This is a genomic window from Methylopila capsulata, assembly GCF_016907975.1.
GTDB classification, from domain to species: domain Bacteria; phylum Pseudomonadota; class Alphaproteobacteria; order Rhizobiales; family Methylopilaceae; genus Methylopila; species Methylopila capsulata.
This window is the reverse complement of the sequence record NZ_JAFBCY010000004.1, coordinates 1-52384: the sequence shown is the minus strand read 5'-3', so window position 1 is coordinate 52384 and position 52384 is coordinate 1. Positions and strand designations below refer to the sequence as shown.

Annotated in this window: 68 protein-coding genes; 13 read left to right on the top strand and 55 right to left on the bottom strand. The window is 69.5% G+C overall.

What is annotated here, in order from left to right:
* Positions 1-314 precede the first annotated feature (314 nt).
* Complete coding sequence (gene cobG / locus JOD31_RS16200; protein WP_204951479.1) at positions 315-1574, bottom strand: precorrin-3B synthase; 1260 nt, start codon at positions 1572-1574, stop codon at positions 315-317.
* A gap of 90 nt (positions 1575-1664) precedes the next feature.
* Here cobG and JOD31_RS16195 point away from each other — a divergent pair, with 90 nt between their 5' ends.
* The 3 genes from JOD31_RS16195 to JOD31_RS16185 all read left to right on the top strand — a co-directional run bounded on the left by JOD31_RS16195 (position 1665) and on the right by JOD31_RS16185 (position 3786).
* Complete coding sequence (locus JOD31_RS16195) at positions 1665-1895, top strand: hypothetical protein (protein ID WP_204951478.1); 231 nt, start codon at positions 1665-1667, stop codon at positions 1893-1895.
* 22 nt (positions 1896-1917) lie between these two features.
* Positions 1918-3306: an amidase gene (locus JOD31_RS16190; protein WP_246482554.1), complete on the top strand. Its 1389-nt coding sequence runs from the start codon at positions 1918-1920 to the stop codon at positions 3304-3306.
* A 90-nt stretch (positions 3307-3396) separates the two neighbouring features.
* On the top strand, positions 3397-3786 hold the full coding sequence (locus tag JOD31_RS16185) for a hypothetical protein (protein ID WP_204951476.1): 390 nt from the start codon (positions 3397-3399) through the stop codon (positions 3784-3786).
* Between the two features lie 101 nt (positions 3787-3887).
* Here JOD31_RS16185 and JOD31_RS16180 read toward each other — a convergent pair whose 3' ends face one another.
* The 8 genes from JOD31_RS16180 to JOD31_RS16145 form a co-directional block, all read right to left on the bottom strand.
* On the bottom strand, positions 3888-4892 hold the full coding sequence (locus JOD31_RS16180; protein WP_204951475.1) for a Bug family tripartite tricarboxylate transporter substrate binding protein: 1005 nt from the start codon (positions 4890-4892) through the stop codon (positions 3888-3890).
* 165 nt (positions 4893-5057) lie between these two features.
* Positions 5058-6272: a lytic murein transglycosylase gene (locus JOD31_RS16175; RefSeq protein WP_204951804.1), complete on the bottom strand. Its 1215-nt coding sequence runs from the start codon at positions 6270-6272 to the stop codon at positions 5058-5060.
* A gap of 191 nt (positions 6273-6463) precedes the next feature.
* A complete protein-coding gene (gene ureC, locus JOD31_RS16170) occupies positions 6464-8176 on the bottom strand; it encodes an urease subunit alpha (protein ID WP_204951474.1) in 1713 nt (570 codons plus the stop codon).
* A gap of 12 nt (positions 8177-8188) precedes the next feature.
* On the bottom strand, positions 8189-8581 hold the full coding sequence (locus tag JOD31_RS16165) for a type II toxin-antitoxin system VapC family toxin (protein WP_204951473.1): 393 nt from the start codon (positions 8579-8581) through the stop codon (positions 8189-8191).
* On the bottom strand, positions 8578-8835 hold the full coding sequence (locus tag JOD31_RS16160; protein ID WP_204951472.1) for a hypothetical protein: 258 nt from the start codon (positions 8833-8835) through the stop codon (positions 8578-8580). Before JOD31_RS16160 ends, JOD31_RS16165 begins: the two co-directional genes overlap by 4 nt.
* 85 nt (positions 8836-8920) lie before the next feature.
* Entirely contained in the window at positions 8921-9226 is a 306-nt protein-coding gene (locus JOD31_RS16155) for an urease subunit beta (protein ID WP_204951471.1), read from the bottom strand.
* Between the two features lie 10 nt (positions 9227-9236).
* Positions 9237-9539 carry an urease subunit gamma gene (locus tag JOD31_RS16150; RefSeq protein ID WP_020185735.1) on the bottom strand — a complete coding sequence of 101 codons (303 nt, stop codon included), beginning with the start codon at positions 9537-9539 and terminating at the stop codon, positions 9237-9239.
* 10 nt (positions 9540-9549) lie between these two features.
* Positions 9550-10383 (bottom strand): urease accessory protein UreD, encoded by an 834-nt coding sequence (locus JOD31_RS16145; protein WP_204951470.1) that lies wholly within the window; start codon positions 10381-10383, stop codon positions 9550-9552.
* Between the two features lie 150 nt (positions 10384-10533).
* Here JOD31_RS16145 and JOD31_RS16140 point away from each other — a divergent pair, with 150 nt between their 5' ends.
* Entirely contained in the window at positions 10534-10728 is a 195-nt protein-coding gene (locus JOD31_RS16140) for a transferase (RefSeq protein WP_204951469.1), read from the top strand.
* 9 nt (positions 10729-10737) lie between these two features.
* Here JOD31_RS16140 and JOD31_RS16135 read toward each other — a convergent pair whose 3' ends face one another.
* On the bottom strand, positions 10738-11565 hold the full coding sequence (locus tag JOD31_RS16135) for a CDP-alcohol phosphatidyltransferase family protein (protein ID WP_204951468.1): 828 nt from the start codon (positions 11563-11565) through the stop codon (positions 10738-10740).
* Between the two features lie 31 nt (positions 11566-11596).
* Complete coding sequence (locus JOD31_RS16130; protein ID WP_204951467.1) at positions 11597-12301, bottom strand: phosphatidylserine decarboxylase; 705 nt, start codon at positions 12299-12301, stop codon at positions 11597-11599.
* A gap of 170 nt (positions 12302-12471) precedes the next feature.
* Between JOD31_RS16130 and JOD31_RS19775 the strand changes: the two genes are divergently transcribed.
* The 3 genes from JOD31_RS19775 to mdoH all read left to right on the top strand — a co-directional run bounded on the left by JOD31_RS19775 (position 12472) and on the right by mdoH (position 16946).
* Positions 12472-13080, top strand: coding sequence for an SPOR domain-containing protein (locus JOD31_RS19775; protein WP_204951466.1), 609 nt, complete (start codon positions 12472-12474; stop codon positions 13078-13080).
* A gap of 141 nt (positions 13081-13221) precedes the next feature.
* Positions 13222-14769, top strand: a complete 1548-nt coding sequence (locus JOD31_RS16120; RefSeq protein ID WP_204951465.1) for an OpgD/OpgG family glucan biosynthesis protein — start codon at positions 13222-13224, stop codon at positions 14767-14769.
* Positions 14757-16946 (top strand): glucans biosynthesis glucosyltransferase MdoH, encoded by a 2190-nt coding sequence (gene mdoH / locus JOD31_RS16115; protein WP_204951464.1) that lies wholly within the window; start codon positions 14757-14759, stop codon positions 16944-16946. The genes JOD31_RS16120 and mdoH overlap by 13 nt, the downstream gene beginning before the upstream one ends.
* 22 nt (positions 16947-16968) lie before the next feature.
* Here the strand turns inward: mdoH and JOD31_RS16110 are convergent, their stop codons facing one another.
* Positions 16969-17886 (bottom strand): NAD(P)-dependent oxidoreductase, encoded by a 918-nt coding sequence (locus JOD31_RS16110; protein ID WP_204951463.1) that lies wholly within the window; start codon positions 17884-17886, stop codon positions 16969-16971.
* A 171-nt stretch (positions 17887-18057) separates the two neighbouring features.
* On the opposite strand from JOD31_RS16110, the gene JOD31_RS16105 reads away from it, so the two are divergent.
* The gene (locus JOD31_RS16105) at positions 18058-20298 is read left to right on the top strand and encodes a glycoside hydrolase family 3 N-terminal domain-containing protein (RefSeq protein WP_204951462.1); all 2241 of its coding nucleotides are present in this window, start codon (positions 18058-18060) and stop codon (positions 20296-20298) included.
* A gap of 32 nt (positions 20299-20330) precedes the next feature.
* Here JOD31_RS16105 and JOD31_RS16100 read toward each other — a convergent pair whose 3' ends face one another.
* The gene (locus tag JOD31_RS16100) at positions 20331-20663 is read right to left on the bottom strand and encodes an usg protein (protein WP_246482552.1); all 333 of its coding nucleotides are present in this window, start codon (positions 20661-20663) and stop codon (positions 20331-20333) included.
* A 317-nt stretch (positions 20664-20980) separates the two neighbouring features.
* Here JOD31_RS16100 and JOD31_RS16095 point away from each other — a divergent pair, with 317 nt between their 5' ends.
* Both JOD31_RS16095 and JOD31_RS16090 read left to right on the top strand, forming a co-directional pair.
* On the top strand, positions 20981-21493 hold the full coding sequence (locus JOD31_RS16095) for a hypothetical protein (protein WP_204951461.1): 513 nt from the start codon (positions 20981-20983) through the stop codon (positions 21491-21493).
* Positions 21494-21527: 34 nt separating this feature from the next.
* Positions 21528-21998, top strand: coding sequence for a DUF488 domain-containing protein (locus JOD31_RS16090; RefSeq protein ID WP_204951460.1), 471 nt, complete (start codon positions 21528-21530; stop codon positions 21996-21998).
* Between the two features lie 151 nt (positions 21999-22149).
* Here JOD31_RS16090 and JOD31_RS16085 read toward each other — a convergent pair whose 3' ends face one another.
* From JOD31_RS16085 to JOD31_RS16070, 4 genes are all read right to left on the bottom strand, one after another.
* Complete coding sequence (locus JOD31_RS16085) at positions 22150-23700, bottom strand: cryptochrome/photolyase family protein (protein ID WP_204951459.1); 1551 nt, start codon at positions 23698-23700, stop codon at positions 22150-22152.
* Between the two features lie 303 nt (positions 23701-24003).
* On the bottom strand, positions 24004-24510 hold the full coding sequence (locus tag JOD31_RS16080; RefSeq protein ID WP_204951458.1) for a DUF2059 domain-containing protein: 507 nt from the start codon (positions 24508-24510) through the stop codon (positions 24004-24006).
* Positions 24507-25241, bottom strand: coding sequence for a ribose-5-phosphate isomerase RpiA (gene rpiA / locus JOD31_RS16075; protein ID WP_204951457.1), 735 nt, complete (start codon positions 25239-25241; stop codon positions 24507-24509). Before rpiA ends, JOD31_RS16080 begins: the two co-directional genes overlap by 4 nt.
* 335 nt (positions 25242-25576) lie before the next feature.
* The gene (locus tag JOD31_RS16070; protein ID WP_204951456.1) at positions 25577-25957 is read right to left on the bottom strand and encodes a hypothetical protein; all 381 of its coding nucleotides are present in this window, start codon (positions 25955-25957) and stop codon (positions 25577-25579) included.
* 131 nt (positions 25958-26088) lie between these two features.
* On the opposite strand from JOD31_RS16070, the gene gph reads away from it, so the two are divergent.
* Positions 26089-26766 (top strand): phosphoglycolate phosphatase, encoded by a 678-nt coding sequence (gene gph / locus JOD31_RS16065; RefSeq protein WP_204951455.1) that lies wholly within the window; start codon positions 26089-26091, stop codon positions 26764-26766.
* A gap of 2 nt (positions 26767-26768) precedes the next feature.
* On the opposite strand, the gene JOD31_RS16060 is transcribed toward gph, so the two are convergent.
* From JOD31_RS16060 to JOD31_RS16045, 4 genes are all read right to left on the bottom strand, one after another.
* Positions 26769-27713: a DMT family transporter gene (locus JOD31_RS16060; RefSeq protein ID WP_204951454.1), complete on the bottom strand. Its 945-nt coding sequence runs from the start codon at positions 27711-27713 to the stop codon at positions 26769-26771.
* Positions 27714-28065: 352 nt separating this feature from the next.
* Complete coding sequence (locus JOD31_RS16055; protein ID WP_246482551.1) at positions 28066-28800, bottom strand: phosphatase PAP2 family protein; 735 nt, start codon at positions 28798-28800, stop codon at positions 28066-28068.
* Between the two features lie 202 nt (positions 28801-29002).
* A complete protein-coding gene (locus tag JOD31_RS16050) occupies positions 29003-29734 on the bottom strand; it encodes an ATP12 family chaperone protein (RefSeq protein WP_204951453.1) in 732 nt (243 codons plus the stop codon).
* Positions 29731-30417 (bottom strand): HAD-IA family hydrolase, encoded by a 687-nt coding sequence (locus tag JOD31_RS16045; RefSeq protein WP_204951452.1) that lies wholly within the window; start codon positions 30415-30417, stop codon positions 29731-29733. The genes JOD31_RS16050 and JOD31_RS16045 overlap by 4 nt, the downstream gene beginning before the upstream one ends.
* A 114-nt stretch (positions 30418-30531) precedes the next feature.
* Here JOD31_RS16045 and JOD31_RS16040 point away from each other — a divergent pair, with 114 nt between their 5' ends.
* Positions 30532-31698 carry a DUF3616 domain-containing protein gene (locus JOD31_RS16040; RefSeq protein ID WP_204951451.1) on the top strand — a complete coding sequence of 389 codons (1167 nt, stop codon included), beginning with the start codon at positions 30532-30534 and terminating at the stop codon, positions 31696-31698.
* Positions 31699-31990: 292 nt separating this feature from the next.
* Positions 31991-32383 (top strand): hypothetical protein, encoded by a 393-nt coding sequence (locus JOD31_RS16035; protein ID WP_204951450.1) that lies wholly within the window; start codon positions 31991-31993, stop codon positions 32381-32383.
* A gap of 58 nt (positions 32384-32441) precedes the next feature.
* On the opposite strand, the gene JOD31_RS16030 is transcribed toward JOD31_RS16035, so the two are convergent.
* The 34 genes from JOD31_RS16030 to JOD31_RS15865 all read right to left on the bottom strand — a co-directional run.
* On the bottom strand, positions 32442-33722 hold the full coding sequence (locus JOD31_RS16030) for an RluA family pseudouridine synthase (RefSeq protein ID WP_204951449.1): 1281 nt from the start codon (positions 33720-33722) through the stop codon (positions 32442-32444).
* A gap of 67 nt (positions 33723-33789) precedes the next feature.
* On the bottom strand, positions 33790-34164 hold the full coding sequence (crcB, locus tag JOD31_RS16025; RefSeq protein ID WP_204951448.1) for a fluoride efflux transporter CrcB: 375 nt from the start codon (positions 34162-34164) through the stop codon (positions 33790-33792).
* Positions 34161-34451 carry a type II toxin-antitoxin system RelE/ParE family toxin gene (locus JOD31_RS16020; protein ID WP_081761449.1) on the bottom strand — a complete coding sequence of 97 codons (291 nt, stop codon included), beginning with the start codon at positions 34449-34451 and terminating at the stop codon, positions 34161-34163. Before JOD31_RS16020 ends, crcB begins: the two co-directional genes overlap by 4 nt.
* Positions 34448-34708 (bottom strand): hypothetical protein, encoded by a 261-nt coding sequence (locus JOD31_RS16015; RefSeq protein ID WP_204951447.1) that lies wholly within the window; start codon positions 34706-34708, stop codon positions 34448-34450. The genes JOD31_RS16020 and JOD31_RS16015 overlap by 4 nt, the downstream gene beginning before the upstream one ends.
* Positions 34709-34769: 61 nt before the next feature.
* Positions 34770-36074 carry a replication-associated recombination protein A gene (locus JOD31_RS16010; RefSeq protein ID WP_204951446.1) on the bottom strand — a complete coding sequence of 435 codons (1305 nt, stop codon included), beginning with the start codon at positions 36072-36074 and terminating at the stop codon, positions 34770-34772.
* Positions 36075-36078: 4 nt separating this feature from the next.
* Positions 36079-37479 carry a DegQ family serine endoprotease gene (locus tag JOD31_RS16005; protein ID WP_204951445.1) on the bottom strand — a complete coding sequence of 467 codons (1401 nt, stop codon included), beginning with the start codon at positions 37477-37479 and terminating at the stop codon, positions 36079-36081.
* A gap of 154 nt (positions 37480-37633) precedes the next feature.
* Positions 37634-38053 carry a 50S ribosomal protein L17 gene (gene rplQ / locus JOD31_RS16000; protein ID WP_428980917.1) on the bottom strand — a complete coding sequence of 140 codons (420 nt, stop codon included), beginning with the start codon at positions 38051-38053 and terminating at the stop codon, positions 37634-37636.
* Between the two features lie 51 nt (positions 38054-38104).
* Positions 38105-39139: a DNA-directed RNA polymerase subunit alpha gene (locus tag JOD31_RS15995; RefSeq protein WP_204951800.1), complete on the bottom strand. Its 1035-nt coding sequence runs from the start codon at positions 39137-39139 to the stop codon at positions 38105-38107.
* A gap of 105 nt (positions 39140-39244) precedes the next feature.
* A complete protein-coding gene (gene rpsK / locus JOD31_RS15990; RefSeq protein WP_020185769.1) occupies positions 39245-39634 on the bottom strand; it encodes a 30S ribosomal protein S11 in 390 nt (129 codons plus the stop codon).
* A gap of 160 nt (positions 39635-39794) precedes the next feature.
* Positions 39795-40163, bottom strand: a complete 369-nt coding sequence (gene rpsM / locus JOD31_RS15985; RefSeq protein WP_020185770.1) for a 30S ribosomal protein S13 — start codon at positions 40161-40163, stop codon at positions 39795-39797.
* Positions 40164-40357: 194 nt separating this feature from the next.
* On the bottom strand, positions 40358-40957 hold the full coding sequence (locus JOD31_RS15980) for an adenylate kinase (RefSeq protein ID WP_204951444.1): 600 nt from the start codon (positions 40955-40957) through the stop codon (positions 40358-40360).
* Positions 40954-42291 (bottom strand): preprotein translocase subunit SecY, encoded by a 1338-nt coding sequence (gene secY, locus JOD31_RS15975; protein WP_204951443.1) that lies wholly within the window; start codon positions 42289-42291, stop codon positions 40954-40956. The genes JOD31_RS15980 and secY overlap by 4 nt, the downstream gene beginning before the upstream one ends.
* Positions 42292-42400: 109 nt before the next feature.
* Positions 42401-42883: a 50S ribosomal protein L15 gene (rplO, locus tag JOD31_RS15970; RefSeq protein WP_204951442.1), complete on the bottom strand. Its 483-nt coding sequence runs from the start codon at positions 42881-42883 to the stop codon at positions 42401-42403.
* Positions 42884-42899: 16 nt separating this feature from the next.
* Complete coding sequence (gene rpmD, locus JOD31_RS15965; RefSeq protein ID WP_204951441.1) at positions 42900-43133, bottom strand: 50S ribosomal protein L30; 234 nt, start codon at positions 43131-43133, stop codon at positions 42900-42902.
* A gap of 27 nt (positions 43134-43160) precedes the next feature.
* Complete coding sequence (gene rpsE / locus JOD31_RS15960) at positions 43161-43730, bottom strand: 30S ribosomal protein S5 (RefSeq protein ID WP_020185775.1); 570 nt, start codon at positions 43728-43730, stop codon at positions 43161-43163.
* 27 nt (positions 43731-43757) lie between these two features.
* The gene (rplR, locus tag JOD31_RS15955) at positions 43758-44117 is read right to left on the bottom strand and encodes a 50S ribosomal protein L18 (RefSeq protein WP_020185776.1); all 360 of its coding nucleotides are present in this window, start codon (positions 44115-44117) and stop codon (positions 43758-43760) included.
* Positions 44118-44129: 12 nt separating this feature from the next.
* Complete coding sequence (rplF, locus tag JOD31_RS15950; RefSeq protein WP_020185777.1) at positions 44130-44663, bottom strand: 50S ribosomal protein L6; 534 nt, start codon at positions 44661-44663, stop codon at positions 44130-44132.
* 38 nt (positions 44664-44701) lie between these two features.
* The gene (gene rpsH / locus JOD31_RS15945; RefSeq protein ID WP_024816392.1) at positions 44702-45100 is read right to left on the bottom strand and encodes a 30S ribosomal protein S8; all 399 of its coding nucleotides are present in this window, start codon (positions 45098-45100) and stop codon (positions 44702-44704) included.
* Between the two features lie 10 nt (positions 45101-45110).
* Positions 45111-45416, bottom strand: coding sequence for a 30S ribosomal protein S14 (rpsN, locus tag JOD31_RS15940; RefSeq protein ID WP_204951440.1), 306 nt, complete (start codon positions 45414-45416; stop codon positions 45111-45113).
* A gap of 12 nt (positions 45417-45428) precedes the next feature.
* The gene (rplE, locus tag JOD31_RS15935; protein ID WP_204951439.1) at positions 45429-45986 is read right to left on the bottom strand and encodes a 50S ribosomal protein L5; all 558 of its coding nucleotides are present in this window, start codon (positions 45984-45986) and stop codon (positions 45429-45431) included.
* The gene (gene rplX, locus JOD31_RS15930; RefSeq protein ID WP_020185781.1) at positions 45979-46296 is read right to left on the bottom strand and encodes a 50S ribosomal protein L24; all 318 of its coding nucleotides are present in this window, start codon (positions 46294-46296) and stop codon (positions 45979-45981) included. The genes rplE and rplX overlap by 8 nt, the downstream gene beginning before the upstream one ends.
* Positions 46296-46664, bottom strand: coding sequence for a 50S ribosomal protein L14 (gene rplN, locus JOD31_RS15925; RefSeq protein ID WP_020185782.1), 369 nt, complete (start codon positions 46662-46664; stop codon positions 46296-46298). Before rplN ends, rplX begins: the two co-directional genes overlap by 1 nt.
* Before the next feature lie 88 nt (positions 46665-46752).
* Positions 46753-47025: a 30S ribosomal protein S17 gene (rpsQ, locus tag JOD31_RS15920; protein WP_020185783.1), complete on the bottom strand. Its 273-nt coding sequence runs from the start codon at positions 47023-47025 to the stop codon at positions 46753-46755.
* 10 nt (positions 47026-47035) lie between these two features.
* Positions 47036-47245 carry a 50S ribosomal protein L29 gene (gene rpmC, locus JOD31_RS15915; RefSeq protein WP_020185784.1) on the bottom strand — a complete coding sequence of 70 codons (210 nt, stop codon included), beginning with the start codon at positions 47243-47245 and terminating at the stop codon, positions 47036-47038.
* Between the two features lie 11 nt (positions 47246-47256).
* On the bottom strand, positions 47257-47670 hold the full coding sequence (gene rplP, locus JOD31_RS15910; protein WP_103120026.1) for a 50S ribosomal protein L16: 414 nt from the start codon (positions 47668-47670) through the stop codon (positions 47257-47259).
* A gap of 23 nt (positions 47671-47693) precedes the next feature.
* The gene (gene rpsC, locus JOD31_RS15905) at positions 47694-48410 is read right to left on the bottom strand and encodes a 30S ribosomal protein S3 (protein ID WP_020185786.1); all 717 of its coding nucleotides are present in this window, start codon (positions 48408-48410) and stop codon (positions 47694-47696) included.
* Positions 48411-48420: 10 nt separating this feature from the next.
* Entirely contained in the window at positions 48421-48810 is a 390-nt protein-coding gene (rplV, locus tag JOD31_RS15900) for a 50S ribosomal protein L22 (protein ID WP_020185787.1), read from the bottom strand.
* A 4-nt stretch (positions 48811-48814) separates the two neighbouring features.
* Positions 48815-49093 (bottom strand): 30S ribosomal protein S19, encoded by a 279-nt coding sequence (gene rpsS / locus JOD31_RS15895; protein WP_020185788.1) that lies wholly within the window; start codon positions 49091-49093, stop codon positions 48815-48817.
* 15 nt (positions 49094-49108) lie between these two features.
* The gene (rplB, locus tag JOD31_RS15890; protein ID WP_020185789.1) at positions 49109-49945 is read right to left on the bottom strand and encodes a 50S ribosomal protein L2; all 837 of its coding nucleotides are present in this window, start codon (positions 49943-49945) and stop codon (positions 49109-49111) included.
* A 24-nt stretch (positions 49946-49969) separates the two neighbouring features.
* Complete coding sequence (locus JOD31_RS15885; RefSeq protein WP_020185790.1) at positions 49970-50263, bottom strand: 50S ribosomal protein L23; 294 nt, start codon at positions 50261-50263, stop codon at positions 49970-49972.
* On the bottom strand, positions 50260-50883 hold the full coding sequence (gene rplD / locus JOD31_RS15880; RefSeq protein ID WP_204951438.1) for a 50S ribosomal protein L4: 624 nt from the start codon (positions 50881-50883) through the stop codon (positions 50260-50262). Before rplD ends, JOD31_RS15885 begins: the two co-directional genes overlap by 4 nt.
* On the bottom strand, positions 50883-51617 hold the full coding sequence (gene rplC, locus JOD31_RS15875) for a 50S ribosomal protein L3 (protein WP_204951437.1): 735 nt from the start codon (positions 51615-51617) through the stop codon (positions 50883-50885). The genes rplD and rplC overlap by 1 nt, the downstream gene beginning before the upstream one ends.
* A 25-nt stretch (positions 51618-51642) precedes the next feature.
* Positions 51643-51951, bottom strand: coding sequence for a 30S ribosomal protein S10 (gene rpsJ, locus JOD31_RS15870; RefSeq protein ID WP_020185793.1), 309 nt, complete (start codon positions 51949-51951; stop codon positions 51643-51645).
* Positions 51952-52033: 82 nt separating this feature from the next.
* On the bottom strand, positions 52034-52384 hold a 351-nt coding region (locus JOD31_RS15865), incomplete at its 5' end, for an EF-Tu C-terminal domain-related protein (protein WP_487345448.1).

Below are 52384 nucleotides of genomic sequence, written 5' to 3'. Positions count from 1 at the left end.
CGCGACAGCCTTGTGACGGGGGCGGCGCCGGCTGGCAAGGCGTCTCTTGGCTTAAACGTCGCCGAGACGCCGCAAGCTTCCAGCAGTGCGGTCGCTGCTTCGAACGGCGGAGCCAGGCTCGAGCGCTCCGGACGCGCGCGACGTCATGGTCCACCTCTCCCCTTGCGGGAGAGGGTTGGGGTGAGGGGTCGCCTGGGACGCCCTCCGTCGCCGCCAAGGATGTCCCGGACGAGCCCTCATCCGGCCGGCGCCTTAGCGCCGTCCACCTTCTTCCGCTGGGGGAGAAGGGAAGACCGGGGCTCCAAGCGCGCAGGTCATCCTCGCTGCGCCAGCCACTCCAGAATCGCGTCGGCGTCGGCCTCCGCGAGCCGGCCGACGGCCGGTCCCGGCCGGCGGGGGGCGGCGTGGGCGTGGAGGGTCCAGCCGGGAGCGTCGCTTGCGCCCAGCAGCAGCAGGTCGGCGTCCGCCGGGCCCGCGCAGCCCTTGCCGCAGGCGGAGAGGTGCACGCGCGCCAAGGGCGCGGCGCCGCTGGCCGCCGCCCGGGCGAGGAGCGCGAGGCCGGCGCCTTTCGCGGGCTCCCGCGCGCGGACGCAGGAGGGTGCGCCGGCGCAGGCGACGACGGTGAGGCGCTCCACGACGGCGACGGGCGGAAACCCCACGGCGTCCGACCGTCTCAGCAGGTCGGCGGCCCTCGCCGGCGCGACGCCCGGCAGCACCACCGCGGACCAGGGCGCCAGCACCAGCGCGCCCTCCCCGTCCTCGTCCGCGCGGGCGGCCAGCCAGCGCAGCTGGCCGGCGTCCAGCCGCCCCACGGCCACGGGAACGACCACCGCCGCACGGCCTTCGGCGTGCGACGCCGGCAGCGCGCCGAAGACCGGACGCACCTCGGCTGGCCATGCGACGTCGCCGCAGGGCGCAGCGAGGCCGGACGCGACGAGATCGGCGGCGACGACATGCGGCGCGAGATCGCGCGCGCGCGTGTCGGGGCCGAGCGCCGCGGCGGCGCGGGCGACCGCGAGGACTGCGGCGACCGCGGTCTCCGGCTCCGTCGCGACGCCCAGCGGCCGGCCGGCGAGAGCGAGCGCCAGAGCGCCCCGCCCCGCCCCGTCGCGCCGGGCCAACAGCGTCAGATCGGAGGCCGTGGCGGCGAGGCCGGCCCGGCCGCCGCCGTCGAGCGCGATCGAAAACTTCGGCGAGAGATCGGCGGCGACGTCCGCGGAGCCCAGCGCATCCGCCAGCGCAGCGGCCAGAGGCCTAAGGTCCGCGATCTCCGTCGGGTCGAGCCCTGCCAACGGATCGAGCAGCACGTTGCGCCGTCGATCAGCCTCCCCGCCCACGTAGAGGCCGACGGCGGCGAGCCGCTCGCCAAGTCTTGGCCCGGCGTCGAGCGACAGCCCGCGGATCTGGAGGTTGGCTCGGTTGGTGAGATCGATGACGCCGGAGCCGAGCGTCCCGGCGGCGTCCGCCACCCCGCGCGCCTGGTCCGCGCTCAGGCGACCTCCGGGCGTGCGGACGCGCGCGAGGCCGCCATCGGCCATCTCAGCGAGATGCGCTATGCCAGGACATTCGGCCATGGCGTTGTCGTCGCGCTCTGGCACGGAAAACGCAAGGGCGGGAGGATCGCGCGGATCTTCCACGCACCGAACACAGGGACACGAGGCCGCATGCCGCACGAACCGCTGACGCCAGAGACCGCTCGCGCCATCGCCGCGCTCGGAGGCCTCGCCATCGACGCGGAGAGCGGCGAGCGCGTCGCCCGTTCGGTGAGCGCCGTGACCGCAGCGGCGGCGGGCTTTCAGGATGCGCTCGGCTTCGAGGACCAACCCTCCGACTTCGCCCGGCTGCGCCGGACGATCGCCGCGGCCGCACGCAGCGCCGGCGGTTTCCATGACTGAGGCCGCCGGGACTTACGCGACCATGACCGACGCGACGGAACTCGCCTATCTCGACCTCGTCGACGCCGCGGCGGCGGTCGCCGCGAAGCGCGTGTCGTCGCGTGAGCTGACCGAGGCGCTGATCGCGCGAATCGAACGCTGGCAGCCGCACGTCAACGCCTTCACGTCGTTCGAGCCCGAGGCCGCGCTGCTCGCCGCCGACAGGGCCGACGCCTCAGAGCCCACCCGCCCGCTGCACGGCGTGCCGCTCGCCCACAAGGACATGTTCTACGCCGCCGGCAAGGTGGTCTCCTGCGGCTCGGCGCTCCGCGCTGACTGGGTCGCGACCGAGACCGCGACCGTGCTGGAGCGGCTTGAGGCCGCGGGCCAGATCAGACTCGGCGCGCTCGGCATGGCGGAGTTCGCCTATGGCGTCACCGGCCACAACAGCCATTTCGGCCACGCCCGAAACCCGTGGAATCCCGAGCGCATCACTGGCGGCTCGTCGTCCGGCTCCGGCGTCGCGGTGGCGGCGGGCTTGAGTTTCGCGGCGCTCGGCTCCGACACCGGCGGCTCGGTGCGGCTGCCCGCGCACTTCTGCGGCGTGACGGGACTGAAGACCACGCTCGGCCTCGTCAGCCGCGCCAACGCCATGCCGCTGTCGTCCACCCTCGACACCATCGGCCCGCTCGCCCGCTCCGCCCGCGACCTGCGCCTCATCATGCGCCTGGTCGCAGGCCCGGACCCGCTGGACGGCGAGACCGGCGAGCCCTGGCGCGAGGACGACCGGCCGGCCTCCGCCATGACCATCGGCGTGCCGACGAGCTTCTATGTGGAGGACCTCGACGCCGACGTCGCGAGCGCCTTCCAGCAGGCGATCGAGACCTTCCGCTCGCTCGGCTGCCGCATCGTCTCGGTCGACCTGCCGGACGAGGCGCTCCTCAGCAGCGCGGCGCTGATCGCCCTCGGCGCGGAGGCCGCGGCCCTGCACCGGCGCAACCTCGCGGAGCGTCCGGAGCTCTACGGCGAGCAGACCCGCGCGCGCCTCATCAACGGCTTCGGCTACTCCGGCGTGCAATATGTCGACGCGCTCCGCGGACGCGGGCCGGCGCTCGCCCGGCGGATCGAGCACATGGGCGCCTGCGACGCGGTGATCGCCCCGATCGCGCGCTTCCCCGCGCCGCCGATCGCCGACACCGACGTCGGCGCGCGGTTCGACGGCGTGGTGGCCGCGGTCTCCGCCCTGATGCGGCCCGTGAACTATCTCGGCCTGCCCGCGATCGCGCTGCCGGCCGGCCTGTCGCGCGACGGACTGCCGATCGGCGTCCAGGTGATGGGACGCCCGTTCAACGATCCCGCGCTGCTCACCCTCGGCGAAGCCTTCCAGAGCGCGACCGACCACCACCGCAGGAGACCGCCGGACCCCTCCTGACGCCCCGGAACCTCTCGGGCCCTCGTGCGTTGTACGGAACGAAGACGGGTTTTGCCGTCAAGATTTTCCGGAAACTGAAGGGGTTTGATCATGGTGGATCGTAAAGTAAGCGGCCTTGCAGGCGACGCCGGCGATCAGCTCGCGCACCTTCGGGACACCATCGCGGAGCTGGGCGAACGTGTGTCGACCCTCGCCGGCGAACGCGCCCGCGACGCCCGCAAGCGCGCCCGCTCGGCGGCGAAGTCGTTCGGCCCCGGCGCGAGCACGCTCTATGACGACGGCGTCGACGCGCTGCAGTCGGCCGCCGACAACGCCGTGTATTACGGCCGTCGCGCCAGCCACGTCGTGCAGCGCAACCCCGGCCTTTCGCTGCTTGGGCTCGCGATCGGCGTCGGCGTCGTCGCCGCGATCGTCTACGCCAGCCAGGAAGAAGACCGCCGCTGGTACGAGCGCGGCGGCCGCCGCGGCGGCTGGTTCTGAGCTTCGGCCTTTAGGCCCTAAAATGAAAAAGCGGCGTCGCAAGACGCCGCTTTTTTTGTGCGCGGAGCGCGTGGAACGCGGAGCGCTTCCGCCCTTGTGCCTCAGTCGATCTGCGCGCCGGAGTCCTTCACGATCGGCGCCCACTTGGCGAGCTCGGTCTTCACCAGCGTCGCGAGTTCCTCCGGGGTCGAGCCTACGGTCACCGCGCTGAAGTCCGAGAGCTTCGCCTTCACGGTCGGATCGTTCACCGCCTTGACCGCGACCTCGTTCAGCTTGGCGATCGCCTCCGGCGGCGTGCCCTTCGGCGCGAACAAAGCGTTCCACGAGTAGGTGTCGTAACCCGGCAGCGTCTCGGCGATCGCCGGCAGGTCCGGGAAGGTCGGCACCCGCTGCGCCGTCGTCACGCCGAGCGCGCGCAGGCGGCCGGCTTTGATGTGCTCGGTCGAGGACGGCATGTTGTCGAACTGGATCGGCACCTGCCCCGCGATCACGTCCACCAGAGCCGGGCCCGAGCCCTTGTAGGGGATGTGGATCAGGTCGATGCCCGCCAGCTTCTTGAACAGTTCGCCCGAGAGATGCAGCGGCGAGCCGTTGCCGGACGAGGCGTAGGAGTACTTGCCGGGATCCTTCTTCGCCATGTCGATCAGCTCCTGCACCGTCTTCGCGCCGAAGTTCGGATTGACGGTGAGGACGTTCGGCACGTTCACGAGCAGCGAGATCGGCGCGAAGTCCGTCTCGGCGTTGTAGGAGATCTTCTTGTAGAGCGCGGGGTTGAGCGCATGGGTCGCGACCGTGCCCATCAGGATGGTGTAGCCGTCGGGCTCCGCCTTCGCGACCGTGCCCGCGCCGAGGTTGCCGCCGGCGCCGCCGCGGTTGTCCACGATCACCTGCTGGCCGAGCGTCTCGCTCATCTTCGCCGCAACGAGACGCGCGACGAGATCCGTCGAGCCCCCCGGGGCGAACGGCACGATCAGCGTGACGGGGCGGCCGGGAAACCCTTGCGCCAGGGCGGGCGCCGCCAGCGGCCCGAGCGCCGCGGAGCCCGCCGCGGCGCCGATCAGCCCGCCGAAGCGCCGGCGCGTAAGGGTGAGATTCTCGTTCGACATCGACGTTCCCTTGTTCGTTTCTTGCGGGCCTGACGAAGACCTGAGCGCCCCGAGGGCGCGTGACTGTGGCATGCCGCCGCGGCTCGGTCGACAGGGTCCCAGGCGCCGTCGCCGCCGGTTGACGCGCTTACGATCACAACCGCGTCGGCGCGCGGCGCGACCGGATCACCGCCCGACGGTCTTCACCAGCCCGGCGTCGGGGTAGCACGTCGGCGCTTGCCCCTTGCCCACCTGCCAGCGGCCGATGGCGACGCGGGTGCGGAAACCCACGAGGCCGTCCGCCGTGCCGACGTCGTGCCCCTGCCCCTCCAGCCGCCGCTGCATGGCGGCGACGTCGGTGCGGTCGAAGCCCTTCGGCGCGGTCCAGGAGCCTGCGATCGGCCGCCCGGCGCCGAAGCGGTCCGCGAGATGGCCCACGAACAGCGCGTAGAGGTCGCTCTCGTTGTACTCCTTCAGCACATAGAAGTTCTCGGAGACGAGGAAGGCCGGCCCCGAACGCCCGGCAGGGTTCAGCAGGAACAGCTTGCGGCCCGCGTCCTTCGTGAACGCGCCGCCGGGCTTCGGCCGAACGCCCGCCGCGGCCCATTGCGCGACGGTGAGGCCCTGGTCCGGCCCCTCCAGCGTGCAGGCGACCTCCGCCGGAAGCTCCACCTCGACGCCCCACGCCCGGCCCGGCGCCCAGCCGTGCTTGCGCAGATAATTCGCGATCGAGCCGAGGCTGTCGGGCACGGAGGCCCAGATGTCCCGGCGGCCGTCGCCGTCCATGTCGACGGCGTTCTCGAGATATTTCGACGGCAGGAACTGCGGCTGGCCCATGGCGCCAGCCCAGGAGCTCTTCATGGCCGCGAGGCTGACGTGATCGCCTTCGAGGATCTTCAGCGCCGCGACGAGTTCGGGGAAGAACTGCTCCTTGCGCGCGCCCATGAACGCCTCGGTCGCGAGCGCCCGCACAGCGGAATAGGGGATCGAAGCCCGCCCGAAGCGCGATTCGCGCGCCCAGATCGCCGCCACGATCTCGCGCGGCACGCCGAAGCGCTTCTCGATCTGGTCGAGCGCGGCCTTCCATTTGACGAGCTCGGCGCGGCCCTCCTTCACGAGCGCTGCGAAGTTGGCTTCGGCCACATAGCGCGCGGGGTCCGAAAACTCCGGCTGCCGCTGCGCGCGTGCCGGCGGCGCGCCGGGCGGCGCAAGGTCCGGCAGGCTCCAGTCCAGCGCGACGTCCCGCGTCGCGGCCTCGAAGGTCTGCGCGGAGACGCCCGCCTTCAGCGCCGCCGGACGAACGGCGGAGCCGAGCCAGGCCTTGAACGCAGCCTCGACGGGCGGACGCTGGGCTTCGGGGAGGGTTTCCGCATGCGCCGGAAGCGCGAGGCCGAAAACGATACCGACGAACGCGAGGAGCCCGGCGACACCCGCACCCCCCTTGTCCCGGCCCCGAGCCGGGATCCGGACGCGCGCCGATCTCCGGACAGCCGCGGCGACTGGCGCGTTTTCTTCGAAACGCCCCGTGGGTCTGGGTCCCGGCTCAAGGCCGGGACAAGGCCCGAGGCGCGCCGGGACGCCGAGCAGCCTCCTCAGAACAGAAAATACCGCTGCGCCATGGGCAGGACGTCGGCCGGTTCGCACGTGAGAAGCTCCCCGTCGGCGCGCACGTCGTAGGTCTCGGGGTCGACCTCGATGACCGGCGTGGCGTCGTTCAGAATCATGCTGGCCTTGGATATCCCGCCGCGCACGTTCGTCACAGCCACGAGTTCGCGCGTGAGGCCGAGGCGCTGGCCGAGGCCGTCCTCGATCGCGGCCTTCGAGGTGAAGATCACCGACGACTTCTGCAGCGCGCGTCCGAACGAGCCGAACATCGGACGGTAGTGCATGGGCTGCGGCGTCGGGATCGAGGCGTTGGGGTCGCCCATCGGGGCGGCGGCGATCATCCCCATCTTCAGCACAAGGTCCGGCTTCACGCCGAAGAACGCCGGCGACCACAGCACGAGGTCCGCGAGCTTTCCCACCTCGACCGAGCCGACGTGCGCCGAGATCCCGTGCGCGATCGCCGGGTTGATCGTGATCTTGGCGATGTAGCGACGGACGCGCAGGTTGTCGTTGTCGCCGGTCTCTCCGCCGAGACGCCCGCGCTGGACCTTCATCTTGTGCGCGGTCTGGAAGGTGCGGATGCCGACCTCGCCGACGCGGCCCATGGCCTGGCTGTCGGACGAGATGATGGAGAGCGCGCCCATGTCGTGGAGGATGTCTTCGGCGGCGATCGTCTCCTTGCGGATGCGGCTCTCGGCAAAGGCCACGTCCTCGGAAATCGAGGGGTCGAGGTGGTGGCACACCATGAGCATGTCGAGATGCTCGTCGAGCGTGTTCACCGTGTAGGGCCGCGTCGGGTTGGTCGACGACGGGATGACGTTCGGAAGGCCCGCGACCTTGATGATGTCGGGCGCGTGGCCGCCGCCGGCGCCTTCGGTGTGGAAGGCGTGGATGGTGCGGCCCTTGAAGGCGGCGATCGTGTCCTCCACGAAGCCGCTCTCGTTCAGCGTGTCGGAGTGCAGCATGGCCTGCACGTCGAAGGCGTCGCAGACGGTGAGGCAGCAGTCGATCGCGGCGGGCGTCGTGCCCCAGTCCTCGTGCAGCTTCAGCGCCGCCGCCCCGCCGCGGATCTGCTCCTCGAGCGCCGCCGGCAGCGAGGCGTTGCCCTTGCCGGAGAACAGCAGGTTCACGGGGAAAGCTTCGGCGGACTCGATCATCCGCGCCAGATGCCACGGGCCGGGCGTGCAGGTGGTCGCGGTCGTGCCGGTGGCGGGACCCGTGCCGCCGCCGATCATGGTGGTGACGCCGGAGGCGATCGCGTCGTCCACCTGCTGCGGGCAGATGAAGTGGATGTGGGCGTCGATCAGCCCCGCGGTCAGGATCTTGCCCTCGCCCGCGATCACCTCGGTGCCCGGCCCGACGACGATCGTCACGCCCGGCTGCACGTCGGGATTGCCGGCCTTGCCGATGGCGGCGATGCGGCCGTCCCTCAGGCCGACGTCCGCCTTGATGATCCCGCCATGGTCGACGATCAGCGCGTTGGTAATCACGGTGTCGACCGCCCCTTGCGCCCGGCTCGCCTGCGACTGCCCCATGCCGTCGCGGATGACCTTGCCGCCGCCGAACTTCACCTCCTCGCCATAGGTGGTGAAGTCCTTTTCCACCTCGATGATGAGGTCGGTGTCCGCGAGCCGCAGGCGGTCGCCGACCGTCGGGCCGAACATGTCGGCGTAGGCCGAGCGGGAGATCTTTGCGGGCATGGGATGGGGATCTCAGATTGTGAGCAGGGTGAAGCCGTCGCTCAGGGCGGCTTCGCGATCGAACGTGCAAGTCGTGGAGCAGCCCGCCGAGCGGTTCATCGAGGCGATGAGGTTGTCGGCGACGTCGCCGCCCTCCTCCTTTGTGCGATGGGCCGCGTCGCGCATGAGGTCTTTGTGGCTGCAGGTGATCGCCGGATGCTCGGTGAGCTTCCGCAGGATCATCACAAGACGATCCTCGTCGAACCGACAGGCGCGCTTGAGCGTCCAGAGGGTTTCGAGAACGACGATGACATTGACGAAGACCGGCTCCTCCGCCTTATCGACGAAGCGCGCGGCCGCAGCCGCCTGAACCTCGTCGTCGCCGGTGAAAAGCCGGACGAGGATGTTGGTGTCGACGCCGATCATTCGGCGGCGTGACCGCGCTTCTTCGCCACGCCGTAAGAGCGGATGCGATCGTCGTCCTCGGTGACCGTTTCGACGATCGCGTCGTCCATCTCTCGGATCGAAAGCGGCGGAACACACTTCTCGAAGAGGTTTTGCCAGCCCCACGCCGTCTCGGTGATAGCGTGAAAGTGCACTTGCCCGTCATAGGCGAGAAAGAACTCGACGGGGACACCCGGCTTGATCTCCAGCCGCTCCCTCAAGTCATCGGGAAGCACGACGGAGCCGTCAGACCGAACCTCAGCTCTGTATGTGGGCATCTGCGGCGCTCGCTGTCTGATTACGCCAAGACCTTCGACACTATCACAACGGCCCCATGACGTCCGCCCGGAAGCCGAACACCTTGCGGTCGCCGCCATAGGGCACGAGCGTGACCGTGCGGGTCTGGCCCGGCTCGAAGCGCACGGCGGTGCCGGCGGCGATGTCGAGGCGCATGCCGTGGGCCTTGGCGCGGTCGAAGGCGAGCCCCGCGTTGGTCTCCGCGAAGTGGTAGTGGCTGCCGACCTGGATCGGCCGGTCGCCCGTGTTCGCGACGTCGAGCGTCACGGTCGCGGCGCCGGCGTTGAGCTCGATGTCGCCGGCGGCGGGAAAGATCTCTCCGGGGATCATGGCGTCCTCCTCAGCGGATCGGCTCGTGCACGGTGACGAGCTTGGTCCCGTCCGGGAACGTCGCCTCCACCTGCACGTCGTGGATCATCTCGGGCACGCCCTCCATCACCTGCTCGCGCGTCAGCACCTTGGCGCCGGCGGCCATCAGCTCGGCGACGGTGCGGCCGTCGCGGGCGCCCTCCACCACGAAGTCCGCGATCAGAGCGATCGCCTCGGGGTGGTTCAGCTTGACGCCGCGCTCCAGCCGACGGCGGGCGACCACCGCCGCCATGCTGATGAGGAGCTTGTCCTTCTCGCGGGGGGTGAGGTTCATCGGGGCTCCTTCAGAACGCGAAGACGCGGGGCAGCAGCCGCCCCGTCAGATGTTCGAGGCACAGGGCGAGGTCGCGCCGGAGCGCCGGCGCCTCGCGCGCGACGAAGCGGGCGACGAGGCAGCCGTCGAAGGCGCTGACGCCCGCCTCCGACCGCGCGCTCTCCAGCAACGCACGGACGCCGTCGAGCCGGGCTTCGGCGTCGGGTGCGATCATGACGAGGGTCGCGACCGCCGTGGCGCCGCCGCCGATCGCGGGGCGCGCCAGCGTGTCGGCCACCGCGCCGTCGAGGGCGAGCGTGTCGGCGAAGACGAGCTTGCCGCCGCGGCGGAGCCGCCAGCGGTCGATGAGACGGCCGCGGGCGACGGTCTCGTTCCGCGCGGTGCGGCCGAAGACGATGCTCTCGCAGGCGATCAGCGTGGCGTCCGGGGCGACGTCCGCCTCGAGCCGCCGCTCCAGCGACACGCCGTCGAACAGGATGGTCTCCTGCGGCAGCCAGCAGGCGCGCGCGCCCCGCTCCACCTGAAGCCGCGTCTCGACCTCGGCCGGAACATCGAGGGCGCGATAGACCTTTTCGGCGGCCTGGGTGGTCGCGATCGCCTCGCAGTCCGCGCCCCAGCGCACCTCGACCGACAGCCTGTCGCCGCCGGCGATCCCGCCGCCGATGTTCGCAAGCACGGCGGTCGGGGGCGCTCCCGGCTCCGGACGCGGAAACAGCACCCGCAGCGCCCCGGACTGCGCGAGGTCGGCGAGGCGCGTGGCGTCGAACCGTCGCGCGAAGGCGACCGTCGCCGCGCCCTTGGCGCGCTGCCGTCGTCCGTCCTGCCGCTGAAGGGCTGTGGTCACGTCTTGTCCGCTCGGCGTCCCGTTCGTCGCCGATGATGCGTTGCGGCGAAGCCGTTTGCCAAGCGCCGACCGGGCGTTAACCGCGGTTAACGGGCCGTTAACCGTTCGAGACGTATCGTCGTACCATCGCGTGCCGATGAGGATTCGACCATGCCGTCCGCTTATGCGTCCGGCTCCGTCTCCGGAGCCGCCCATCCCGCCGTCGTCGCGGCGATGAACCTCGACGATATGCGCGCCTTCCTGCAGCGAAGCCGACCGGCGACCACCGCGGAAGCGCTCCGGCTGCTGCGCGGGGCGTTTCCCGCAGCTCCGCTTCGCCTGCGCGTCGCCGCCTGCGAGGGCTGAGAGCCTGCCTTAGCCGGGACCGGCGTCGGACGTCTCGGCCGGCGCCACGGCCCGGTCCGCCCGTATCAGCCTGCGCTGGTGCAGGAAGGCGAAGGGCAGCGTCGCGAGATAGGCGAGCGTGATGCCGGCGAGCACGAACCACGGGTAGCTCACCAGCAGCGTCACCGCGAGCGCCGCCGCGATCAGCACCGGGGCGACCCAGGTGCGGTCGATCCGGGAGCCGAGCTTCTTGCCGGACCAGGTGGGCAGCGGGCTCACCATCAGGAACGCCACCGCGAGGATGTAGACCTCGACCGCCGGCAGCGCGACCGGCACGCGCGGGAACCCCAGAAACTCGAGATAGATCGGCAGCAGCGCGGCGATCGCGCCGGCCGGCGCCGGCACGCCCACGAAGAACTGCCCGGCCCAGGCCGGCTTGTTCGGGTCGTCCAGCGCGACGTTGAAGCGCGCGAGCCGCAGCGCGCAGGCGATGGCGAGGATCAGGCAGGCGATCCAGCCCACATGGCCGAGCCCGTTCAGACCCCAGACATAGAGAATGAGCGCAGGCGCGACGCCGAAATTGACGAAGTCGATCAGGCTGTCGAGCTCCGCGCCGAAGCGCGACGCGCCCTTCAGCAGGCGCGCGAGCCGGCCGTCGACCCCGTCGAGCGCGGCGGCGAGCACCACGAGGTAGACCGCGAGCTCCAGCCGGCCCTCGATCGCCATCCGTACGCCAGTCATGCCGGCGCAGAGCGCGAGCAGCGTCACGAGATTGGGGATCAGCAAGCGAATCGGCACGCGCCGGAGCCGCGTGAAGGGCGAGCGGCGGACGGGATTGGGAGCGTCCGGATCGATCATCGCGCGTCTCTCGGGTTGGCGGGCGTGCGGCTCAACTCTTGCGGAAGGTCCGCGCGGGCGCGGCGCCCGTCAGGTCGGCGATCACGGTCTCGCCGGCCACCGTGCGCTGGCCCACGCCGACCAGCGGCTCGACGCCCTCCGGCAGGTAGTGGTCGACGCGGCTGCCGAAACGGATGAGGCCGAAGCGCTCGCCGGCGCCGATGGTCTCGCCTTCGCGCACGAAGCACACGATGCGGCGCGCGACGAGGCCCGCGATCTGCACGACGCCCAGGGGCCCGTGCGCGCTCTGGATGACGAGGCCGTTGCGCTCGTTGTCCTCGCTCGCCTTGTCGAGGTCGGCGTTGAAGAACTTGCCCGCGGTGTAGGCGACGCGCGTCACGGTCCCGGCGACGGGCGCGCGGTTCACGTGCACGTCGAAGACGTTCATGAACACGGCGACGCGGGGCAGCGGCAGCGCGCCGAGGCCGAGCTCCGGCGGCGGCACGGCGCGCTTGACGTCGCAGACCACGCCGTCGGCCCCGCTCACCACCAGCCCGTCGCGCATCGGCGTGACGCGGTTGGGGTCGCGGAAGAACAGCGCGCACCAGATGGTCGCGCCGACGCCGATCCACCCCAGCGGCTGCCAGATGAATAACAGCACGAGGGCGATGGCCGCGAAGATCGCGATGAACGGCCGGCCTTCCCGATGGATCGGGGGCACGGCCTTGCGGATGGATGCTGAGATGTCGTCGATCATGATCGCGAGGTCTTTAAGCCATCCGGCCGGCCGAACCAAGTGACGCAGGCGTCATCGCCCGCGGCGCGACGGCCACACCTCCGCCGCGCGATCGCCGCGGCGCCGCGAAAGAGGGCGGGACGCCTGGCGACTCAGCTATCCTGCGCCCGCCGCCCGGGGGGAGCCGCTTCGTGCATTACGATCAGGACTACGACGCTCGACGACTGGACAGGCCGACGCCCGCGGTCGTCTGGGGCCTGCTGATGATCGCAGCCCTCGGCGGAGCGGGCGCGGTGATGATCGTCGCCCCGTCGGGATCGAGCCCGACGCGCCTGATCGCCGCGGGCAATCCCGAGTCGGTCGGCCGGCTCGACCGCGAGGTGAAGCGTCTGACGGACGAGCGGGCCGCCCTCGCCGAACGGCTGGCGCGGCTCGAGCGCGGCGTGGGCGAAATGAAGCTCGCCGCGGCGCGGGCCGCTCTCATGCCGGAGACCACGGGCTCCGTCGCCCGCCCCACCCCTGCCGCCGGCCACCCACCGGCCTTCGCCATCGGCCTCGGGCCCGAGACCTCGCTGGAGGCCGTCCGCCGCCGCTGGAGCGCGCTGTCCGGCCGCTACCCGGAGCTCGCGCGTCTCACGCCGCGGGCGGTGCGCAGCGGCCCCGGCCGCAACGTGGTGGACCTCGTCGCCGGCCCCTTCCCCACGGCGGCGGAGGCCGTCCGCGCCTGCGGCGACCTTGCGGCCGAGGGCGTGCCTTGCGATACGACGCCCTATGACGGCGAACCACTCGATCGCTCCTGACGACCGCCGCCAATGTGGCGGCGCCGCAAAATTCCATCGCCGCCACATTGGACATTGTTCCAAAGTGCAGCATTCTTTAGCCCTCGATCTCGGGTTCGTCGGCTTCTCGGCGGCCGATCAGGCTCGTCAAACGCATCGTCCATGAACCGACGTAGTTTCGTCACCGGCGCCCTCGCCGCCCATCTTCTCGCCACGACTGCGCTTGCGCAGCAGCCGGGGCAGACTCCCCCTCCGCCCCCGCCGCCGAATCTCGACGCCGACGGCGCGGCGTTCAGCCGGGACGCGCTGGACGAACAGGCGCGTCTGCTCGCGACCAAGGCGTTCGAAGCGCCGCGCAACCTGCTGCCGGACGGCTTCGCCGACCTGCCGCAGGACGTGTTCCGTTCGATCCGGATGCGCCCCGACCGTTCGCTCTGGCAGGGCGAGAACCGCGGCTTCGGCATCGACCTGCTGCCGGGCGGGTTCATCTACCGCTCGCCGGTCGGGGTCGGCCTCGTCGAGGACGGGAAGGTCCGCATGCTGCCGAACGAACCGGGCTGGTTCGACTTCGGCCGCGCGCCTCCGCCGCCGGGCGACAAGCCGTTTCCGTTCTCCGGCGTCAGCGCCCGCGCGCCGATCGACCGGCCCGAGGAGCTTCGCGAGTTCGCGCTGTTCCAGGGCGCGACGCTGTTCCGGGCGCTCGCCCGCGGCCAGATCTTCGGCACCTCCGCCCGCGGCCTCGCGATCGACACAGGCGAGCCGGACGGCGAGGAGTTTCCGCTGTTTCGCACGTTCTGGATCGAGCGGCCGGGCCCGGCTTCGAACAGCCTGGTGGTCTACGCTCTGCTCGACAGCCGCCGCGTCACGGGCTCCTACCGCTTCACCTTGCGGCCCGGCGAGATCACCGTGATCGACGTCGAGTTCACGCTGTTCCCGCGCGAGGAGCTGCGGCACATCGGCGTCGCGCCGATGACGTCGATGTTCTTCTTCGGCCCGAACGACCGCGTCGGCGTCGACGACATCCGCGGCCAGGTGCACCGCGCGGACGGCCTGCAGATCTGGAACGGCGCCGGCGAGTGGGTGTGGCGGCCGCTGTCGAACCCGTCCGACCTGCAGATCAGCGTGTTCGCCGACAAGAACCCGCGCGGCTTCGGCCTGCTGCAGCGCCAGCGCGCCTTCGCGGCCTACAACGACCTCGGCCGCCGCTACGACCGCATGCCGAGCGTCTGGGTGGAGCCGATCGGCGACTGGAACGACGGCCAGTTCCAGCTCACCGAGATCCCGTCCGACGCCGACGTCAACGAGAACATCGTGGTCTACTGGCGGCCGAAGGAGGCGCTGAAGCCCGGCTCCCGCGTCTCCATGGCCTACCGGCTGCACTGGTGCTGGACCCCGCCGGACCGGCCGGGCGGCGCCACGACGGTCGCGACCGTGGTCGGCGCGGCCGGCGGCCGGCGGCGCCGTTTCGTCGTCGACTTCGCCGGCGAATCTGTCGCCGACCCCAACCGCGCCGGCGCGATCCGGCCCATGGTCTCGACCTCCGTCGGCGCCATCCGCGACGTCGTCGGTCGCCCCAATCCCGAGATCAAGGGCTACCGCGTCACCTTCGACCTCGATCCCGGCAACGAGGAGCTCTGCGAGCTCCGCATGGTGCTGGAGACCGACGGCAAGCCGATCAGCGAGACCTGGCTCTACCGATGGACAGCATGAGTTCCGACGACGAACGCGGCGCGCCCGACGCGCCCGACGCGGCCGCGAACGAGCCGCCGGCCCTGCCGCCCGAGCGTCCGCTCGACATGCCGACGCAGCCGCTCAAGTCCTGGTCGAAGGCCGACGTGCGGCAGCTGGCGAACCCCGCGGGCTGGCGCACGCCGGTGGTGAGCCGGCTGTTCGTCGCGACCGCCGCGATCGCGGTCACCGGCCTCGGCGTCTACCAGATGTACAAGGTGGTCGAGGTCGGCGGCGTCACGCTGCTCGAGTGGGCGCTGCTGATCCTGTTCGTGGTGAACTTCGCCTGGATCGCCCTCGCCTTCGCGAGCTCGGTTGTCGGGCTGGTCGCCCTGTTCGGCCGCCCCGCGCTCAAGCAGCCGGGCCTGCCCGAGCGCCTGACCGCGCGCACCGCCGTGCTGATGCCGATCTACAACGAACAGCCGAGCCGGGTGTTCGGCGCCGTCGAGGCGGTGTTCGAGGACGTGAAGCGGCTCGGATTCGGCGACCACTTCGACTACTTTCTGCTGTCCGACACCACCGATCCCGACGTCTGGATCGCGGAGGAGCGCGCCTTCCTGCTGCTGCGCGAAGCGCTGGGGTCCGACGCCCGGATTTACTACCGCCACCGCGCCAAGAACCACCGCCGCAAGGCCGGCAACATCGAGGATTTCGTGACCCGCTGGGGCGGCGGGTACGACCACATGCTGATCTTCGACGCGGACAGTCTGATGACCGGCCACGCGGTGATCGCGCTCGCCGCCGCCATGGAGGCCGATCCCGACGCGGGCATCATCCAGACGTTGCCGCTCGTCATCAATCGCAACACGCTGTTCGCGCGACTCCAGCAGTTCGCGAGCCGGGTCTACGGCCCGATCATCGCCTCCGGCATCGCGGTCTGGTACGGGCGCGACGGCAACTACTGGGGCCACAACGCGATCATCCGCATGGAGGCCTTCGCCGGCGGCGCCGGCCTGCCGGACCTGCCGGGCGAGCCGCCCTTCGGCGGGCTGATCATGTCCCACGACTTCGTCGAGGCGGCGCTGATCCGGCGCAAGGGCTGGGCGGTCTACATGCTGCCGCAGCTCGAGGGCTCCTACGAGGAAAGCCCGCCGTCGCTGATCGACGTCGGGCAGCGCGACCGGCGCTGGTGCCAGGGCAACCTGCAGCACTCCGCCCTGCTCGGAACCCGCGGCCTGCACCCGCTGTCGCGCCACCACTTTCTCAACGGCATCTTTTCCTACCTCGCCTCGCCGTTCTGGATGTTCATGCTGCTCTGCGGCATCGCGCTCGCCCTGCAGGCGAACTTCATCCGGCCGGAGTACTTCACCGACGAGTTCTCGCTGTTCCCGGCCTGGCCGCGGTTCGACGCCGAACGCGCCCTCCAGCTGTTCGGCGCGACCATGGCGATCCTGATCGCTCCGAAGCTCTTCGGCCTCGTCATCCACCTGATGGACGGACCCGCCCGGCGCGCCGGCGGCGGCTTCGTCCGCATCGTCGTCTCGTCGCTGATCGAGATCGTGATGTCGTCGCTGTTCGCGCCGATCATGATGCTGGTGCAGTCCGGCTCGGTGTTCCAGATCCTCCTCGGCCGCGCCACGGGCTGGAACCCGCAGCGCCGCGACGACGGCTCGATCCCCTTCGTCGACATCGTCCGCCGCCATCGCTGGCACACGGCGCTCGGCGTCGTGACGCTGGTGACCGGCGCCGCGATCGCGCCCTCGCTCGTCGCCTGGATGTCGCCGACGATCGCCGGCCTGCTGCTCGCGATACCGCTGTCCTGGGCCTCCGGCCACCTCGGCGCCGGCCTCGCGCTCAAGCGGCTCGGGCTGATGCTGATCCCGGAGGAAACCGACGTGCCGCCGATCGCGACCGCCGCGAAGGCGAGCGCCAAGCGCCTCGCCGAGGCCGGCGCCGACGAGGGCGACGGGCTGGTCGCGCTGCACGACGATCCCGACTTCTTCCGCGCCCACGAGCGCATGCTCCCGCCCGCGCCCCGCCGCGCCCGCGGCGTGATCGAGCCGGACCGGGTGATGGCCGCCGCCAAGCTCTCCGAGGCCGATCATCTCTCCGAGGCGCTCGGGTGGCTCTCGCCCAAGGAGCGCAGCGTGGTGATGCAGGACCGCGCCCTGCTGGACCTGCTCGTGCGCCTCCCCGTCGAGGCGCCCGCCAAGCCCTGAGCCGTCGCGCGACGGCGGCGCCTTATCCCGGAAGCCTGTCCGGCCCGGTTCCGACGCGCTTGCCGCTCAAGGCCTCGAGCTGCAGCAGCAGCGCGGAGTGGTCGTAGTTCGAGCCGCCGAGCCCGTCGCGCAGCTCCACGAAGCGGTCGCGGACGTCCTGCAGCAGCGGCAGGGTCACGCCCGCCTCCGCAGCCGCGTCGAGCGCGGTCTCGAGGTCCTTCACCTGCAGCCGCACCGGCCCGCCGGGCACGAAGTTGCGCTCGACCATCCTGAGGCCGTGCTCCTGCAGGATGCGGCTTTCCGCGAAGCCGCCGCGGATCGCCTCGCGCACAGCGCCGGCGTCGGCGCCGCCCGCGGAGGCCAGCAGCAGCGCCTCCGACACCGCGCCGATCGTCACCGCCACGATCACCTGGTTCGCGAGCTTCGACAGCTGGCCCGCGCCGGACGGCCCGACGCGGATGGCGCGGCCCATGGGCGCGAACACCGGCTTGATCGCGTCGAAGGTCTCCGCCGCGCCGCCGACCATGATGGCGAGCGTTCCCTCCGCCGCGCCGCGGGTGCCGCCCGAGACCGGCGCGTCGATATGGCGAAGCCCCATCTCCGCGAGCTTGAGCGCGTGCTCGCGGGCGACCGCCGGCGGGATCGAGCTCATGTCGATCACGACGCCGCCCGGCTTCAGCGCCGCCGCGGCGCCGTCCGGCCCGAACAGCACCTCGCCGACGATCGCGCCGTTCTCCAGCATGGTGACGACGACGTCCGCTTTCGACGCCGCGTCGGCGGCGGTGGCCGCCACCGTCGCGCCGTCGGCCGCCAGGGCTTCGGCCTTGGCGCGCGTGCGGTTCCAGGCGGTCACCGCGAAGCCCGCGCCCAGGAGGCGGCGCGCCATCGGCGCCCCCATGAGTCCGGTCCCGAGGAAGGCGATCGTCGGAACAGATGTCATGGCGTCGATCTTTCGTCGCGAGGATGTCAGGACGCGCGGTTATCGCCTCGTGGCTGGCTGGGGCGCAAGAGCGACCTGCGGCCCGTCGCCGCCCCCCGGTTCGCCATCGCGGCCGGATCGGCGATAGTGCCGGCCGCCCGCCCTTCCCTTTCCCCACCACGGAACGGAACCATGGACGCCCTTGCCCTGCTCCGCCCTCTCGGCGCCGCAGCCCTCGTCGCCTTCGCGCCTCTGGCGGCCTCCGCCCAGACCAAACCCGCCGAGTCCGGCGGGCGGGTCGAGGAGCTGCTCTCGAAGATGACGCTCGAGGAGAAGATCGGGCAGCTCAACATGGTCTCGATCGTGCCCAACGTGGAGCCGGGCTACGACCGGATCGTGAAGGGCATCGCCGCCGGCTCGGTCGGCAGCGTCTACAACGTGCACGGCGCCGACGACACGCGCGCGCTGCAGAAGGAGGCGGTGGAGAACTCCCGCCTCAAGATCCCGCTCTTCCTCGCGCTCGACGTCATCCACGGCTACCGCACCATCTTCCCGACGCCGCTGGCGCAGGCCGCGAGCTGGGACCTCGCCGCCATGGAAAAGGCCGAGCGCGTCGCGGCGCGCGAGGCCGCGGCCTCGGGCATCAACATGATCTTCGCGCCCATGCTCGACGTCAGCCGCGATCCGCGCTGGGGCCGGGGCGTGGAGGGCATCGGCGAGAGCGCCTGGCTCGGCGCCCGCATCGCCGAGGCGCGGGTGCGCGGCCTGCAGGGCTCGAACCTGAAGGACCGCGGCAACGTCGTCTCCTGCGCGAAACATTTCGGCGCCAACGGCGCCGCCTCCGGCGGGCGCGACTACACCGCCTCCGACCTCTCCGACCGCGCGGTGCGCGAGATCTACATGCCGCCGTTCGAGGCCGCCGCGAAGGCCGGCGCGCGCTGCTTCATGGCGGCGCTGAACGCCAACGACGGCGTGCCGAGCGCGGCGAACAGCCACCTGATCGAAGAAGTGCTGCGCCGGGACTGGGGCTTCGACGGGATCGTCACCAGCGACTTCCTGGCCGTCAACGAGATCGCCTACCACGGCGTCGCCGCCGACCAGGCCGACGCGTCGCGGATCGCGATCAACGCCGGCACCGACGTCGACATGGAAAGCCAGGCCTATGTGAAGCGCCTGCCGGACCTGGTGCGCTCCGGCGCGGTCTCCACCGCCCGGCTCGACCAGGCGGTGCGCCGGGTGCTGAGGCTGAAGGACGACCTCGGCCTGTTCGACGACCCCTACCGCGGCGCGACGCCCGAGGGCGAGACGGCCGCGCTGCTGACCAAGGCCAACCGCGACGCCGCGCAGGACATCGCCGAGAAATCGCTGGTCCTGCTCAAGAACGAGGGCGAGGTGCTGCCCTTCGCTAGGGATGTGAAGCGCGTCGGGCTGGTCGGCCCGCTGGCCGAGGGCCAGGCCGACACGCTCGGCCCCTGGGCCGCGCGCGGCGTGCCGACCGAGACCTCGACGCTCGCGAGGGGCCTCGCCGAGCGCCTCGGCTCCTCCGCGGAGCTGACGGTGACCGCCGGCGGCTCGACCTTCGGCTCCAGCGACGACGAGATCGCCGCGGCGGTCGAGACCGCCCGCCGCTCCGACGTCGTGGTGCTCGCCGTCGGCGAGCGCTTCAACCAGTCTGGCGAGGCCGCGAGCCGCGCCGACCTCGGGCTGCCCGGCGATCAGGAGCGGCTCGTCCGCGCCGTGCTCGCCGTCGGCAAGCCGACCGCCGTCGTGGTGTTCGCCGGGCGTCCGCTGGTGCTGACCGACATCGCGGTTCGGGCGAAGGCGCTGCTCTACGCCTGGCAGCCGGGCACCATGGGCGGCCTCGCCATCGCCCGCACGCTGATGGGCGACGTCGCGCCGGTCGGCCGCCTGCCGATGACGTTCCCCCGCGCCGTCGGCCAGATCCCCACCACCCACGACCAGCGGCCGGGCGGCCGTCCGCCCGAGACGCCGGAGAAACCCTACACCTCGAGCTACTCCGACGAGGGCCACGCCCCGCTCTACGCCTTCGGCTACGGTCTGACCTACACCTCGTTCCACTACGGCCCGCCGAAGCTCGACCGCGACACGATCAAGGACGGCGAAACCGCGAAGGTCTCGGTGTCGATCCGCAACGTCGGCGAGCGGCCGGGCGTCGCCATGGCGCAGCTCTACCTCCGGCCGGAGGTCGCCGCCGTCTCGCAGCCCGCGAAGGTCCTGCGCGGCTTCGGCCGGGTGGAGCTCGCGCCGGGTGAGACCAAGACCGTGACGCTGCCGGTCTCAGTCGCCGATTTCTCCTACTGGCGCACGGCCTCGGACTTCGTCGCGACGCCCGGGCCGATCAAGATCATGACCGGCCCCAACGCCGGCGACACCCAGGACGCGACGCTCGCCTACCGGAAGTTACGACGCTAGATGCTTGAGGCCCCGCGGAGCGGGCGCGCCGCTCAGTGCAGCCGGAATTCGGCGCGCACCGGCCGGAGCTCGGCAGGGCCGATCAGCGCCTTGTGGCCGACGCGGACGGAGTGGAGCATCCCCTCCAGCTCCTTCCGCCACCACTCCAGGAAGCCGCGCAGCACGGGGTAGTTCGGCGCGTGGTCGTACTCCTGCCAGACGTAGGACTGGAGCAGCCCGGGGTGATCCGGCAGGCGATAAAGGATCTCGGCCGTCGTCAGGCCGTAGCCTTCGAGCTGCCGCGCGAAGTCGCTCTTCGCCGTCGTCGGGTTGGCTGCCTCGGCGCCCGGCGCAATCCCGGACGTTCTGTCGTCGTATCCGCTCATGTCGAACTCCATCGCCGAACGGCGCGGTTTGCCGACGCGCCGTCTCCCACGGAAGAGATTTTGCAAGACGTTACATCTCCATGACAATATCCAAAGGTTAACAATTCGCTAAATTGAAAATATTAGCAGCAAGTCGCGGTGAGTGCTAAGCGCGAATGCTTACGCCGAGGCGACGAGGACATGCGCGAGATCCGGGACGAGGCGCGGCTCGTATCACGCGGAGCCGCGCCGGAGCGCCGACGCAAGCGCGCCAGCATCCGACCCCAGCCCCGAAGCGCTCGCGCCGAGAAGGGCTCACGAAGGGAGACGTCGCCTCCATGCGCACCGCCTGTCTCGCTGTCGCAGCGCTGCTGTGCTTCGCCGCCGCTCCCGCCCGAAGCGCGTGTTTCGACGCCTGTTTCGGGTCGAAGATCACCGCCGAGACCGACGACATCGCCGTCAAGGACGCCGCGACCGCCTGCCGGCTGAGCTGCGACGCCGAATCCCAGACCGCGTTGGACCGGCAGGGCCTGGGCGAGCAGGTGAAGACCTGCCGCGCCCACCCGATCAGCCTGGCGGAGTTCCGCAAGGTGCGCGGCGCGAGCCCCTCCTACCGGGTCCAGTCCAACGTCTTCCTGTGGGACGTGAAGAACCCGTTCCCCGACAAGGTGCTGACCAAGATCGAGGTCTCGACCCAGACCATGGAGCTGAACGACCTCGCCTTCGTCGGAACCGGCCTTGTGCCGCCCTCCTCCACCGCCACCTTCGTGATCCCCGCTTTCTACGAGGGCTACCCCGCCGTGCGGTTTTCGGCGAAGGTCAGCGCGATCTGGGCCTGCGATCTGAAGTGATCCGCCCCCCAATGACCGGGCGACGGACGTTGCGATGACCGAGCTTTTCACCGTCGGATACGAAAGCGCGACGCCCGCGTCGCTCGCGGACGCCCTCGTCGAGGCCGGCGTCCAGACGCTGGTCGACGTCCGCGCGGTCGCGAACTCCCGTCGCCCCGGCTTCTCCAAGCGCGCGCTCGCGGCCGAGGTCGAGGAGCGCGGTCTGAGCTATCTGCACCTGCGCGCGCTCGGCACCCCGGCGGACGGCCGCGCCGCCGCCCGCTCCGGCCGCCACGCCGAGATGCGCCGAATCTTCGAGGCTCATCTCGTCACCGAACCCGCTCAGGAGGAGCTCGCCGCCCTCACCGCGCTCGCCGCGACCGGCCGAAAACTCTGCCTGCTCTGCTTCGAGCGCGAGCCCGAGCATTGCCATCGCCTGATGATCGCCGAGCGGGTGGAGCAGCGCCTGCCCGAGGTGGAGATCAGCCACATCCACCCGCTGACGGCGGCGTTTCTGGGCAGGTGAGATCGCTCTACCGCTCGACAGTCCACCCTAGGCGTCGTCCTCCGGCTTGACCGGAGGACCCATTTTTGGCGTCGAGCTCTGCGTCCGACATGGATGGTCCGGTCAAGCCGGACCATGACGGCGCGGTGTGTGTGTGTGTGTGTGTCGCCCCTCACCCCTCGTACGTCGCCGGCAGCCCGTCGAGGAAGCGCGCGGCGTCGGCGCGGATCTCGTCCAAGCGTTCGGCCGTCATCCGCGAGAGGTTGCGGTAGGGCATCGCGAGCCGGTGGTTGCGCCCGAGCGCCTCTTCGTTCCGGATGAGAAAATCCCAGTACAGGTAATTGAACGGGCAGGCGTTTTCACCGGCCTTCGCCTTCACGTCGTAGCGGCACGTTTTGCAGTAGTCCGACATCCGGTCGATGTAGGCGCCGGAGGCCGCGTAGGGTTTCGACGCAAGCATTCCGCCGTCGGCGAACAGCGCCATGCCCTGCACGTTCGGCAGCTCCACCCACTCGTAGGCGTCGGCGTAGACCAGCAGGAACCAGTCCTGCACCTCGCGCGGGCGGACGCCGGCGAGCAGCGCGAAGTTGCCGAGCACCATCAGGCGCTGGATGTGGTGGGCGTAGGCGTGGTCGCGGGTGTCGCCGACGCAGTGCGCGAGGCAGTTCAGGTCGGTCTCGGCGGTCCAGTAGAGGTCGGGGAGCTTCCGATCGGCGCCCAGCGCGTTGGTCTCGCGGTACTCCGGCATCTTCAGCCAGTAGACGCCGCGGACATACTCCCGCCAGCCGAGGATCTGCCTGACAAAGCCCTCGACCGCGTTCAGCGGCGCGGCGCCCGTCTCATAGGCCGCGACGGCCGCGTCGCAGACTTCGCGCGCCGTCAGCAGGCCGGCGTTGAGGTAGGGCGAGACGACGCCGTGGAACAGGAAAGGCTCGCCCGCCTTCATGGCGTCCTGATAGTCGCCGAAGCGGGGCAGCGCGCCGGCGACGAAGGCGTCGAGCGCCTCCAGCGCCTGCGCGCGCGTCCAGCCCCAGCCGTAGTGGTCGAGCGTCCCGAAGTTGCGGGAAAAACGCGCCTCCACCAGCGCCATGACCGCGCGGACCGCGGCGTCGGGCTCGAAGCGCACGCGGGCGGGCGGCGTCACGCCCTTCGGCAGGCTCTTGCGGTTGTCGGGGTCGTAGTTCCACTGGCCGCCTTCGGGCGCCTCGCCGTCCATCAGCAGGCCGCTCTCCTTCCGCATCTCGCGGTAGAAGAACTCCATCCTGAGGCCCTTGCGGCCGTGCGCCCAGGCCTCGAACCGGGCGCGCGAGCACAGGAAGCGGTCGTCCTCGCGGATGACGACGTCGACGTCGAGCTCCTCGCGCCAATCCTGCATCATCTCGAGCACGCGCCATTCGCCGGGCTCCGTCAGCGTGAGCCGATCGCAGCCATGGCGCTGGAGCGCGCGCCTCACCTCGCCGCCGAGCGAGCCGGCGTTGTCGGCGTCGTCGAGCGCGACGTGGTCCACCGTCACGCCTTCGCCGCGCAGTTCCTCCGCGAAGGCGCGCATCGCGGCGAACAGGAAGACGAGCTTCTGCTTGTGATGGCCGACGTAGCTCGCCTCCTCCATCACCTCCGCGAGCAGCACGACGTCGTGCGCGACGTCGAGGTCCTTTAGCGAGGCGATCCCGCGGGTGAGCTGGTCGGCGAGGAGCAGGCGGAGGGTTTTGGCCACGGGCGACATACGAGCCAATCGAGACCGCGGTTCGCTCCGGCGCGCGCGGTGTCCGGGCCTTGGTTCCAGCCGGTGGACGCGACACGCGTTCCACGCTTCGCGGTCGCTCCGGGCTCGTCCCGGAGCCCATAAGCCCGCCGGTGGGGGTTGTCCTGAACCGCCGGGCCTATGATTCCGGGACTTCGCCCGGAATGACGGCGTGGTTCAATGCGTCGGCGAACCAACTCTCAAACGGAAAACGGCGGCCTCGCGTCTCCGCGGACCGCCGCTTTCAAATTCCGGACGCGCCGGGCGGGCGCGCCGCGGCCCCGTTCAGATGTCGTGGCCGCGCTTCTTCATTTCCTGCCGCATGCGGCTCACCACGTCCTGGCTCATCTGACGGCTCCAGGCGTTGGTCTTCTCGTAGCTCGCCTGCAGCACGGCCGGCAGGATCTGCACCAGCTTCTTGCCGGACGGGGTCATGTAGAACGTCTTGATGTCGGTCAGCTCCTGGTCCGAGAACCGCTCGGCGTAGACCGTCGCGACGTCGTTGAGCAGCTGCTCGCGGCGCGCCTCGAACTCGGGCTGCAGCGTCTTGATGACCTCGTCGAAGTCCTTGGACAGCTCGGGCCGCGTGCGCACGAAGGTGCGCTTCGCCTCGTCGAGGAAGATCGGAATGATCCCGTCGAAGGTCTCGGCCGCGCCGGAGACGTCGATCACCTCCCGCGCCGTCTTGAGTTTCGCCTCCTGCGTCTCGTCGGCCCAGGCCGGCGCGGCGGAGACGGCGAGGGCGAGCCCGGCCGCGGCGCCGATCCGGCGCAGGGCGATGCGAAACGTCATGCGAATCTCCTTGAGGCTTCCGGGATCGAGCGGCCTTTCGGCTCGATCGTGACGACGCCGTTCGCGCTCGCGACGAGCGCGAGGTCGGCGAGGCCGATGAACAGTCCGTGCTCCACCACGCCCGGGATCGCGGCGAGCGCCGCCGCAAGCTCTTCCGGGCGGTCGATGCGGCCGAACTTGCCGTCGACGATGTAGTGGCCGCCGTCGGTCACGATCGGACAGGCGTCTTCCGCCCGGCGCATGTCGATCTCGCCGGAGAGGCCGAGATCGCGCGCGACGCGCTCGACGGCGCGGCGGGTGGTCTCCTTGCCGAACGGCACGACCTCGATCGGCAGCGGGAAGCGGCCCAGCGTCTCGACGAGCTTGGAGTCGTCGGCGATCACGATCATCCGCTTCGAGGCGAAGGCCACGATCTTCTCGCGCAGCAGCGCCGCGCCGCCGCCCTTGATCAGCCGCAGCTGCGGGTCGATCTCGTCCGCGCCGTCCACCGTCAGGTCGAGCTCGGGCTCCTCCTTCAGGGTCGTCAGCGGCACGCCGTAGCGTTCGGCCAGCTCGCGGGTGGACTCGGAGGTCGGCACGCCGACCACGTCGAGGCCCTGGCTCACCTTCTCGCCCAGCAGCTCCACGAACAGCGCGGCGGTGGAGCCGGTGCCGAGGCCGAGCTTCATGCCCGGCCGCACATGCGCAAGCGCGGCCTCCGCCGCGGCGCGTTTGAAATCGTCGATGCTCAAGGGGTCCCTGTCCTTTTCAGCCGGCGAGGCCGGCGACGAGCGTAGTGGCGTCTTCGCGGACGCCGCGCCGCGGACCTCCGCAGCGCCGGCCCGCGTGCTCTGCGCCGAGGCGCGGCCGCGTGGCCAAGATCACTCTAGAGGTGATGCCGCCTCCAGCGGATTCAATGACGTCGCGCATGCCGTATAGCCGCTCACCGTCTCGCGCATGAAAAGCAGACGGCGACCGTTCGACTGGCCCCGCCGGCGTATTCGTCCGCCCGGGGAGACATCTTCGCCCCCGGCTCGTCCGCGGCATACCACACCACCACGCGGACCGGCCAGAGCCGCGGCGCGCCTCATCGCGCCAAAGGCGTGCAGACCACCTGTTCGCCGAGCACGTAACACGAGCTCATGCGGCCGGAGCGACGGTCGACGCGGAACACGCCGCCCTCGCGGCTGTGGTTGGAGGCGACGAGGTCGTAGACGCCCGGCTGCTGCGCCCCGGCCCCCTCGCCCGCTGGGAAGCAGAGCGTCACGCCGACCGTGCCGTCCTTCACCGCATACTGGCAGGAGCCCATCTCGCCGGTCGCGCGGTCGACGCGGTACATGCGGTTGAGATCGACCTGCGGGGCGGCGAGGAAGGCATGGTCGGGCTGGGGCTCCGGCGTCTGCGCCAGCGCCCCGCCTCCGAGCAGGGCGGTCGCCGCCAGCGCGGCGCTCAAACGGGCGATCGGCATGGGCCACCTCGAGGTCAGCGATTCGACGGGGCCGAGGTTAGCAGGACAGGCGCCCGCGCGCGCCGGCTTGCGCCCTGGGCCGCGCGCCCTGTAGAGGCTGACGCGCCCTCCCCCCGCATCGGGATCCGTTCATGTCCTCAGCGCCGCTCACCGTCGTCTTCGACCTCGACGGCACGCTCGTCGAATCCGCGCCCGACCTCGTCGAGGCGCTGAACGTGGTGATGGCGGCGGAGGGCTGCCCGCCGATCCCGATGGCGGAGGTGCGCGGCATGATGGGGGCCGGCGCCCGCGCGCTGGTCGAGCGCGGCCTGGCCGCCGCCGAGCGCACGCCGGCGAAGGAGCGCGTCGGCGAGCTCTACGCGCTGTTCCTCGAGCACTACGAGGCGCACATCGCGGACAGGAGCCACGTCTTCCCCGGCGTCGACGCCGCGCTCGACCGGCTCGACGCCTCGGGCGCGAAGCTTGCGGTCTGCACCAACAAGCTCGAGCGCTTCGCCGTGAAGCTGATGGGCGAGCTCGGTATCGCGAGCCGCTTCGGCGCGATCGTCGGCGGCGACACCTACGGCGTCGCCAAGCCCGACGCCGCGCCGCTGCTCGGCGCGATCGCGCAGGTCGGCGGCGACCCGGCGCGCGCCGTCATGATCGGCGACAGCGGGACGGACGTCGCAGCCGCGAAGGCCGCGGGCGTGCCCTGCGTGGTGCTGAGCTTCGGCTACACCGCCGTGCCGCCGCGGGAGCTCGGCGGCGACGTGGTGATCGACCATTTCGACGAGCTCGAAGGCGCGCTGGCGCGGCTCGGCCTCGCCTGAGGTCAGGCGCCCGGCGAGGGCGGGCTCGCCTTGCGGACCCGCGCCCGCTTGATGCCGAGCTTGCGCTCGCGCAGCACCACCGCGACGCCGGAGCCGACCACGATCGCGCCGCCGATCACCATCGACGAGGACGGCAGGTCGCCGAACGCCAGAAAGCCGATCGCGAGCGCCCAGAGGATGGTGGTGTACTCGAACGGCGCGATCAGCGACGCGTCGGCGTGACGGTAGCCTTCGGTGAGCAGGATCTGCGCGACGCCGCCGACGAGGCCGGTCCCGACCAGCAGCAGCGCCGTCCGCGCGTCGGGCCACACCCAGCCGAAGGTCAGCGAGATCGTCAGGCCGATCACCGTCGACCAGACCGTGAAGTAGAACACGATCGCGCCGGTGCCCTCGCTCTGGGTCAGCCGGCGGATCTGGATCATCGCCGCCGCGGTCAGCACCGTGGCGCAGATCGCGAAGGCCGCGCCCACCGCGGTCTCGCTCGCCGGCGCGTCGCCGGTCACCACAGAGGCCAGCGCGCCGGACTCCAGCTGCGGCCAGAGCATGATCACGACTCCGGCCAGCCCGATCGCCACCGCCGTCCAGCGATGCGCCCGCACCCGCTCGCGCAGCAGCACGGCGGCGAAGATGATGGTCATCAGCGGCGACGCATAGCCGAGCACGGTCGCGTCCGGCAGCGGCAGGCGGGCGAGGCCCGCGAACATGCAGAACATCGAGCTGACGCCGATCGCGCTGCGCAGCAGGTGCCCGAGCGGCCGGTCGGTCTTGAGCGTCTTGACCACGTCCCCGCGCCACATCAGCCAGGCCATCAGCGGCACCAGCGCGAACAGCGAGCGCGCGAACACCACCTGGCCGGTCGGCACGTCCGTTCCGATGGCGCGGACCAGCGACGCCATCACCGTGAACAGGAAGGCGGAGAGAAGCTTGCAGCTGACGCCAAGGAGCATGGAACCGCGGGGCCTTGCGCGACGCGCACGGTGTGGCGCGTCGCCGCGGGCGGCATACCACGGCGCGTCCCCGCGCCCGGCGATCGAGCGATGACTTTTGCGCAGGGCAGCGTTGCGGCGAGCGGCGAGCTGGCCCGGAGCGCCTCCGCCGGGTCGCGCCGCCGCGGCGTTCAACGACATAAGCGTAGAAACGCCTCGGCCGTGTCCCGGCCTCAAGCCGGGACCCAGACCCCCGGCGGCTAGGCCAGGACGCCCCGGCGGCCGCGTTTTTCCGAAGACCTCAGCGGTTATGGGTCCCGGCTCGAGGCCGGGACACGAGGGCGAGCTCTTCGGCGCTTCCGTCTCTCGGCGTCTAGCCCGACGTCACGTCCTCGTCGCGCTCGGCGCCCTTGGGGCGCAGCCAGCGGGCGACCAGCCAGCAGACCAGCGCCCAGGACGCGCCCAGGCACCAGCCGGCCAGCACGTCGGTCGGATAATGCACTCCGAGATAGACGCGGCTGACCCCGATGATGAGCGTCAGGGCGACCGCGACCCCGAAGATGAAGCCGCGCACGCTGCGGCGTTTCTCCGTGCGGGCGAGCAGCACGCCGAGCGTGAGGTAGGTCGCGGCCGACAGCATGGCGTGGCCGCTGGGGAAGCTTGCGGAGGAGACGTTGACGAGGTGGTCGACGAGCTCGGGACGCGGGCGTGCGAAGCCCATCTTGAGCACGGAGCTGAGCACGGAGCCGCCGGCGACCGAGGCCAGCACCAGCCATGCTGCGCCGGTCCGCGCGGTGATGAAGAGATAGACCACGACCAGCGTGGTGAGCAGCGCCAGCACCGTCCAGCCGCCGAGGCTGGTGACGTCGATCATCGCCGCCTCCAGCCACCACGGCCCGATCGGCCGCGCCGGGTCGTCCGCCTGACGCAGGGCGAGCAGGATCGACTCGTCGAAAGCGCGGGTCTGGCCCTCGGCCATCTCGTCCGCGATCTGGGTGAACGCGAAGGCCATGCCCGACGCCAGCAGGAAGGCGACGAGCGTGCTGAACTCCGGCATGCGCCACGCGGGGGTGTAGCGGCGAAGGGTGGAGAGCGACTTGAGGTCCAAGGCAGATCCCGGCGGCTGAGGAGGACGTCGTGCGAGATAGAGCGGGAGCTTCGGATTCCGAGCGGAGGTTCGGTCGCCTGAAGGCTTCCCGCGAAGGCTTCGCGCAAGAGCGAGACCGGGTCGTCGCCGGAACAGGCTCCTTCCCTCCCCCTTGCGGGGAGGGGAATCAGGGGGAGCGGGTTCGTGCGTTCCGCGACGTACCCTACCGCCCGCCCCGCGCCATCCGGACGGCCGCGTCCATGTCGCGGCGGCGGGCGGCGCGGCGGGCGAGGGCTTCGGCGTCGGAGCCCCAGAGCTCGACGTTCCAGTCCTCGTCCACATGCGCCGCCGCCCAGGCGTCGTCGACCGACAGCCGGCCGCGGTGCACCGCGAGCGCGATCAGGGCGGAGCCCGTGAGCGTGGTGACGACGCTGAGACCCGCCAGCACGAAGACGTCGTCGCGCGGCACGGCGCGGTCCACGGCTTCGAGCGCCTCGGCGCTCTGCTCCACGAACATCACGCCCTCCGCCAGCACGAAGCGGGCGCCGAGCTCGTCGCGGGCGAAGGCCAGCACCGGGTCCCACTGCGCGCTCTGCCTGGCGACGAGCCGATCCGGCGCGTCCGCGCGGTAGCACACCAGGTCGCTGCCGGCGTATTTCACGATTTCCGCGGCGACGGCCTCGCGTTCGCCGGCGACGCCGTCGATGGCGGCGTTGGCGAGCCGGGTGAGCGGCATGGTGGCGGGATCGATCGTCGCGCCTTGCGCCGCCCATTCGGCGGCGACCTCCTCGGCGAGCGCGCGATCCGCGAAGGCGAGAGGCGTGCGGCCGGGGGTGCGCGTGGTCTTGCCGTCGAGCGCGATCGCCCAGAGGCCCTCGCGCTCGACCGCTTCGGCCGCCTTGTAGAACCGCTTCGGCAGAGCCGGGCGGCCGAGGGCGTCGACGCCGGCGCTCATTCCGCGGCCGCCGGCGCGCGAACCTCCAGCGGACCGAAGCCCAGCGCCGTGTCCAGTTCGCCGAAGCTCGAGATCACCCGCTCGGCGCCTGAGGCCAGCAGCCGGTCGGTGGGGTGATAGCCCCAGGCCACGCCGATCGCCCGCGCTCCCGCCGAGCGCGCCATCATCATGTCGAAGGTGGTGTCGCCGATCATGACCATGTCCTCGGCGGGCACGCCCGCCTGGGCCGCGGCCTGCAGCAGCATGGCCGGGTGCGGCTTCGACGGCGCGTCGTCCGCGCACTGCGTCGCCGCAAACAGGTCCCGCACCCCGAAGGTGTCGAGGAAACGATCGACCCCGCGGCGGGAATTGCCCGTGGCGATCCCGAGCAGCACGCCCTCGCGCGCGGCCAGGGACTTCAGGACGTCGAGCGCGCCGTCGTAGAGCGGATCGGCTTCCGGAGCCGCCCTCCGCCGCGCATTGAAGCTTTGCTTGAAGGCGAGGCCGATGGCGTCGATGGGATGGTCCGGCCGGTCGAGGCTGATCGCCTCCACCGCCTCGCGCACCGAGAGCCCGACGACGGCGAGTACCTGCTCGCGCGACGGCGGCTCCAGACCGTTGAGCTGGTAGGCCTCGGCCATGGACGCGACGATGGCGTGCTGGCTGTCGAGCAGCGTGCCGTCCACGTCGAATACGACGAGCATGTGCGAACTCCCGTGATCGACGTGGACTAAGACGCGCGCGCGGGTCGCGCAAGAGCGCCCCTCCCTGCCGCGCCCCCGCGCGCTATCTCGCGTTGACGATTTCAGGGGATCCGAATGACCGAAACTTCGCCGCCCGCTCCTGCGCAGGAGCGCGACGCCAAGCTCGTCGGGCGCCTGCCGCTCGCGTTCCACGACGACGACCCGAACGCCGAGAAGGCGCTGCACGAGGACATTTCGGCGATCGTCGCCATGGGCGACGGCGAAAGCCTGTGGGTCGGCGTCGACGAGGGGGCGTCGCTCGAACGGCTTGTCGCCCGACGCGATCCGGACGGCGCGGTGATCGGTTACGGCGGGCACGTGCGCTTCGACCTCCACGACTTCTTCGACTTTCCCTCCGGCGAAACCGAGGAGGCGGACGTCGAAGGCCTGTCGATCGCGGACGGTTATCTCTGGGTCGTCGGCTCGCACAGCCTCAAGCGCAAGAAGCCGAAGCACGGCGATCAGCCCGACGAGGCGCTGGAGCAGCTCACCAAGGTGCAGCGCGAGGCGAACCGCTTCCTGATCGGGCGCATTCCGATCGCCGCGGGCGACCGGCCGGGCGCGCCGACGCTGGCCGTCAAGGCCCCCGCGCTCGACGGCGGCAAGCGCGAGCGCCATTCGGGCGCGCTGCCCATGGGGCGCACGCACAGCCGACTGTCGAAGCTGCTGGCGAAGGACGTGCACCTCGGCCCCTTTCTCTCGATCCCGTCGAAGGACAACGGCTTCGACGTCGAGGGCCTCGCGGTAATCGGCGAGCGGGTGTTCCTGGGTCTGCGCGGCCCGGTGCTGCGCGGCTGGGCGATCGTGCTCGAGCTGCGGATCGCGGCGACCCGCAAGGGACGGCTGAAGCTGAAGCCCGTCGGCGAGGACGGCGCGCTCTACCGCAAGCACTTCCTCGACCTCGACGGCCTCGGCGTGCGGTCGCTGCTGGTGCAGGGCAACGACATGCTGCTGCTGACGGGGCCGACGATGGACCTCGACGGCCCGGTGCGGCTGCACCGCTGGCGAAACGCGCTGCTCGCGCACGACAGCTCGGTCATCCCGCGTGAGGAGGTGGCGCCGATCCTCGACCTGCCGTTCGGCGAAGGCGTGGACCACGCCGAGGGCGCGACGATCTTCGCCCTCAGGCCGGGCGCGAAGCCGACGCTGGTCGTCGCCTACGACAGCCCCTCCCCCGCCCGCGTGCTGCCGAGCGGCCAGGGCGCGCTGGCGGACGTGTTCGAGCTGCCGGAACTGGTTTGAGGAGGGCAAGCGGGCCGGAGAGCGCGGGGCGCCGCACCCTGTCGACGACGCCTGAAGACGGGTTTGAACGCGCGCCGCGAACCAGGCGCCCGTCGAGCGCGTCGCCTCAATCGGCCGCCGCTCTCATAAGAGAATAAAAACCTATTCATGACAAAGACATGTCGCGAGCGAGGACGAGCGCTCATCAGAGCGCACTTTCAATCCTCTTACATGCCTTGAAATCCGCCTTCGACTGCGTCATTTCACACATCGTCTATCGACAACATATGAGCTCTTCATAAGGAGACGATTGATGCTGCATGACGATGGGTTGCCCCTCACGTCCTTTGGCGCGGAAGGGTATTACGGCTTCATGGGCCCCGACGCTGGGTATCCGGTCGCGACCGACTCCGGCGGGTTCGACTGGGAGGTGCTGGTCGAGGGCATCGACGCGACCGGACGGCAGCAGGCCTTCGATCCGCTGCACGCCGAGGACATGATCCCCGGGATGGTCTCGTCGGTGATCTTCGCGATCGATCTGCCAGGCGCATCCTATGAGGCGCCGAGCGGCTCATTCGACTTCGGCGGAGGCGGCGGCGGAGGCGGCGGAGCCGCCGGTTCAATCGGCGGCGGCTTCGGCGGCTCAGTCGGCGTCGTGACGGTCGGCCCGATCGAGACGGTCTCCGTCGAGACGGAAGCCGAGTGACCTCACCGCACGCCGCCACCAACGGCCGCCCTCGGGGCGGCCGTTTTCGTAAGGGCGCTCAGTCTTCCGGCGCGTCGATGATCGGGTCGTACTCGCTGGCGTCGAAGCCCAGCAGGTTCCAGGACTGCTGCATGTGCGGCGGCAGCGGGGCCGAGACGTCCAGCATGTCGCCGCTCGGCAGCGGGATCACCAGCCGGCGAGCGAGCAGGTGCAGCCGGTTCTGGATGCCGCCCGGCAGCTCCCAGTTCTCGATGTTGAAGTACTTCGGGTCGCCGACGATGGGGTGGCCGATGTGGGCGCAGTGCGCCCGAAGCTGGTGGGTGCGGCCAGTGACCGGCTTCAGCGACAGCCAGGCCATCTTCTGCCCGACCTGGTCGACCACCGCGTAATAGGTCAGTGCGTGGGAGGCGCCGGCGTCGCCGTGGGAGGCGACCTGCATGCGCTCGCCCTCCGGTCCGTCGCCCTCGCCCTTGGCGAGATAGGTCGAGATGCGGCCCTGCTTCACCCGCGGCACGCCGGGCGCAAGCGCCCAGTAGACCTTGCGGGCGGCGCGGGAGCGGAAGGTGCGCGCGAGCTCGGACGCGGCGAGCCGCGTTTTCGCCGTCACCAGCACGCCGGCCGTGTCCTTGTCGATGCGGTGGACGAGGCGCGGCTTCTGGCCGGAGCGGTCGGTGAGCGCCGCCAGCATGCCGTCGACGTGCCGCACCGTGCCGGAGCCGCCCTGGACGGCGAGGCCGAAGGGCTTGTTCAGCACGAGGACGTCCCTGTCCTCGTAGATCGTGATCGACCGCAGGAACTCAGCGTCCTTGTCGCTGGCGCTCGGCTTGCGGACGGCGGGCGCGGCGACGCCCTCCTCGTCCTCGGCGCCCTCGCTCTCGTCCTTCAGCGGCGGCACCCGCACCACCATGCCGGCGGAAAGCCGCGTCGCCGTCTTGGCGCGGGCGCCGTCGACCCGGATCTGGCCGGTGCGGCAGAGCTTCTGCAGATGGCCGAAGGCGAGCGCCGGAAAGCGCTCCTTGAACCAGCGGTCGAGCCTGAGGCCCTCCTCCGCGTCGCGCACCGGGATCGCCTGCACGCCCGCGGCCTTGCCCGGCAGCGCCGGCAGGACCCGGGAGGAGAGCTCGACGCTCTTCTCGACCAACGTCCTATGCGCGGCGGGCTTCGCCGCGGCCTTGGGCGCCGGCTTGCCCGCGGACGCGGATCCCGGCTTGCGGAAGGCCGCGCTCGCGGCGCTGCGCTGCGCGGCCCGGGTCGGCTTGCCGTCGGGCCGCTTTCCCGGCGCCGCGGGACGGCGGGAGCCTGAAGTGGATTTCGGCCCCCGGGGGGTGCGTTGCGCCATGGGATCAGCTTTCAGTGTCGGATTAACCGGAATGGAAACCCCGGGTTAACCCAGCGTTGCGCTTGGATTAACCCAGCGCGCGCCCGAGCGCGAGGCCCCCGACGAGGGCGGCGATCGAAACGGCCACCGACACGACCACGTAGATCGCCGCCGCGGTTCCCTCGCCGCGCTCCCAGAGCGTCACCGCGTCGAGGGAGAAGGCCGAGAAGGTGGTGAACCCGCCGAGCACGCCGGTCATCAGGAACAGCCTGGCTTCGCTCGATCCGCCCCGCAGCGTCAGCACCGCCGCGAGCAGCCCCATCACGAACCCGCCGACGACATTGACCGTCAGCGTGCCCCAGGGGAAGCCGGGACCGAAAGCCCTGACAGACCAAAGATTTACGCCGTAGCGCGCAAGGGAGCCGAGGGCGCCGCCGAGGGCGACGAGGAGGGCCGGGATCATGGTTTGGTCCGGGTTAACGGATGGCGAGCGGCGTGGAAGACGCCGAGGATATCGACGTAGTCCTGTCTCACGCGATAGACGACGATATAAGGCAGACGAGGAACCACGAGCTCGTAAGAGCCCCGCCGACGGCCGCGCCGCGCGCTTCTTGGGAACGCCTCAAGCCTTGAGACGACCTGCCCGATACGGCCGAGGACAAGGCCGGCCGCAATTGGATCATCTTGAGCGATGTGGTCGCCGATCGCCCGAAGATGATCGCGAGCGCGCTCAGTGTAGCGGACAATCACCGCTGGTAGCGCGCGAAGAACGTCTCCATCTCTTCTCGGGAGACATAGGGCCCATCTTCGGCGAGCGCCCGATCCACCTCCGCAAGTTGCTGCTCGGTCAACTGAAGATCGCCGGAAAGCTCGGCGTCCGCCGCGTCGATCAGCATGCGCGCGATCTCGTTCTGCCGATCCTCGGGCAGATCGGCGAGGCGCCTAACGGCATCGGCCATCAATCTGGTCACGGGCTTTTCGGCGATCTTTCCCGGTTCGACGCCCATTTTCCTGATCCTGCTGGCATGGGAACCCGATGATCCTAGCACATCGGCCGTTCTCCGCGCCTCACCCCCGCTCCGCTCTCAGCTTGGCCCAATAGTCCAGCCGCTTCCTGAGCTCGCGCTCGAAGCCGCGGTCCGGCGGGTCGTAGAAGGCCCGGCGGCCCATGGCCTCGGGGAAGTAGTCCTGCCCCGAGAAGGCGTCCGGGGCGTCGTGGTCGTAGGCGTAGCCGGAGCCATAGCCCTCGGATTTCATGAGCTTCGTCGGCGCGTTCAGGATGTGCTTGGGCGGAACCAGCGATCCGTGCTCCTTCGCCGCCGCCCGCGCCCGTTTGTACGCGACGTAGACTGCGTTCGACTTCGGGGCGGTGGCGAGATGCACCACGCATTCGGCGAGCGCCAGCTCCCCCTCCGGCGTGCCGAGCTGCTCGTAGGCGTCGCGGGCGGCGATCGCGATGACGAGCGCCTGCGGGTCCGCGAGACCGATGTCCTCGGAGGCCATCCGGATCAGCCGGCGGGCGAGGTAGAGCGGGTCCTCGCCGGCGTCCAGCATGCGCGCAAGCCAGTAGAGCGCCGCGTCCGCGTCCGACCCGCGGACCGATTTGTGCAGCGCGGAGATGAGGTTGTAGTGGCCGTCCGAGGACTTGTCGTAGATCGGCGCCCGCCGCTGAACGACGTCCTGCACCCGGGTCGCGTCGAAGATCTCGCCGGGGCGGGCCGCGCGCCAGATTTCCTCCGCCAAAGTCAGCGAAGCGCGGCCGTCGCCGTCCGCCATGCGGATCAGCGCCGCGCGAGCCTCCGCGTCCAGCGGCAGCGGGCGCTCCTCGATCGCCTCGGCGCGGGCGAGCAGTCCCTCGATCGCCTCGGCGTCGAGCGATTTGAACACCAGCACCCGCGCGCGCGACAGCAGCGCGGCGTTGAGCGCGAAGGAAGGATTCTCGGTGGTCGCGCCGACGAGCGTGACCGTCCCGTCCTCCATGACGGGCAGGAAACTGTCCTGCTGGGCCTTGTTGAAGCGGTGGATCTCATCGACGAAGAGCAGCGTGCCCTGCCCCATCGCCCGCCGCCCGCGCGCCGCGTCGAACACCTTCTTGAGGTCGGCGACGCCGGTGAAGATCGCGGAAATCGGCTCGAAGGCGAGATTCGTGGCGTTGGCGAGCAACCGGCCGACCGTGGTCTTGCCTGTGCCCGGCGGCCCCCAGAAGATCAGGCTGCCGAGCGACCCCGCGGCGACCAGACGGCCGAGCGCGCCGTCGGCGCCGAGGAGATGATCCTGTCCGATGACCTCCTCAAGCGCCTGCGGCCGCAGACGGTCCGCCAGCGGCCGCGGCGCTTCGCGCTCGAGACCCGCCGCCTCGAACAGGTTGGCCACGCGTTCAGCCTCCGAACACGCTGGTGAAGGTGCGGCCGCCCCGTTCGATGGTCACCTTCCAGTAGCGCGGATTGGAGCCGGACAGCTTGGCGAGATCGGCCGAGGATCCCACCTTCTGGTCGTTGATCTCACGGACCACGTCACCTTTCTGAAACCCGAGTTGCTGCGCGGCCGAGCCCTCCGCAGCCTCCATCACGACGACCCCGCGCAGTCCGTCGTCCAGAGACAGCTCTTCGGTAAGCGCGGGCGACAGGTTCGCGACCGTCGCGCCGGCGAAGGGCGAATAGCCGCGGATCGCGCGAGCGTCGCGCGCCGGGGTCTCGGGCGCAGCGGCGAGCGCGATCTTGACCGTCCGCTCCTTCGCCGCGCGGGCGAGCGTGATCTCCGCCTCCCCGCCGAGCGGGCGTGTGGCGAACCGATAGGTGAAGCCCTCGACGTCGTCGATCGGCCGGCCGTCGACCGCCGTGACCAGATCGCCGGACTCCACGCCGGCCTTGGCCGCGGGCGAGCCGGGCGACACGTTCGCCACCAAGGCCCCCGCCGGCCGCTTGAGGCCGAGGCTCTCGGCGATGTCGGGCGTCACGGTCTGGAGCGAGGCGCCGAACCACGGGCGGGCCACGGCCTTCGCGCCGGACCGGGCCGACGCCAGCACCACGCGGACCATGTTTGAAGGGATCGCGAAGCCGATCCCGACGGAACCTCCGGACTGGGAGAAGATCGCCGTGTTGATGCCGATCAGCGCGCCGTCCATGTCCACCAGCGCGCCGCCGGAGTTGCCGGGATTGATGGCGGCGTCGGTCTGCACGAAGGACTGATACGCCCCGTCCCCCACCTGGCTGCGGGCCAGAGCCGAGACGATGCCGGAGGTCACCGTCTGGCCGACGCCGAACGGGTTGCCGACCGCGAGCGTCAGGTCGCCCACTTGAAGCGCGTCGGAGTCCGCGAGAGACAGCGTCGGGAATTTCTCGGAGCCGTCGCCGATCTTCAGCACCACGAGGTCTGTGCGCTGATCCTTGAGCAGGATCGTCGCCTCGAACTCACGCTTGTCGGACAGCGCGACGCGCACCTCCGTCATGCCCTCGACGACGTGGTTGTTGGTGACCACCAAGCCGTCCGCCCCGACGATGACCCCGGAGCCGAGCGAGCGCGCGACCCGCTCCCGCGGCACGCCGCGGCCGCCGCCGAAGAACTGCCGGAAAAAGGGATCGTCGAACAACGCATTCCGCCGCTGCTCCGTCCGCGAGGCGTAGATGTTGACGACGGCCGGCGTGACATGCGCGACGACCGGCGCATAGGACAGCTTGATCTCGCTGCGGTTCTCCGGCGCGCGGCGATCCTGGGCGGACGCCGGGGCGAGGCAGGCGAGCACGAGCGCGGGAACGAGAAGCAGGCGCGTCGGCGACATGGGCGGCTCGATCGGTCGTTGGAGACGAGGGTCACATAGTGCGCCTGCGTCGAAGGCGGAAGTTGGAGCGTTCGCTCCGCCAGCCGCCTGTGCAAAACGCGAAAAGGGCGGCCGTCGCCGGCCGCCCTTTTCGATGTCGATCGCGCTCGGCCGATCAGGCCGCGGCGCTCTCCGCCTCGGTACGCGCCCGGTCGGACTTGCCCTTGGCGTCCACGTCGCGGTCGACGAACTCGATCACGGCGACCGGCGCGTTGTCGCCGTGGCGGAAGCCCGCCTTCAGGATGCGCAGGTAGCCGCCGTTGCGGGCGCTGTAGCGCGGGCCGATCGTCTCGAACAGCTTGCGCACCGTCGGGATGTGACGGAGCTCGGCGATCGCCTGGCGACGGGCATGCAGGTCGCCCCGCTTTGCGAGCGTCACCAGCTTCTCGACGACCGGACGCAGGTCCTTCGCCTTCGGCAGGGTGGTGACGATCTGCTCGTGCTCGATCAGCGACAGCGCAAGGTTGGCGAACATCGCCTTGCGGTGGCTCTGCAGCCGGTTGAAGCGGCGACCCCGCTTGCCGTGCATGGACATGACTTCTTCTCCTTCAGGCCCGCGCCTCTAGAGGCTGACGAGGCCGAACCCTCAGTAGTGTTCTTCGAAACGCTTGGCGAGCTCGTCGATGTTGTCCGGCGGCCAGCCGCCGACTTCCATGCCGAGATGGAGACCCATCTGCGCCAGCACTTCCTTGATCTCGTTCAACGACTTGCGGCCGAAGTTCGGAGTCCGGAGCATCTCGGCCTCGGTCTTCTGGATCAGGTCGCCGATGTAGACGATGTTGTCGTTCTTCAGGCAGTTCGCCGAACGGACCGACAGCTCCAGCTCGTCGACCTTCTTGAGCAGCGCCGGGTTGAAGGCGAGCTCCGGGATCGCGGACTGAACGCTTTCCTTCTTCGGCTCCTCGAAGTTGACGAACACCTCGAGCTGGTCCTGGAGAATGCGGGCGGCGTAGGCCACCGCGTCGTCCGGAGAGATCGAGCCGTTGGTCTCGACGGTCAGCGTCAGCTTGTCGTAGTCGAGGATCTGGCCTTCGCGCGTGTTCTCGACGCGGTAGGAGACCTTCTTCACGGGCGAGTACAGGCTGTCGACCGGGATCAGGCCGATCGGCGCGTCCTCGGGGCGGTTGCGGTCCGCGGGGACGTAGCCCTTGCCAGTGTCGACGGTGAACTCCATCCGGATCTCGGCGCCCTCGTCGAGGGTGCAGAGCGCCAGATCGGGGTTCAGGATCTGGACGTCGCCGACAACCTGGATGTCGCCCGCCACGACCTGACCGGGGCCCTGCTTGCGCAGAACCATCCGCTTCGGACCCTCGCCCTGCATCTTGATGGCGATATCCTTGATGTTCAGGACGATGTCCGTCACGTCCTCACGGACGCCCGGGATCGACGAGAACTCGTGGAGCACGCCGTCGATGTGCACCGAGGTCACCGCCGCGCCCTGAAGCGAAGACAGCAGGATGCGGCGCAGCGCGTTGCCGAGCGTGAGGCCGAAACCACGCTCGAGCGGCTCCGCGACCATCGTCGCAGAGCGCTTGCCGTCGCCCCCGGGGGCGACCTCAAGCTTGTTCGGCTTGATCAGGTCTTGCCAATTCTTCTGGATCACGACTGCACCCTTCGTCAGTCAAACGCGGAGATCCGCTACTCTCCGCGTCGGCCGGCCCCGATGGGCCAAGCCTCGAAACGAACATGCGCCCCGCGGAACGGGGCGCAGGCGACGACAAGCGCGTCAGACGCGACGGCGCTTCCGCGGCCGGCAGCCGTTGTGCGGGATCGGCGTCACGTCGCGGATCGACGTCACCATGAAGCCAGCGGCCTGAAGCGCGCGGAGAGCCGACTCGCGTCCGGAACCCGGACCCGAGACTTCGACTTCAAGCGTGCGCATGCCGTGCTCGGCGGCCTTCTTCGCCGCGTCCTCGGCCGCGACCTGCGCGGCGTAGGGGGTCGACTTGCGCGAGCCCTTGAAGCCCTGCGCGCCGGCCGACGACCAGGACACGGTGTTGCCCTGCGCGTCGGTGATCGTGATCATCGTGTTGTTGAACGTCGCGTTCACGTGGGCGACGCCCGACGCGATGTTCTTGCGCTCGCGGCGGCGAATGCGCTGGGCTTCCTTGGCCATGTGGCTCTCTGTCCTTCAAGCGCGCCCGTCGTTCCAGGCGCTCGGGAGATATTCGTCATCCCGGAACGAGACCCGGGACCGTGCGTCGAACGTCCTCTCACGAGGACGATCCCGGACGCCATGCGCCCGGGACCTGCGCGGCGAAACCGCCGCGCGAGAATTACTTCTTCTTGCCGGCGATCGGCTTCGCCTTGCCCTTGCGGGTGCGGGCGTTGGTGTGCGTGCGCTGGCCGTGAACCGGCAGGCCGCGACGGTGACGCAGGCCGCGGTAGCAGCCGAGATCCATCAGACGCTTGATGTTCATCGCGACTTCGCGGCGCAGGTCGCCTTCCACGATGTAGTCGCGGTCGATGGTCTCGCGGATCTGGATGACTTCGGCGTCGGTCAGCTGGTTGACCCGACGCTCGGCCGGAATGGCGACCTTCTCGCAGATCTCGGTCGCCTTCTGGGAGCCGATTCCGTGAATGTACTGAAGCGCGATAATCACGCGCTTGTTCGTCGGGATGTTGACGCCGGCAATACGTGCCACGTGTACTCTCCATGTGTCCGGCGACAACGCCGATGATGAGCGCGCGTCCGGTGGAGGCCGGCCCATGCGCGCGAACGACAGCAGGACGAAACGACGAGGCCTGAAGGCCCCGCTACCTCTCCTGCTATCGGTGAGGGGTTGCGCGTAGCGCCTCACGGCGCCCGCGTCAAGTTCTTTCCAAAAGATAACCGGCCTTACGACGCCGTCGCTCGCGCGTCTGCGAGCAGGCCGTCGATCTCCCGCGTCACGGTCCCGATCGGCGCCATGCCGTCCACGGACGCGTAGACGCCACGCTGCTTGTAGAACGGCTTCAGCTGCGCGGTCACGTTCTGATAGTCCGCAATGCGCTTGCGCACGACGTCGGGCGCGTCGTCGCTGCGGGTCGGCTTGCCGGCGGCCGCCGCCTCGCGCGCGCGGCGCTCGACGCGCTCCAGCAGCGCTTCCTCGTCGACCGACAGTTCGATGACCTGGTTCAGCTTCAGGCCCTTGGCCTCCAGCATGGCCTCGAGCGCCTCGGCCTGCTTCAGCGTCCGGGGAAAGCCGTCCAGGATGAACCCGTTCCGCGCGTCCGGCTCGTCGATGCGGTCCGCTACGATCTGAACCACGACCTCGTCCGGCACCAGCTCGCCGCGGGCCATCAGGTCCTTCGCCTTGAGTCCGACCGGCGTGCCGGCGGCAACGGCCGCGCGCAGCATGTCGCCCGTGGAAAGCTGCACGATGCTGTGCGCTTCGACCAGACGCTCGGACTGCGTGCCTTTGCCGGCGCCGGGGGGGCCGAGCAGAATCAGTCTCATCGACGCTTTCCTTTGAGCCGGGCCTTCTTGATGAGGCCCTCGTATTGCGCAGCGTACAGATGACCTTGCACCTGCGCCACCGTGTCCATGGTGACCGAAACCACGATCAAGAGCGAGGTGCCGCCGAAGTAGAACGGCACCGCGGCGTAGGAGATCAGGATCTCGGGGATCAGGCACACCGCGGCGATGTAGGCTGCGCCGACGACCGTGATGCGGGTCAGCACATAGTCGATGTACTCGGCCGTGCGCTCGCCCGGACGGATGCCGGGAATGAAGCCGCCGTACTTCTTCAGGTTGTCGGCGGTCTCGTTCGGATTGAACACGATCGCAGTGTAGAAGAAGCAGAAGAACACGATCAGGCCGACGTACATCACCATGTACAGCGGCCGGCCATGCGCCAGATAGGTCGTCATGGTTGTGAGCCAGCCCGACCCGCCGCTGGCGGCGGAGAAGTTCGCGATCGTCGTCGGCAGCAGCAGCAGCGACGAGGCGAAGATCGGCGGGATGACGCCGGCGGTGTTGAGCTTCAGCGGGAGATGCGAGCTTTCGCCGCCCGTCATCCGGTTCTGCGACACCTGCCGCTTCGGATACTGGATCAACAGGCGCCGCTGGGCGCGCTCCATGTAGACGATCAGCGCGATGACGGCGATCGCCATGACCACGACGCCGAGGATGAGCGCCGTCGAGATCGCGCCCTGCCGGCTGAGTTCGAGCGTCCCCGCGATCGCGGCCGGGAGCTCCGCCACGATGCCGGCGAAGATGATCAGCGAGATGCCGTTGCCGATGCCGCGCGCGGTGATCTGCTCGCCCAGCCACATCAGGAACATGGTGCCGCCGGTCAGGGTGATGACCGTGGAGATGCGGAAGAACAGGCCCGGGTCCACAACGACGTTCGCCTGGCCCTCGAGGCCGACGGAGATGCCGTAGGCCTGGACGGTCGCGAGCAGAACGGTGCCGTAGCGCGTGTACTGATTGATGATCTTGCGGCCGGCCTCGCCCTCCTTCTTGAGGGCTTCGAGGTGCGGCGAGACCGAGGTCATCAGCTGCACGATGATGGAGGCCGAGATGTAGGGCATAATGGCGAGCGCAAAGATCGCCATGCGGCCGACGGCGCCGCCCGAGAACATGTTGAACAGGCCGATGATGCCCGTCGACTGCTGACGGAACACTTCGGCCAGCGCCGCGGGGTTGATGCCCGGCAGCGGGATGTAGGTGCCGAGGCGATAGATCAAAAGCGCGCCAAGCGTGAACCAGATGCGCTTTTTAAGCTCGCCCGCCTTCGAGAAAGCGGAGAAGTTCAGGTTCGCAGCAAGCTGCTCTGCCGCCGACGCCATCGATCGCCTCGTCTTTCCGATACGCTTCGCGTGACCGGGCCCCTCGACGACGACGCCCCCCGGGGACCGGGAGGCGTTCGAAAGGTCGGTCCGCCGTCAGATGGGGACGTTAGGCCGCGTCCGCATCCTTGACGGGCGCAAGCAGCGTCACCTTGCCGCCGAGCTTCTCGATCACGTCCGCGACCGACTTGGACACGGCGTAGACCTCGAGGTCGAGCTTGGTCTTCAGTTCGCCGCGGCCGAGAACCTTCACGCCGTCCTTCTTCTTGGACAGCACGCCGGCCTCGATCAGGGCGGCCTCGGTCACGGGCTTGCCCGCGTCGAGCTTGCCCGCGTCGAGCGCCTGCTGAAGGCGCGCGAGGTTGACCTCGTTGAGGTCGGTCGCGAACAGGTTGGTGAAGCCGCGCTTGGGCAGACGCCGGTAGAGCGGCATCTGACCGCCCTCGAACGCCTTGATGCGAACGCCGGTGCGGGACTTCTGTCCCTTCACGCCGCGGCCGCCGGTCTTGCCCTTGCCGGAACCGATGCCGCGACCAACGCGCATGCGGTCCTTGGTGGCGCCGGGATTGTCCCGGAGATCAGTCAGTTTCATCACGTCTCTCCAGCGCTCAGCGGGCGTCGTCTTCGACGCGCACGAGGTGAGCGACCTTCGCGATCATTCCGCGCACGGCCGGGGTGTCGGCGAGTTCGCGGCGCTTGCCGATACGGCCGAGGCCGAGGCCGACGAGGGTCGCATGCTGGTCCGCGGGACGGCGGGTCGAGGAGCCGGTCTGGACGACCACGACCTGACCGCCCTTCGAGGCTTTCGCCGCGCGGCCCTTCTTGTTTTCAGTGACGGCCATGATCAGCCTCCTTCAACGAACGGGTGATCAGCCTTCGGCCACGGCGTCGGCGTCGACGTCGCGACGACGAGACTGCAGCGTCGAGACCTTCAGGCCGCGACGGGCGGCGACGGAGCGCGGGCTGTCCTCGTTCTTCAGCGCGTCGAACGTGGCCCGCACCATGTTGTACGGGTTCGACGAACCGAGCGACTTCGCGACAACGTCGTGGACGCCGAGCGTCTCGAAGACGGCGCGCATCGGACCGCCGGCGATGATGCCCGTGCCCGCCGGAGCGGCGCGCAGCACCACGCGGCCGGCGCCGTGGCGACCGTCGACGTCATGATGCAGCGTACGGCCTTCGCGCAGCGGCACGCGGATGAGGCCGCGCTTGGCGCTTTCGGTCGCCTTGCGGATCGCCTCAGGCACCTCGCGGGCCTTGCCGTGACCGAAGCCGACGCGGCCCTTCTGGTCGCCGACGACGACGAGCGCGGCGAAGCCGAACCGGCGTCCGCCCTTCACGACCTTCGCGACGCGGTTGATGTGGACCAGCTTGTCGACGAACTCGCTGTCGCGCTCTTCGCGGTCGTTCCGGCGGTTGTCTCTGGGCTCACGAGCCATGTCTTATCCTCTCGCCTCGAGCGGGCTTCAGAAGTTGAGCCCGCCCTCACGGGCGGCCTCGGCCAGGGCCTTGACCCGGCCGTGATAGATGTAGGAGCCGCGGTCGAACACCACGTCCTTCACGCCGACGGCGGCGGCGCGCTCCGCCACCAGCTTCCCGACCGCAGTCGCGGCCGCGGTGTCGGCGCCCGTCTTGTCGCCGCGCAGCGTCTTGTCCAGGGTCGACGCCGCCGCGAGGGTCACGCCCTTCGCGTCGTCGATGACCTGAGCATAGATGTGCTTCGAGGAGCGGAACACCGACAGACGGGGACGCCCGTTGGCGGCCGTAAGAAGGCTCCGGCGCACGCGCGCCTTCCGGCGCGCTTCAGTCGCGAGATTTTTCGCCATGGTTCCGGGCCCTTACTTCTTCTTGCCTTCCTTGCGGAAGATGAATTCGCCCGCGTACTTGACGCCCTTGCCCTTGTAGGGCTCAGGACCGCGGAACTCGCGGATCTCGGCCGCCACCTGGCCGACGCGCTGCTTGTCGATGCCGGAGATCAGGATCTCCGTCGGCTTGGCGCACTTGATGTCGATCCCCGCAGGGATCGGGTACTTGATGTCGTGGCTGTAGCCGAGAGCGAGGACCAGGTCCTTGCCCTGAACGGCGGCGCGATAGCCGACGCCGCTGATCTCGAGCTTCTTCTCGAAACCCTTGGTGACGCCTTCGACGAGGTTCGACACCATGGTGCGCGACATGCCCCACTTGGAGCGCGCGCCCTTGGTCTCGTCGCGCGGCTGGACGGTGACCTTACCGTCCTTGAACTCCACCACGACCTCGTCGTGGACCCGGAAGGCGAGCTCGCCCTTCGGACCCTTTACCTTGACATCCTGCCCATCCACGGCCGCGGTCACGCCCGACGGCACGTCGACCGGCTTCTTGCCGATGCGCGACATAACGCTCTCCTAATCCTGCGAGAAACCCTCCGCCAGCGTCAGAAGACGCGGCAGAGGATCTCCCCGCCCACGTTGTTGTCGCGGGCGTCGTGATCCGCCATCACGCCCTTGGGCGTGGAGAGGATCGAGATGCCGAGGCCATTGGCCACGCGCGGAAGATTTTTGACCGACGCGTACACCCGGCGGCCCGGCTTCGACACCCGCTGGATTTCGCGGATGACCGGCGCGCCGTCGTAGTACTTCAGCTCGATCTCAAACTCCGTACGGCCGTTGGCCATCTCGGTCTGGGTGTAGCCGCGGATGTAGCCTTCCGCCTGCAGCACGTCCAGCACATGCTGGCGCAGGCGCGAGCCGGGCGTCGAGCACGAGGTCTTGTTCCGCATGTGCGCGTTGCGGATTCGCGTCAGCATATCGCCGAGGGGATCAATCATTGACATGGATCCCTCCTCACCAGCTCGACTTCAGGAGACCCGGAACCAGGCCCTTCGAGCCCAGATCGCGGATCGCGATGCGCGAGATGCCCAGCTTGCGGTAGTACGCACGCGGACGACCCGTCACTTCGCAGCGGTTCCGGATGCGGGTCTTGGACCCGTTCCGCGGAAGCTCGGCGAGCTTGAGGCGCGCTGCGAAGCGCTCCTCGAGGTCCAGGCTCTCATCCTTGGCGATCGCCTTCAGCTCCGCCCGCTTCGCAGCGAAACGGTCGACGAGCTGACGACGCCGGTTGTTCTTCTCGATCGCGCTTTTCTTAGCCATGCGATCCTCCCGTCACTGCCTGAAGGGGAAGTTGAAGGCGCGCAGCAGGGCGCGCGCCTCGTCGTCAGACTTCGCCGTCGTGCAGACGATGACGTCCATGCCCCACACCTGATCGATCTTGTCGTACTCGATCTCGGGGAACACGATGTGCTCCTTGATGCCCATGGCGAAGTTGCCACGGCCGTCGAAGCTCTTCGGGTTCAGGCCGCGGAAATCGCGAACGCGCGGAAGCGCGATCGTGACCAGGCGATCCATGAACTCGTACATGCGGGCCCGGCGCAGCGTGACCTTCGCGCCGACCGACTGGCCTTCGCGCAGCTTGAAGGTCGCGATCGAGGTGCGGGCCTTCGTCACGACCGGCTTCTGGCCGGCGATCTTGGTCAGCTCGCCGACCGCGTTCGTCACCTTCTTGGAGTCGGCGACGCCTTCGCCGATGCCCATGTTGATGACGATCTTGTCGATCGTCGGAACCTCGAACGGGTTCTTGTACCCGAACTCCTCGATCAGCTTCGGCCGAACGACGTCGGCGTAAAGCTTCTTGAGGCGCGGCTCGTAAGCGGTATCAGCCATCGATCTGATCTCCCGAACGCGTCGCGACGCGAACCTTGCGGCCGTCGTCCAGGACCTTGAAGCTGACGCGCGTCGCTTTGCCGTCCTTCGGGTCGGCGAGCGCGATGTTGGACAGGTGGATGGCGGCCTCCTTGGAGATGATCCCGCCTTCCGTCGTCTGGGTCTGGCGCGTATGGCGCTTCACCACGTTGACGCCGCGCACCAGGGCGCGCTCGTCCTTGGGGAGCACCTGCAGCACTTCGCCGGTCTTGCCCTTGTCCCGGCCTGCGAGAACGACGACCTTGTCGCCCTTCTTGATCTTCGCGGCCATCACAGCACCTCCGGCGCGAGCGAAATGATCTTCATGTGGTTCTTCGCGCGGAGCTCGCGCGGAACCGGTCCGAAGATGCGGGTGCCGACGGGCTCTTTCTGGTTGTTGATCAGCACGGCCGCGTTGCGGTCGAAACGGATCACGGAACCGTCGATGCGGCGCACGGCCTTCGCGGTGCGAACGACGACCGCCTTCATGACGTCGCCCTTCTTCACGCGGCCCCGCGGAATCGCCTCCTTGACCGACACCACGATGATGTCGCCCACGCCGGCGTAGCGACGGCCTGCGCCGCCGAGAACCTTGATGCACATCACTCGCTTGGCGCCGGAATTGTCGGCGACGTCGAGGTTGCTCTGCATCTGAATCATGGCCTTAAGCCTTTCTCATTCGCCCGGACCGGTATCCCCGAAGTTCGGTGGGGACCTCGCCCGGCGGGCCTTGGATTTCAGATGATCGTCACTCGGTCGGGGCCGGCGCCGAGGCGTCCGCATCGACCGACGCGTCGGGTCGAACGACCCAGCGCTTCAGCTTCGAGATCGGCCGGCTCTCCTCAATCCACACGAGGTCGCCGACCTTGAACAGGCCCTGCTCGTCGTGGGCGTGGTAGTGCTTCGACCGGCGCACCGTCTTCTTCAGAAGCGGGTGCGTGAACCGACGCTCCACCTTGACCACGACGGTCTTGGCGTTCTTGTCGGAAATGACCGTCCCGAGAAGGACTCTTTTCGGCATGATGTCCTCCTCAGGCCTTTGTTTCCGCCTCCGCACGCTTCGCCGAAGCGACGGTGCGGATGCGGGCGATATCACGGCGCACCTGGCGCACGCGAGCAGTATTCTCGAGCTGGCCCGTGGCGCGCTGGAAACGGAGGTTGAATTGCTCCTTTTTCAGCTTCACGAGCTCGTCGTCGAGCTGGTCGACCGACAGGGTCTTAAGGTCTTGAGCCTTCGCCATGACGTCCTCCCTCACTCGGCGATGCGTTGAACGAAGCGCGTGCGAATCGGCAGCTTCGCGGCCGCCAGCGCAAGCGCTTCCTTGGCGATCTCGATGGACACGCCATCGATCTCGAACATGATGCGGCCGGGTTTGACCTTGGCCGCCCAGTAGTCCGTCGCGCCCTTGCCCTTGCCCATGCGGACTTCGGTCGGCTTCGACGTCACCGGAACGTCGGGATACACGCGGATCCAGACGCGGCCGGCGCGCTTCATGTGACGGGTCAGCGCGCGACGGGCGGCTTCGATCTGGCGCGCGGTGATGCGCTCCGGCTCGAGCGCCTTCAGACCAAACGCGCCGAAGTCGAGGTTGAATCCGCCCTTCGCAGCGCCGCTGATGCGACCCTTGAACTGCTTGCGGAACTTGGTCTTCTTCGGTTGCAGCATGACTTAGACTCCGAGGCTCCCGATCACGCCGCGTCGCGGCGGTTCGGGCGGCCACCGCCGCCGCCGCCAGCCGACTCTTCGGACAGACGACGATCCTGGGCCATGGGATCGTGCTCCATGACCTCGCCCTTGAAGATCCACACCTTCACGCCGCAGGTGCCCATCGCGGTCTTCGCGGTGGCGACGCCGTAGTCGACGTCGGCCCGCAGCGTGTGAAGAGGCACGCGACCTTCGCGGTACCACTCGGTGCGGGCGATCTCAGCGCCGCCGAGACGGCCGGCGCAGTTGATGCGGATGCCTTCCGCGCCGAGGCGCATCGCGGACTGAACCGCGCGCTTCATGGCGCGACGGAACGCGACGCGGCGCTCGAGCTGCTGCGAGATCGACTCGGCGACCAGCGTCGCGTCGACTTCGGGCTTGCGCACTTCGACGATGTTGATGTGCACCTCGGACGAGGTCATCGAGCCGACCTTCTTACGAAGCTTCTCGATGTCCGCGCCCTTCTTGCCGATCACGATGCCCGGGCGGGCGGAGTAGATCGACACGCGGCACTTCTTGTGGGGGCGCTCGATGACGATCTTCGAAACGGCCGCCTGCTTCAGATCCTTCAGCAGGGCGTCGCGGATCTTGATGTCCTCGTGCAGCAGCTTGCCGTACTCGCCCTTGCTGGCGAACCAGCGCGAGTCCCACGTACGGTTGATGCCGAGCCGAAGCCCGATCGGGTTGACCTTATGACCCATCGTCTTCTCCTCAGGCCTTCGCCGCGTCGCGCTCGACCTGACGAACGACGATCGTCAGGTGCGAGAACGGCTTCTGGATGGTGCCGACGCGGCCACGGGCGCGGGGGCTGAAGCGCTTCATGACGATCGACTTGCCGACGAACGCCTGGGAGACGACGAGATCGTCCACGTCGAGGTCGTGGTTGTTCTCGGCGTTGGCGATCGCGCTCTCGAGCGTCTTCTTCACCTGTCCCGCGATCCGCTTGCGGGAGAAGGTCAGGTCGGCCAGAGCCGTCTCGACCTTCTTGCCGCGGATCAGCTGCGCGACGAGGTTCAGCTTCTGCGGCGAGATGCGAACCATCCGCAGCACAGCTTTCGCCTCGTTCTCGGGAAGCGCGCGCTCGCGTGCCTGCTTGCCCATGACCTTACTTCCTCTTCGACTTCTTGTCCGCCGCGTGACCGTAGAAGGTACGGGTCGGGGCGAACTCGCCGAACTTGTGGCCGATCATCTCTTCCGAGATTGCGACCGGGATGTGCTTCTGGCCGTTGTAGACCCCAAAGGTGAGGCCCACGAACTGCGGCAGGATCGTGGAGCGACGGCTCCAGATCTTGATGACCTCGTTACGGGTCGACGACCGGGCGTTTTCCGCCTTGCGCAGCAGATAGCCGTCGACGAACGGGCCCTTCCAAACTGAACGCGCCATTTGTCCGCTCTCCGCTTACTTCTTCTTACGGGCGTGGCGGCTCGACACGATAAACTTGTCGGTCGCCTTGTTCGAACGGGTCCGCTTGCCCTTGGTCGGCTTGCCCCACGGGGTGACCGGGTGCCGGCCGCCCGAGGTGCGGCCTTCGCCGCCGCCGTGCGGATGGTCGACCGGGTTCATGGTCACGCCGCGGTTGTGCGGCTTGCGACCGAGCCACCGCGAACGACCCGCCTTGCCCAGGCTGATGTTCGAATGATCCGGGTTCGACACCGCGCCGACCGTCGCAAAGCAGTGACCGTGCACAAGGCGCTGCTCGCCCGAGTTCAGGCGCAGCGTCACGTAGCCCTGGTCGCGGCCCACGATCTGGGCGTAGGTGCCGGCCGAGCGCGCGATCTGGCCGCCGCGGCCGATCTTGATCTCGACGTTGTGGACGATCGTGCCGACCGGCGCGACGCCGAGCGGCATCGCGTTGCCGGGTTTCACGTCGACCTGCGCGCCGGCCACCACCTGGTCGCCGACAGCGAGACGCTGGGGCGCGAGGATGTAGCTCAGCTCGCCGTCCTGGTAGCGGATCAGCGCGATGAACGCCGAGCGGTTCGGATCGTACTCGATCCGCTCCACCGTCGCCGGCACGTCCAGCTTGCGACGCTTGAAGTCGATCAGCCGGTAGGTCCGCTTGTGGCCGCCGCCGCGGAAGCGGACGGTGATGCGGCCGTAATTGTTGCGGCCGCCGGAGGACGAGAGGCCCTCGGTCAGCTGCTTCACTGGCTTGCCCTTGTACAGGGCCGACCGGTCCACGATCACGAGCTGGCGAAGGCTCGGCGTGATCGGATTATAATGCTTGAGCGCCATCTGTTCGGCTCCCTATCCCGCGCCTCAGAGGCCGGTCGTGACGTCGATCGAGTGGCCCTCGGCGAGGGTCACGATCGCGCGCTTGACGTCGCCCTGACGGCCGAGACGGCCGCGGAAACGCTTTTCCTTGCCCTTGCGGACAAGCGTGTTGACGCTCAGGACCTTCACGTCGAACAGCTTCTCGACGGCGGCCTTGATCTGTGGCTTGGTGGCGGTGTCCGCGACGCGGAAGACCACCTTGTTCAGCTCGGACGCGATCGTCGCCTTTTCGGTAATGATCGGCGACCGGATGACGTCGTAATGGCGCACATCGGTCATTTGAAGCGCGCCTCCAGCGCATCGATCGCAGCCTTCGTCAGCACGAGCGTCTCGCGGCGAAGGATGTCGTAGACGTTGATGCCCTGGACCGGCAGCACGTCCACGTACGGCACGCTGCGGGCGGCGAGCTTGACGTTGGCCTCCACCTCGGCGCCGTCGACGATGAGAGCGTTGGCGAAGCCGAGCTTCTCCATCCGCTCCTTGAACGCCTTGGTCTTGGCCTCGCCCAGCGAGAACGCGTCGACGACGACGATCTGCTGATCCTTGGCCTTGGCCGAGAGCGCGAGCTTCAGGCCGAGGGCGCGCACCTTCTTCGGAAGGTCATGCGCGTGGGAGCGCACCACCGGACCGAAGGCGCGGCCGCCGCCACGAAACTGCGGAGCGGACGCCGCAGCGTGACGGGCGCGGCCCGTGCCCTTCTGCTTGTACATTTTCTTGCCGGTCCGGGCGATTTCGGACCGACCGAGCGTCTGGTGGGTGCCGGCCTGGCGCTTGGCGAGCTGCCAGCGCACGACGCGGTGCAGGATGTCCGCGCGCGGCTCGAGACCGAAGATCTCGTCCGAGAGCGTGATCTTCTCGCCCGCGGCGCCGTCGGCGGTGGTGATTGCGATATCGACCATCACGCGTTCTCCGTCTCGGCCGAAGCGGTCTCGACCGGGGCCTCGGCCTTCGCCGCGCCGCGTTCGCGGAACGCGCCCGGCAGCGGAAGTCCCTCAGGCAGCTTCGTCTTCACCGCGTCGCGGACCAGGATCCAGCCGCCCTTGGCGCCCGGAACCGCTCCCTCGACCAGGATCAGACCGCGCTCGACGTCCGTCGACACGATCTTGAGGTTCTGAGTGGTCACCCGCTCGTCGCCCATATGACCGGCCATCTTCTTGTTCTTGAAGACCTTGCCGGGATCCTGACGGCCGCCGGTCGAACCGTGCGAACGGTGCGACACGGACACGCCGTGGGTGGCGCGAAGACCGCCGAAGTTATGGCGCTTCATGGCGCCGGCGAAGCCCTTGCCGATCGAGGTGCCGGTCACGTCGACCCGCTGCCCGACCAGGAAGTGGTCGACAGTGATCTCGGCGCCCACGGGGATCACCGCGTCCGGGGTCACCCGGAACTCGACGATCTTCCGCTTCGGCTCGACTTCGGCCTTCGCGAAGTGGCCGCGCTCGGCGCGCGTCACGTTCTTGGGTTTACGAACGCCAGCGCCAAGCTGCATGGCGACGTAGCCGTTGCCCTCGAGGGTGCGATGCGCCACGACCTGGCACTGCTCCACCTTGAGAACCGTGACCGGAACATGCTCGCCGGCATCCGTGAAGATGCGGGTCATGCCCAGTTTCTGTGCGATTACTCCGGACCGCATGAGAGTCGTCCTTCCCTTGCGCCGATCAGAGCTTGATCTCGACGTCGACGCCGGCGGCCAGGTCGAGCTTCATCAGCGCGTCCACGGTCTGCGGCGTCGGGTCGACGATGTCGAGGAGACGCTTGTGCGTCCGGATCTCGAACTGCTCGCGGCTCTTCTTGTCGACGTGCGGCGAGCGGTTCACGGTAAACTTCTCGATGCGGGTCGGCAGGGGGATCGGACCACGAACCTGCGCGCCCGTCCGCTTGGCCGTCGACACGATTTCTCGGGTCGACGAGTCCAGGATGCGGTGGTCGAACGCCTTGAGGCGGATCCGGATGTTCTGACCGTTCATTTTACTCGGTCTCCACGAGGTAGGGCGGCGCCCTTGAAATCAGGGCGCGCCCGCCCCGGCAGTTTCTCTGAAAGAGTTCAGATCACTCGATGATGGAAGCGACGACGCCTGCGCCGACGGTGCGGCCGCCTTCGCGGATGGCGAAGCGCAGCTTCTCCTCCATCGCGATCGGCACGATCAGGTGCACCTCCATCGCGATGTTGTCGCCCGGCATCACCATCTCGGTGCCCTCGGGGAGGTGCACCACGCCCGTCACGTCCGTCGTACGGAAGTAGAACTGCGGACGGTAGTTCGTGAAGAACGGCGTGTGACGGCCGCCCTCCTCCTTGGTGAGGATGTAAGCCTCAGCCTTGAACTTCGTGTGCGGCTTCACCGAGCCCGGCTTGCACAGAACCTGTCCGCGCTCCACGTCCTCGCGCTTCGTGCCGCGCAG

Excerpts from the sequence above, each read along its gene's own strand:
- rplD (WP_204951438.1), bottom strand. The coding sequence starts at position 50,883 with ATGGTCGATATCGCAATCACCACCGCCGACGGCGCCGCGGGCGAGAAG.
- JOD31_RS16085 (WP_204951459.1), bottom strand. The coding sequence starts at position 23,700 with ATGTCGCCCGTGGCCAAAACCCTCCGCCTGCTCCTCGCCGACCAGCTC.
- rplN (WP_020185782.1), bottom strand. The coding sequence starts at position 46,664 with ATGATTCAGATGCAGAGCAACCTCGACGTCGCCGACAATTCCGGCGCC.
- secY (WP_204951443.1), bottom strand. The coding sequence starts at position 42,291 with ATGGCGTCGGCGGCAGAGCAGCTTGCTGCGAACCTGAACTTCTCCGCT.
- rplO (WP_204951442.1), bottom strand. The coding sequence starts at position 42,883 with ATGAAACTGACTGATCTCCGGGACAATCCCGGCGCCACCAAGGACCGC.
- mdoH (WP_204951464.1), top strand. The coding sequence starts at position 14,757 with ATGGACAGCATGAGTTCCGACGACGAACGCGGCGCGCCCGACGCGCCC.
- JOD31_RS16070 (WP_204951456.1), bottom strand. The coding sequence starts at position 25,957 with ATGCCGATCGCCCGTTTGAGCGCCGCGCTGGCGGCGACCGCCCTGCTC.
- cobG (WP_204951479.1), bottom strand. The coding sequence starts at position 1,574 with ATGGCCGAATGTCCTGGCATAGCGCATCTCGCTGAGATGGCCGATGGC.
- rplP (WP_103120026.1), bottom strand. The coding sequence starts at position 47,670 with ATGCTGCAACCGAAGAAGACCAAGTTCCGCAAGCAGTTCAAGGGTCGC.
- JOD31_RS16150 (WP_020185735.1), bottom strand. The coding sequence starts at position 9,539 with ATGAACCTCACCCCCCGCGAGAAGGACAAGCTCCTCATCAGCATGGCG.
- rplQ (WP_428980917.1), bottom strand. The coding sequence starts at position 38,053 with ATGTCCATGCACGGCAAGCGGGGTCGCCGCTTCAACCGGCTGCAGAGC.
- gph (WP_204951455.1), top strand. The coding sequence starts at position 26,089 with ATGTCCTCAGCGCCGCTCACCGTCGTCTTCGACCTCGACGGCACGCTC.
- JOD31_RS16045 (WP_204951452.1), bottom strand. The coding sequence starts at position 30,417 with ATGCTCGTCGTATTCGACGTGGACGGCACGCTGCTCGACAGCCAGCAC.
- rplF (WP_020185777.1), bottom strand. The coding sequence starts at position 44,663 with ATGTCGCGCATCGGCAAGAAGCCGGTCGACGTGCCGTCGGGCGTGACC.
- ureC (WP_204951474.1), bottom strand. The coding sequence starts at position 8,176 with ATGCCCGCAAAGATCTCCCGCTCGGCCTACGCCGACATGTTCGGCCCG.
- rpmC (WP_020185784.1), bottom strand. The coding sequence starts at position 47,245 with ATGGCGAAGGCTCAAGACCTTAAGACCCTGTCGGTCGACCAGCTCGAC.
- JOD31_RS16090 (WP_204951460.1), top strand. The coding sequence starts at position 21,528 with ATGACCGAGCTTTTCACCGTCGGATACGAAAGCGCGACGCCCGCGTCG.
- JOD31_RS16035 (WP_204951450.1), top strand. The coding sequence starts at position 31,991 with ATGCTGCATGACGATGGGTTGCCCCTCACGTCCTTTGGCGCGGAAGGG.
- JOD31_RS16105 (WP_204951462.1), top strand. The coding sequence starts at position 18,058 with ATGGACGCCCTTGCCCTGCTCCGCCCTCTCGGCGCCGCAGCCCTCGTC.
- rpsS (WP_020185788.1), bottom strand. The coding sequence starts at position 49,093 with ATGGCGCGTTCAGTTTGGAAGGGCCCGTTCGTCGACGGCTATCTGCTG.
- rplR (WP_020185776.1), bottom strand. The coding sequence starts at position 44,117 with ATGGCGAAAAATCTCGCGACTGAAGCGCGCCGGAAGGCGCGCGTGCGC.
- JOD31_RS16030 (WP_204951449.1), bottom strand. The coding sequence starts at position 33,722 with ATGGCGCAACGCACCCCCCGGGGGCCGAAATCCACTTCAGGCTCCCGC.
- rpsJ (WP_020185793.1), bottom strand. The coding sequence starts at position 51,951 with ATGAACGGTCAGAACATCCGGATCCGCCTCAAGGCGTTCGACCACCGC.
- JOD31_RS16135 (WP_204951468.1), bottom strand. The coding sequence starts at position 11,565 with ATGATCGATCCGGACGCTCCCAATCCCGTCCGCCGCTCGCCCTTCACG.
- JOD31_RS15980 (WP_204951444.1), bottom strand. The coding sequence starts at position 40,957 with ATGAGACTGATTCTGCTCGGCCCCCCCGGCGCCGGCAAAGGCACGCAG.
- JOD31_RS16080 (WP_204951458.1), bottom strand. The coding sequence starts at position 24,510 with ATGACGTTTCGCATCGCCCTGCGCCGGATCGGCGCCGCGGCCGGGCTC.
- JOD31_RS16180 (WP_204951475.1), bottom strand. The coding sequence starts at position 4,892 with ATGTCGAACGAGAATCTCACCCTTACGCGCCGGCGCTTCGGCGGGCTG.
- rpsC (WP_020185786.1), bottom strand. The coding sequence starts at position 48,410 with ATGGGTCATAAGGTCAACCCGATCGGGCTTCGGCTCGGCATCAACCGT.
- rpsH (WP_024816392.1), bottom strand. The coding sequence starts at position 45,100 with ATGTCAATGATTGATCCCCTCGGCGATATGCTGACGCGAATCCGCAAC.
- JOD31_RS16190 (WP_246482554.1), top strand. The coding sequence starts at position 1,918 with ATGACCGACGCGACGGAACTCGCCTATCTCGACCTCGTCGACGCCGCG.
- rpsQ (WP_020185783.1), bottom strand. The coding sequence starts at position 47,025 with ATGCCGAAAAGAGTCCTTCTCGGGACGGTCATTTCCGACAAGAACGCC.
- crcB (WP_204951448.1), bottom strand. The coding sequence starts at position 34,164 with ATGATCCCGGCCCTCCTCGTCGCCCTCGGCGGCGCCCTCGGCTCCCTT.
- JOD31_RS16060 (WP_204951454.1), bottom strand. The coding sequence starts at position 27,713 with ATGCTCCTTGGCGTCAGCTGCAAGCTTCTCTCCGCCTTCCTGTTCACG.
- JOD31_RS16095 (WP_204951461.1), top strand. The coding sequence starts at position 20,981 with ATGCGCACCGCCTGTCTCGCTGTCGCAGCGCTGCTGTGCTTCGCCGCC.
- rplV (WP_020185787.1), bottom strand. The coding sequence starts at position 48,810 with ATGGGCAAGCAGGCACGCGAGCGCGCGCTTCCCGAGAACGAGGCGAAA.
- JOD31_RS16185 (WP_204951476.1), top strand. The coding sequence starts at position 3,397 with ATGGTGGATCGTAAAGTAAGCGGCCTTGCAGGCGACGCCGGCGATCAG.
- rplC (WP_204951437.1), bottom strand. The coding sequence starts at position 51,617 with ATGCGGTCCGGAGTAATCGCACAGAAACTGGGCATGACCCGCATCTTC.
- JOD31_RS16040 (WP_204951451.1), top strand. The coding sequence starts at position 30,532 with ATGACCGAAACTTCGCCGCCCGCTCCTGCGCAGGAGCGCGACGCCAAG.
- rplB (WP_020185789.1), bottom strand. The coding sequence starts at position 49,945 with ATGGCGCTCAAGCATTATAATCCGATCACGCCGAGCCTTCGCCAGCTC.
- JOD31_RS16005 (WP_204951445.1), bottom strand. The coding sequence starts at position 37,479 with ATGTCGCCGACGCGCCTGCTTCTCGTTCCCGCGCTCGTGCTCGCCTGC.
- JOD31_RS16155 (WP_204951471.1), bottom strand. The coding sequence starts at position 9,226 with ATGATCCCCGGAGAGATCTTTCCCGCCGCCGGCGACATCGAGCTCAAC.
- rpsK (WP_020185769.1), bottom strand. The coding sequence starts at position 39,634 with ATGGCCAAGGAAGCCCAGCGCATTCGCCGCCGCGAGCGCAAGAACATC.
- JOD31_RS16195 (WP_204951478.1), top strand. The coding sequence starts at position 1,665 with ATGCCGCACGAACCGCTGACGCCAGAGACCGCTCGCGCCATCGCCGCG.
- JOD31_RS16050 (WP_204951453.1), bottom strand. The coding sequence starts at position 29,734 with ATGAGCGCCGGCGTCGACGCCCTCGGCCGCCCGGCTCTGCCGAAGCGG.
- rplE (WP_204951439.1), bottom strand. The coding sequence starts at position 45,986 with ATGGCTGATACCGCTTACGAGCCGCGCCTCAAGAAGCTTTACGCCGAC.
- JOD31_RS16140 (WP_204951469.1), top strand. The coding sequence starts at position 10,534 with ATGCCGTCCGCTTATGCGTCCGGCTCCGTCTCCGGAGCCGCCCATCCC.
- rpmD (WP_204951441.1), bottom strand. The coding sequence starts at position 43,133 with ATGGCCGTCACTGAAAACAAGAAGGGCCGCGCGGCGAAAGCCTCGAAG.
- JOD31_RS16100 (WP_246482552.1), bottom strand. The coding sequence starts at position 20,663 with ATGAGCGGATACGACGACAGAACGTCCGGGATTGCGCCGGGCGCCGAG.
- JOD31_RS16015 (WP_204951447.1), bottom strand. The coding sequence starts at position 34,708 with ATGGGCGTCGAACCGGGAAAGATCGCCGAAAAGCCCGTGACCAGATTG.
- JOD31_RS16130 (WP_204951467.1), bottom strand. The coding sequence starts at position 12,301 with ATGATCGACGACATCTCAGCATCCATCCGCAAGGCCGTGCCCCCGATC.
- JOD31_RS16110 (WP_204951463.1), bottom strand. The coding sequence starts at position 17,886 with ATGACATCTGTTCCGACGATCGCCTTCCTCGGGACCGGACTCATGGGG.
- rplX (WP_020185781.1), bottom strand. The coding sequence starts at position 46,296 with ATGGCCGCGAAGATCAAGAAGGGCGACAAGGTCGTCGTTCTCGCAGGC.
- JOD31_RS15885 (WP_020185790.1), bottom strand. The coding sequence starts at position 50,263 with ATGACCGATGTGCGCCATTACGACGTCATCCGGTCGCCGATCATTACC.
- JOD31_RS16165 (WP_204951473.1), bottom strand. The coding sequence starts at position 8,581 with ATGATCGGCGTCGACACCAACATCCTCGTCCGGCTTTTCACCGGCGAC.
- rpsE (WP_020185775.1), bottom strand. The coding sequence starts at position 43,730 with ATGGCTCGTGAGCCCAGAGACAACCGCCGGAACGACCGCGAAGAGCGC.
- rpsN (WP_204951440.1), bottom strand. The coding sequence starts at position 45,416 with ATGGCTAAGAAAAGCGCGATCGAGAAGAACAACCGGCGTCGTCAGCTC.
- JOD31_RS16120 (WP_204951465.1), top strand. The coding sequence starts at position 13,222 with ATGAACCGACGTAGTTTCGTCACCGGCGCCCTCGCCGCCCATCTTCTC.